This window comes from Frigidibacter sp. MR17.14 (assembly GCF_037095735.1).
In the GTDB taxonomy this organism is placed as follows: domain Bacteria; phylum Pseudomonadota; class Alphaproteobacteria; order Rhodobacterales; family Rhodobacteraceae; genus Frigidibacter.
Genome location: NZ_JBAWKD010000016.1, coordinates 1 through 56737, shown reverse-complemented (window position 1 = coordinate 56737; position 56737 = coordinate 1). Strand labels below are relative to the sequence as shown.

General features: G+C 69.5%; 51 protein-coding genes, 3 pseudogenes and 1 riboswitch (1 of these 55 cut by a window edge). Of the genes and pseudogenes, 41 read left to right on the top strand and 13 right to left on the bottom strand.

What is annotated here, in order from left to right; translation table 11 throughout:
• A protein-coding gene (locus tag V8J36_RS21145; RefSeq protein ID WP_336469305.1) for a transporter substrate-binding domain-containing protein crosses the window boundary here: on the top strand, window positions 1-693 show its 3' portion. The gene continues 39 nt to the left of window position 1, outside the view; the window shows 693 of its 732 coding nt (coding positions 40-732); its start codon lies beyond the left edge, outside the window; its stop codon occupies window positions 691-693.
• Between the two features lie 481 nt (window positions 694-1174).
• Window positions 1175-2290: pseudogene (locus V8J36_RS21140) on the top strand (integrase core domain-containing protein); the annotation flags it as partial.
• 257 nt (window positions 2291-2547) lie between these two features.
• Here the strand turns inward: V8J36_RS21140 and V8J36_RS21135 are convergent.
• The 4 genes from V8J36_RS21135 to V8J36_RS21120 all read right to left on the bottom strand — a co-directional run bounded on the left by V8J36_RS21135 (window position 2548) and on the right by V8J36_RS21120 (window position 7087).
• A complete protein-coding gene (locus tag V8J36_RS21135; RefSeq protein WP_336469304.1) occupies window positions 2548-4140 on the bottom strand; it encodes a glycosyltransferase in 1593 nt (530 codons plus the stop codon).
• Window positions 4137-4856, bottom strand: coding sequence for a class I SAM-dependent methyltransferase (locus V8J36_RS21130; RefSeq protein ID WP_336469303.1), 720 nt, complete (start codon window positions 4854-4856; stop codon window positions 4137-4139). The genes V8J36_RS21135 and V8J36_RS21130 overlap by 4 nt, the downstream gene beginning before the upstream one ends.
• A gap of 2 nt (window positions 4857-4858) precedes the next feature.
• Complete coding sequence (locus V8J36_RS21125; protein WP_336469302.1) at window positions 4859-5842, bottom strand: hypothetical protein; 984 nt, start codon at window positions 5840-5842, stop codon at window positions 4859-4861.
• Between the two features lie 72 nt (window positions 5843-5914).
• Window positions 5915-7087 (bottom strand): DegT/DnrJ/EryC1/StrS family aminotransferase, encoded by a 1173-nt coding sequence (locus V8J36_RS21120; RefSeq protein WP_336469301.1) that lies wholly within the window; start codon window positions 7085-7087, stop codon window positions 5915-5917.
• 454 nt (window positions 7088-7541) lie between these two features.
• Here V8J36_RS21120 and V8J36_RS21115 point away from each other — a divergent pair, with 454 nt between their 5' ends.
• From V8J36_RS21115 to V8J36_RS21105, 3 genes are all read left to right on the top strand, one after another.
• On the top strand, window positions 7542-7856 hold the full coding sequence (locus V8J36_RS21115) for a hypothetical protein (RefSeq protein ID WP_336469300.1): 315 nt from the start codon (window positions 7542-7544) through the stop codon (window positions 7854-7856).
• A 98-nt stretch (window positions 7857-7954) separates the two neighbouring features.
• Complete coding sequence (locus V8J36_RS21110; RefSeq protein ID WP_336469299.1) at window positions 7955-8419, top strand: DoxX family protein; 465 nt, start codon at window positions 7955-7957, stop codon at window positions 8417-8419.
• 61 nt (window positions 8420-8480) lie between these two features.
• On the top strand, window positions 8481-9350 hold the full coding sequence (locus V8J36_RS21105) for a VOC family protein (RefSeq protein WP_336469298.1): 870 nt from the start codon (window positions 8481-8483) through the stop codon (window positions 9348-9350).
• 370 nt (window positions 9351-9720) lie between these two features.
• Here V8J36_RS21105 and V8J36_RS21100 read toward each other — a convergent pair whose 3' ends face one another.
• A complete protein-coding gene (locus V8J36_RS21100) occupies window positions 9721-9906 on the bottom strand; it encodes a hypothetical protein (protein ID WP_336469297.1) in 186 nt (61 codons plus the stop codon).
• Between the two features lie 455 nt (window positions 9907-10361).
• Here V8J36_RS21100 and V8J36_RS21095 point away from each other — a divergent pair, with 455 nt between their 5' ends.
• The 9 genes and pseudogenes from V8J36_RS21095 (at window position 10362) to V8J36_RS21060 (ending at window position 18294) form a co-directional block, all read left to right on the top strand.
• Window positions 10362-11516, top strand: coding sequence for an acyl-CoA dehydrogenase family protein (locus tag V8J36_RS21095; protein ID WP_336469296.1), 1155 nt, complete (start codon window positions 10362-10364; stop codon window positions 11514-11516).
• 34 nt (window positions 11517-11550) lie between these two features.
• Window positions 11551-12699 carry an LLM class flavin-dependent oxidoreductase gene (locus tag V8J36_RS21090; protein ID WP_336469295.1) on the top strand — a complete coding sequence of 383 codons (1149 nt, stop codon included), beginning with the start codon at window positions 11551-11553 and terminating at the stop codon, window positions 12697-12699.
• A gap of 41 nt (window positions 12700-12740) precedes the next feature.
• Complete coding sequence (locus V8J36_RS21085; protein WP_336469294.1) at window positions 12741-13787, top strand: ABC transporter substrate-binding protein; 1047 nt, start codon at window positions 12741-12743, stop codon at window positions 13785-13787.
• Window positions 13788-13797: 10 nt separating this feature from the next.
• Window positions 13798-14808, top strand: coding sequence for an ABC transporter permease (locus V8J36_RS21080; RefSeq protein ID WP_336469293.1), 1011 nt, complete (start codon window positions 13798-13800; stop codon window positions 14806-14808).
• A complete protein-coding gene (locus V8J36_RS21075; RefSeq protein WP_336469292.1) occupies window positions 14802-15602 on the top strand; it encodes an ABC transporter ATP-binding protein in 801 nt (266 codons plus the stop codon). The genes V8J36_RS21080 and V8J36_RS21075 overlap by 7 nt, the downstream gene beginning before the upstream one ends.
• The gene (locus tag V8J36_RS21070) at window positions 15599-16054 is read left to right on the top strand and encodes a YcnI family protein (protein WP_336469291.1); all 456 of its coding nucleotides are present in this window, start codon (window positions 15599-15601) and stop codon (window positions 16052-16054) included. Before V8J36_RS21075 ends, V8J36_RS21070 begins: the two co-directional genes overlap by 4 nt.
• Window positions 16051-16404 (top strand): annotated as a pseudogene (locus V8J36_RS22910) (copper resistance CopC family protein); the annotation flags it as partial. The gene V8J36_RS21070 and the pseudogene V8J36_RS22910, both read left to right, overlap by 4 nt.
• Before the next feature lie 571 nt (window positions 16405-16975).
• On the top strand, window positions 16976-17725 hold the full coding sequence (locus V8J36_RS21065) for a CopD family protein (protein ID WP_336469290.1): 750 nt from the start codon (window positions 16976-16978) through the stop codon (window positions 17723-17725).
• A 32-nt stretch (window positions 17726-17757) separates the two neighbouring features.
• Entirely contained in the window at window positions 17758-18294 is a 537-nt protein-coding gene (locus V8J36_RS21060; protein ID WP_336469289.1) for a cupin domain-containing protein, read from the top strand.
• Window positions 18295-18354: 60 nt separating this feature from the next.
• Here the strand turns inward: V8J36_RS21060 and ald are convergent, their stop codons facing one another.
• Both ald and V8J36_RS21050 read right to left on the bottom strand, forming a co-directional pair.
• The gene (gene ald / locus V8J36_RS21055) at window positions 18355-19473 is read right to left on the bottom strand and encodes an alanine dehydrogenase (protein ID WP_336469288.1); all 1119 of its coding nucleotides are present in this window, start codon (window positions 19471-19473) and stop codon (window positions 18355-18357) included.
• A gap of 746 nt (window positions 19474-20219) precedes the next feature.
• Window positions 20220-21002: a DeoR/GlpR family DNA-binding transcription regulator gene (locus tag V8J36_RS21050; RefSeq protein ID WP_336469287.1), complete on the bottom strand. Its 783-nt coding sequence runs from the start codon at window positions 21000-21002 to the stop codon at window positions 20220-20222.
• A 258-nt stretch (window positions 21003-21260) separates the two neighbouring features.
• Here V8J36_RS21050 and glpD point away from each other — a divergent pair, with 258 nt between their 5' ends.
• The 17 genes from glpD to V8J36_RS20965 all read left to right on the top strand — a co-directional run bounded on the left by glpD (window position 21261) and on the right by V8J36_RS20965 (window position 40302).
• Entirely contained in the window at window positions 21261-22868 is a 1608-nt protein-coding gene (gene glpD / locus V8J36_RS21045) for a glycerol-3-phosphate dehydrogenase (protein ID WP_336469286.1), read from the top strand.
• 9 nt (window positions 22869-22877) lie between these two features.
• Window positions 22878-23966 (top strand): ABC transporter ATP-binding protein, encoded by a 1089-nt coding sequence (locus tag V8J36_RS21040; RefSeq protein WP_336469285.1) that lies wholly within the window; start codon window positions 22878-22880, stop codon window positions 23964-23966.
• A gap of 9 nt (window positions 23967-23975) precedes the next feature.
• Window positions 23976-25067, top strand: a complete 1092-nt coding sequence (locus V8J36_RS21035) for an ABC transporter ATP-binding protein (RefSeq protein ID WP_336469284.1) — start codon at window positions 23976-23978, stop codon at window positions 25065-25067.
• On the top strand, window positions 25067-25939 hold the full coding sequence (locus tag V8J36_RS21030; protein ID WP_336469283.1) for a carbohydrate ABC transporter permease: 873 nt from the start codon (window positions 25067-25069) through the stop codon (window positions 25937-25939). The genes V8J36_RS21035 and V8J36_RS21030 overlap by 1 nt, the downstream gene beginning before the upstream one ends.
• Window positions 25939-26742 (top strand): carbohydrate ABC transporter permease, encoded by an 804-nt coding sequence (locus V8J36_RS21025; protein ID WP_336469282.1) that lies wholly within the window; start codon window positions 25939-25941, stop codon window positions 26740-26742. The genes V8J36_RS21030 and V8J36_RS21025 overlap by 1 nt, the downstream gene beginning before the upstream one ends.
• A gap of 12 nt (window positions 26743-26754) precedes the next feature.
• Window positions 26755-27027 carry a DUF2160 domain-containing protein gene (locus tag V8J36_RS21020; RefSeq protein ID WP_336469281.1) on the top strand — a complete coding sequence of 91 codons (273 nt, stop codon included), beginning with the start codon at window positions 26755-26757 and terminating at the stop codon, window positions 27025-27027.
• 41 nt (window positions 27028-27068) lie between these two features.
• Window positions 27069-28790: an ABC transporter substrate-binding protein gene (locus V8J36_RS21015; RefSeq protein WP_336469280.1), complete on the top strand. Its 1722-nt coding sequence runs from the start codon at window positions 27069-27071 to the stop codon at window positions 28788-28790.
• Window positions 28791-28856: 66 nt separating this feature from the next.
• Complete coding sequence (glpK, locus tag V8J36_RS21010) at window positions 28857-30353, top strand: glycerol kinase GlpK (protein WP_336469279.1); 1497 nt, start codon at window positions 28857-28859, stop codon at window positions 30351-30353.
• Window positions 30350-31495 carry an iron-containing alcohol dehydrogenase gene (locus V8J36_RS21005; RefSeq protein ID WP_336469278.1) on the top strand — a complete coding sequence of 382 codons (1146 nt, stop codon included), beginning with the start codon at window positions 30350-30352 and terminating at the stop codon, window positions 31493-31495. Before glpK ends, V8J36_RS21005 begins: the two co-directional genes overlap by 4 nt.
• Before the next feature lie 369 nt (window positions 31496-31864).
• A complete protein-coding gene (locus V8J36_RS21000; protein WP_336469277.1) occupies window positions 31865-32599 on the top strand; it encodes an IclR family transcriptional regulator in 735 nt (244 codons plus the stop codon).
• A gap of 22 nt (window positions 32600-32621) precedes the next feature.
• The gene (locus V8J36_RS20995) at window positions 32622-33719 is read left to right on the top strand and encodes an ABC transporter substrate-binding protein (protein WP_336469276.1); all 1098 of its coding nucleotides are present in this window, start codon (window positions 32622-32624) and stop codon (window positions 33717-33719) included.
• A 58-nt stretch (window positions 33720-33777) separates the two neighbouring features.
• The gene (locus tag V8J36_RS20990; RefSeq protein ID WP_336469275.1) at window positions 33778-35496 is read left to right on the top strand and encodes an ABC transporter permease; all 1719 of its coding nucleotides are present in this window, start codon (window positions 33778-33780) and stop codon (window positions 35494-35496) included.
• On the top strand, window positions 35489-36559 hold the full coding sequence (locus V8J36_RS20985) for an ABC transporter ATP-binding protein (RefSeq protein WP_336469274.1): 1071 nt from the start codon (window positions 35489-35491) through the stop codon (window positions 36557-36559). Before V8J36_RS20990 ends, V8J36_RS20985 begins: the two co-directional genes overlap by 8 nt.
• 10 nt (window positions 36560-36569) lie before the next feature.
• Complete coding sequence (locus V8J36_RS20980) at window positions 36570-37769, top strand: CaiB/BaiF CoA transferase family protein (protein WP_336469273.1); 1200 nt, start codon at window positions 36570-36572, stop codon at window positions 37767-37769.
• On the top strand, window positions 37766-38602 hold the full coding sequence (locus V8J36_RS20975) for an HpcH/HpaI aldolase/citrate lyase family protein (RefSeq protein WP_336469272.1): 837 nt from the start codon (window positions 37766-37768) through the stop codon (window positions 38600-38602). Before V8J36_RS20980 ends, V8J36_RS20975 begins: the two co-directional genes overlap by 4 nt.
• Before the next feature lie 5 nt (window positions 38603-38607).
• Window positions 38608-39612: a hydroxyacid dehydrogenase gene (locus V8J36_RS20970; protein WP_336469271.1), complete on the top strand. Its 1005-nt coding sequence runs from the start codon at window positions 38608-38610 to the stop codon at window positions 39610-39612.
• Between the two features lie 12 nt (window positions 39613-39624).
• Window positions 39625-40302: an RraA family protein gene (locus V8J36_RS20965; protein WP_336469270.1), complete on the top strand. Its 678-nt coding sequence runs from the start codon at window positions 39625-39627 to the stop codon at window positions 40300-40302.
• Between the two features lie 57 nt (window positions 40303-40359).
• Here the strand turns inward: V8J36_RS20965 and V8J36_RS20960 are convergent, their stop codons facing one another.
• From V8J36_RS20960 to V8J36_RS20945, 4 genes are read right to left on the bottom strand one after another with little or no spacing between them, the layout of a single operon-like run.
• Entirely contained in the window at window positions 40360-41361 is a 1002-nt protein-coding gene (locus V8J36_RS20960) for a TRAP transporter substrate-binding protein (RefSeq protein ID WP_336469269.1), read from the bottom strand.
• A 24-nt stretch (window positions 41362-41385) separates the two neighbouring features.
• A complete protein-coding gene (locus V8J36_RS20955; RefSeq protein WP_336469268.1) occupies window positions 41386-42324 on the bottom strand; it encodes an amidohydrolase family protein in 939 nt (312 codons plus the stop codon).
• Window positions 42325-42337: 13 nt separating this feature from the next.
• On the bottom strand, window positions 42338-43615 hold the full coding sequence (locus V8J36_RS20950; protein WP_336469267.1) for a TRAP transporter large permease subunit: 1278 nt from the start codon (window positions 43613-43615) through the stop codon (window positions 42338-42340).
• Complete coding sequence (locus V8J36_RS20945; RefSeq protein WP_336469266.1) at window positions 43612-44166, bottom strand: TRAP transporter small permease; 555 nt, start codon at window positions 44164-44166, stop codon at window positions 43612-43614. Before V8J36_RS20945 ends, V8J36_RS20950 begins: the two co-directional genes overlap by 4 nt.
• A gap of 89 nt (window positions 44167-44255) precedes the next feature.
• Here V8J36_RS20945 and V8J36_RS20940 point away from each other — a divergent pair, with 89 nt between their 5' ends.
• The 5 genes from V8J36_RS20940 (at window position 44256) to V8J36_RS20920 (ending at window position 49793) form a co-directional block, all read left to right on the top strand.
• Window positions 44256-45197 (top strand): LysR family transcriptional regulator, encoded by a 942-nt coding sequence (locus V8J36_RS20940; RefSeq protein WP_336469265.1) that lies wholly within the window; start codon window positions 44256-44258, stop codon window positions 45195-45197.
• A 98-nt stretch (window positions 45198-45295) separates the two neighbouring features.
• A riboswitch (cobalamin riboswitch) is annotated at window positions 45296-45511 on the top strand.
• Window positions 45512-45678: 167 nt separating this feature from the next.
• Window positions 45679-46692, top strand: coding sequence for an ABC transporter substrate-binding protein (locus V8J36_RS20935; RefSeq protein WP_336469264.1), 1014 nt, complete (start codon window positions 45679-45681; stop codon window positions 46690-46692).
• A complete protein-coding gene (locus V8J36_RS20930; protein ID WP_442902520.1) occupies window positions 46689-47759 on the top strand; it encodes a FecCD family ABC transporter permease in 1071 nt (356 codons plus the stop codon). The genes V8J36_RS20935 and V8J36_RS20930 overlap by 4 nt, the downstream gene beginning before the upstream one ends.
• The gene (locus tag V8J36_RS20925) at window positions 47756-48520 is read left to right on the top strand and encodes an ABC transporter ATP-binding protein (protein WP_336469263.1); all 765 of its coding nucleotides are present in this window, start codon (window positions 47756-47758) and stop codon (window positions 48518-48520) included. The genes V8J36_RS20930 and V8J36_RS20925 overlap by 4 nt, the downstream gene beginning before the upstream one ends.
• A 394-nt stretch (window positions 48521-48914) precedes the next feature.
• Window positions 48915-49793, top strand: a complete 879-nt coding sequence (locus tag V8J36_RS20920) for a helix-turn-helix domain-containing protein (protein WP_336469262.1) — start codon at window positions 48915-48917, stop codon at window positions 49791-49793.
• 3 nt (window positions 49794-49796) lie between these two features.
• On the opposite strand, the gene V8J36_RS20915 is transcribed toward V8J36_RS20920, so the two are convergent.
• Entirely contained in the window at window positions 49797-51923 is a 2127-nt protein-coding gene (locus V8J36_RS20915) for a TonB-dependent siderophore receptor (protein WP_336469261.1), read from the bottom strand.
• 258 nt (window positions 51924-52181) lie between these two features.
• Here V8J36_RS20915 and V8J36_RS20910 point away from each other — a divergent pair, with 258 nt between their 5' ends.
• The 5 genes and pseudogenes from V8J36_RS20910 to V8J36_RS20890 form a co-directional block, all read left to right on the top strand.
• The gene (locus V8J36_RS20910; RefSeq protein ID WP_442902522.1) at window positions 52182-53156 is read left to right on the top strand and encodes an iron-siderophore ABC transporter substrate-binding protein; all 975 of its coding nucleotides are present in this window, start codon (window positions 52182-52184) and stop codon (window positions 53154-53156) included.
• A gap of 50 nt (window positions 53157-53206) precedes the next feature.
• The gene (locus V8J36_RS20905; RefSeq protein ID WP_442902521.1) at window positions 53207-54166 is read left to right on the top strand and encodes a FecCD family ABC transporter permease; all 960 of its coding nucleotides are present in this window, start codon (window positions 53207-53209) and stop codon (window positions 54164-54166) included.
• Window positions 54163-55224 carry a FecCD family ABC transporter permease gene (locus V8J36_RS20900; RefSeq protein ID WP_336469258.1) on the top strand — a complete coding sequence of 354 codons (1062 nt, stop codon included), beginning with the start codon at window positions 54163-54165 and terminating at the stop codon, window positions 55222-55224. The genes V8J36_RS20905 and V8J36_RS20900 overlap by 4 nt, the downstream gene beginning before the upstream one ends.
• Window positions 55221-56042 carry an ABC transporter ATP-binding protein gene (locus V8J36_RS20895; RefSeq protein ID WP_336469257.1) on the top strand — a complete coding sequence of 274 codons (822 nt, stop codon included), beginning with the start codon at window positions 55221-55223 and terminating at the stop codon, window positions 56040-56042. The genes V8J36_RS20900 and V8J36_RS20895 overlap by 4 nt, the downstream gene beginning before the upstream one ends.
• A 49-nt stretch (window positions 56043-56091) precedes the next feature.
• Window positions 56092-56415: pseudogene (locus tag V8J36_RS20890) on the top strand (IS3 family transposase); the annotation flags it as partial.
• A gap of 37 nt (window positions 56416-56452) precedes the next feature.
• On the opposite strand, the gene V8J36_RS20885 reads toward V8J36_RS20890, so the two are convergent.
• Window positions 56453-56737: hypothetical protein (locus V8J36_RS20885; protein ID WP_336469256.1), on the bottom strand; the 285-nt coding region annotated here is incomplete at its 5' end.

Below are 56737 nucleotides of genomic sequence, written 5' to 3'. Positions count from 1 at the left end.
TCTGGGGCACTGCGTGCTGCGCTCAATCACGGAAACCGGGTTCTTGTCGGACGCGACGACGCGGGCACCGCGATCGGCATCAGCGTCGATCTCGCCCGCGCGCTCGCCGCGCATCTCGATCTGCCGCTGGAGCTGGTGGATTACAACCGGGCGGTCGATGTCTCGAACAGCGCCACGTCGGACGCCTGGGATGTCTGCTTTCTGGCCGTCGATCCGGATCGCGCTGCCACGATCGATTTCACCGAGCCATATGTCGCCATCGAAGGTTGCTACCTCGCCAGCGCAGGCTGTTCTGCGACTGACGCCGCCGAGCTGGTGGCCTCCGGGGCACCGGTCGGTACGGTCACAGGATCTGCCTACACGCTTACGCTCGTCCGCCAACCCGGTGCCGAGGCGCTCGTGCACTTCCCCGACATCTTCGCCGCACTCGAGGCGCTCGACACCGGCCGTGTCGCCGCCATCGCCGGGATCGGAACGGTGATGGAGGCGGAAGCGGCCCGCCGCCCTGGCGCCCGCACACTCGCGCCCCCGTTCATGCAAATTCGCCAGGCCATGGCGATCGTGAAGGGCCGCCCCGAGGCCGCGGCCGAACTGCGCCGCTTCATCGCCGAACGCGCCCGGAGTGGCGCCGTCGGCGACATCTTGGAACGTCATGGCGTCAGCCGCGCCTGTGCCGTTCTGCCGGTAGGCTAGGGCCGGAATCTAGGCAAGGGAGATGTTTACTTCGAGTAAGTTTGACCCGCTGCGGATCGAGCGTTGCGATGGGATCTTTTCTCATTCGCGGACTGCTCGGAGCGATGCGGCTTCCTGCATCGGCCCGTCGGGGACATGCTTCGACCTGTGGCCGGCGTGCAGGCGTCAGAGTGACCTCGGTTCGCTGCAGTTCCGGCATGCCCAGCCCGCCGGCATGCTCGAATTCAGTCAGCGCAGTCCCGACCACAGTATTGTCAGGACCAGGTTCACGGAAGCGCTCAACGGCCAGTGGGTCTGACCTGCTCCCCGCGCGGTCCCTGAGTTAACTTAGAATTTGCTTCATCACGCGGGAGCAGACGACATGAGGAAGAGCCGCTTCACCGATGAAGAGGGGACCTTGGCCCCAGTGGAGCCCCGCAAGCCCCGATGAACAGCTCATCGGGATGATCAGGGAGCAGGGTCGACCCATGCGGCCGACGATATGGCGACGGCGGACGTCTCTCAGCGGCACGGTGTCAGCCCGACGACGTTCTGCAAGCTGTAGGTCAACTATGGGGGCATGGAGATGTCCGATGCCCAGAGGCTGAGGGCGCTCTGGGACGAGAACGGCAAGCTGAAGCGCTTACTGACGGATGCCACACTGGATCCAGCCATTGGAACGCCATCGATCCAAGAGACAATGGCGAGGGTCGTGCTCGAGGATCTGTTGCGAAAGCCCTGACGGTGAGCTATGGCGCGCCACCGGTCCGAGCGACCATGGCGAACGAGCGTGCGGTGGGTCGCAGCTCTGAGGGCGATGCGGGATCACGTCATTTCGTACCGCCGGGCACGCAGGCTGGTCGGTGTCGATCCGAAGACGGTGCGTCGCTAGCGGCTGCCGATCGAGGCACCGCGGCGCCATCGGTCCGAGCCCTAGCTGTATCGGCTCTACCGTTACGAAGGGCTGTCGGGCCGGCGCAGGCGCGGTCGCAAACGTGCCCGTGGGACACGCATGCCCATGCCCTTGGGCTTCGTGCGCAACCAGAGCTGGTCGCTGGACTTCGTGGCAGACACCTTCTGGGCATCGCGCAGTCTCCTTACTCTCCCGGTGATCGACGACTGCTGCTGCGAGAAACTGGGCCTGGTTGCCGACACCAGCATCTCGGGTGCGAGGGGGCACGCGAGATGGACACGCTGGTGCGGGTTCATGGCAAGGCCAGCTGCATAGTCGGCGATAAAGGCACCGAGTTTGCCAGCCGCGCCATCCTGCAGTGGGCCGACAGAACGGTGTCGTCTGGCACTATATCAATCCTTGGAAAGCCGCGGCATCGAGCCATGTGTCCGCCACTGGTCCGAGGACCATGGCGAAGGCCTTCATCGCAAGCTTCAACAGCGGCCTCTGCGACGGGCTCCTGAACGAGGAGATCTTCGATCTCGCCGCAAGATCGCCTTCTCGCGCTACGACGGCAACGCCATCAGGCCGCATTCCTCACTTGGCAACCTGACGCCTTTCGAAGCACACCGGACGCTTTTGCCCCCTGACGGCTCCGCGCCCGGCGCGCTTGCAGTGAAACCAACCGCCGACTACCAATCAAAAAGCGGCAGACTTTCCTTATGATCAAGGGATCCAAGGGGGGCAGGTCACAGGGAGCATCGAGCCGGCGCGGGGAGAAGCCCGTGGATCTTTCGCCGCGCCGCTTACGGTGCCCTCGGGCCTGACCGTGTGCGGTTCGCGCTGTTCTCCCTCGTCAGGCAGACATCACCGGCCCTGAACACCCAACGCAAGGCTGATCCATCCCGAACGCTCGTCCCCTGCGCCCTATGGATCGCGCCACTGCCGACCGGCGAAATTCCGCATCTCTTCGCGCGCGCCTGTCAGACCTCCACGCGGTCGCGCTCCCTGCGGCCGATCTTCAGCCGATCCCGCAGCGGCCGCGGGTCGCCTGCCGCGAAGCCGACCACGCCCTCTAGGATCGCGGCGCGGGCCAGCGCGTAATCCATCTTGTGCGCCTCGTCGCGCAGACGCTCCGCGGAAATCACACCCGCCACGGGCTCGAGCGAGACCTCGTTCAGCGATTGACCGCCGAGCGCAAGGGCGATGCGCACGGATGGAAGCGGCGCCAGGACCCGCGGGAAAGGTTGGGCGACGTCGATGTGAAGGATCTCTCCCTGCTGGGTGAGGCCCTGCGCCGTCATCAGGCCAACTGTCCGCACCTCTCCGGCGGACACCGCGCCGATCAGCTCTGCCAAAAGGATCGACCATCCGGCCTTTTCGTACAGCGCCGCACGGCGCTCCGCGGGGGCTTCCGGCAGCCCGCCGGCAAGCGCCGCGCCGCTGCGCCAGGCCGTCCAGCCGCTGTCGTCCGAGGAATAGAGGACCTGCGACATAACCGTTTGGTCGAACAGAAGCAGCAGCGCCTCCCAGCCCATCGACGACCCCGCGAACGCCCGGGCGATGGCGTCCTGCGACAGTCGACCGTTCTCGGGCACAAGGTCCAGCGTGCCCAGCCTGCGATCCCCCAGACGGATGCCGACCCGCACCACCTTGGCGCTGCCGGTCTCGATCGCGGCTGTGCCATCGTCTTGCCGGCCTGCAAGCTCTGAAACGTCCAGCTCGCGCTCGGCCACATCGCCGTCTGCACCGCCGCGGACTTGCGCCCCTGCCGCCGCGGCGCGCTGCTGCGCCTCGATCCCTGCGCAGGTCGCGCGGAACGCCGCGCGCCAGGCCTCGGGCCCCCTCTCGGCGAGCAGCGAATGGAACCGCAGCAACCGCGCGAACTGGTCGTCGCGCGCCTTGCCCGACCAGTATCCGCCCGCATGCACGCGATAGGCGGCCATCGGATCGGGCAGATAGCCAAGATGGCCATGCATCGCGGCGCAGAGATACAGGGCCCAGTCGCCGAACTCGAGCGCGTCGAACCACTCCGGCAGGGCGCGCAGCGCACTGGCGCGGTACATCGGACTAGGCCCCGCGACGAAATTCTCGCGGATCATCTCGCGATGCGAGGCGATCGGCGGCGCGGGATGGGTGGCGCGGAACGACGGCTGGATCACCTGCGCGTCGTGGTCGATCACCACGACATCGTGGTAGCACATCGAGCAGAACGGGTCGTCGCGCAGATAGGCCACCTGCTTCGCCAGCTTGCGCGGGTCGGTCCAGTGGTCGTCGCCGTCGAGATAGGCGATGAAGGTGCCGCGCGCGGCGCGCAGCGCCCGGGTCGTCACCTCTGCGCTGTTCAGATTGGTGTCCGAGCGCAGGGCCCGGATCCTCGGGTCGCCGCGCGACAGGTAGCTTTCGACCACCGCCCAGGTGCCGTCGGTGGAACGGTCCTCGGTCACGATCAGCTCGATGCCGAAGCTGGCCTCCTGCATCAGGACGCTGTCGATCGCCCCGGCAACGTAGGCTTCGTGGTTGTAGGTCTGGAGGACGACCGAGACGAGCGGCTCGCTCTGGGTCTGGCCGGTCACGATGCGGCGCCCCCGGCCATCCCGGCCCGCCCGAGGTAGAGGCCGCGGTCGAACAGGCCCTTGGGGTCGTGCGAACTGCTCAGCCCCGCAGCCTCAAAAGCCGCGCGATACTCACCATCGGTGAAAAGCCCCATCCGGTGCACCTCGCGGAACTGGCGCACGCCCTCGCGCGTCCCGACGGTGTAATGGATGTCCAGCACCGAGACATCGCCCTCGCGCCCGTTCAGGTAGATCCAGCTGATCTTCAGATCGGGGCGGTCCAGGAAATTGCCGGTCAGATGGCCATCCCAGTAGGTCTCGGGCGAGAACCACGGCTCGACAAGCAGGAGGCCGCCGGGGTTCAGGTGCCGGCACATGCAGGCGATGGCGCGGGCCATGCGCTCGGGCGTCTCGACATAGGCGATCGCGCTGAACAGGCAGGTGACCACGTCGAAGCGCCGGTCAAGCGCGAAGTCGGTCATGTCGCCGACATGGAACGGGATGTCCGGGCTTCGGCCACGCGCCTGCGCGATCAGACCCGCGTCGATGTCGAGCCCCTCGACGGCGAAATCGCGGGCGAGGAACTCGGCATGCCGCCCCGTCCCGCAGCCGACGTCCAACAGGGTGCTCGCCTCGGGATTGAGCGCGCGGATGGTGTCGCGCAGCTTGGCCGCGGCGCCTTCATAGTCCTTGAAGCCGTACATGGCATCGTAGACGTCGGCAGTATGAACGAACACCCCTAGGACCTCCGGCGGTGGTAGGATGGAAAGAACGCGTCATCGGCGCGGGTGCCCGCCTGCGCGCAGAGCGCGGCATAGGCCGGCGCGTCGAAGATCGTGCAACGGGTGACGATGGGGATCTCGGCCGGGCCGAAGCGGCGCTTGAATTCCGCGATGGAATCGTCGGGGCGGATCCCGCCGCCAAGGTTCAGCGCGCGGCAGCCGCGGGCCCGAAGCTCGGCGATCCCCGCCCAGATCAGCCGGGCCGAGCAGGGCTGCCCCGCTTCCGTCGAGATGTTGTAGAGGTAATCCGCGACCGCGCCGCTGCCGGCAAAGAGCGAGACCGCCTCGGTCACGCCCCCGCAGGTCGCCTCGATGGCGAAGACGTCGGCGGCCGCGGCCGTGTGCGCCCAGCCCTCGGGCGACAGATAGGCGGTGCGATCGGCCGCGCGGGCATCGAGGAACCCGTCCGCCTCGCGCCGAAGGAACCCGAGCGGCACCCGCGGTGCGCGCGCAAGCTGCCAGCCGTCGCCAAGCGGGCGCCTCAACTGGCGGCGGCGGCTTTGCGACATGCCCGCCAACAGGTCCGGCTCTGGCTGCGCGATGTCGAGGACATAGGCCACCCGCCCCGTCCGCGTCGCCCCGGCCTCGCCGAACGGGCTGGTCAGCAACGGATGTTCCTGAACGTAGGCGCAGACCCAGCCGAAGGCCTGCCCTGCCTGCTGCCACAGTTCCTCGAACGCGGGCAGCGTCCCAAGCGTCGCGAAGCCGGAAAAGCCCGGCATCGTGAACACATCCACGCGCCCGCCGAAGCTGCGTTCGGCCAGGGCGCAGACCGTGCGGAAGCCCGGGGCGCGAAGGACGCACAGAAAGGTGCGGGCACCGGTAGAGGCAGAGAAGGCCCGCGCGGCCTCGATCCCGTGGCCGAAAACCGTCTGCATGCCTTCGAGCGCCAGTCCCCAGCGGCGGTCGTCGTCGTTGGGGACGAGTTCGCATTCGGCCACACCCCAGCGACCCGACAGGGTGACGCCGGAACCGGTCTGATCAGGCGGGCACGCGCCGGTCGACATCCGGTGCTAAACCCCGTTCGCCGACGGCGCGTCGGGTCCGGGTTGCGCGGCGGCGGTGATGATGGCGCAGATGGCCGCGACATCCGGGCGCTCGATGGCAAGGCCGGTCGGCAGGCACAGCAACCGCTGGCACAGGTCTTCCGTCACCGGCAGGCTGACCCCTTCGTAGATCGGCATCGACCGATAGGGTTCGCTGCGATGGCAGCCCGGATGGAAATAGCGCCGCGCCATGACCCGCGCCGCCCGCAGCCGCGCCAGCAAGGCGTCGCGGCTGACCGGAAGGGCGTCGTCGATGCGCAGCACCACGTAATGATGCGCGGCCTCTTCACCCGCGCCGTAGGGCTGCAGCGTCAGCCCGGGAAGGCCCTCCAGAAGCTCTGCATAGATCCCGAAGATGCGGCGGTTGTGCGAGAAGACGGTTTCCAGCCCCTCGAGCGACGACAGGCCCATCGCCGCGCAGACCTCTGGCATCTTGGCGTTGGTGCCCCAGTCGTCGACGCAATCCTCGTCGCTGAAGCCGAAATTGATCAGCAGACGCAGCCGCGCGGCAAGTTCGGCGTCGTTGGTCGTGATCGCACCGCCCTCGAAACTGTTGATGGCTTTCGTCGCGTGGAAGCTGAACACCTCGGCATCCCCGAAGCCGCCAAGCCGCCGGCCCTCGTAGGTCGACCCGAAGGCCTGCGCGGAATCGAACAGAAGCTTCAGGCCGTGCTTCGCGCAGAATGCCTCCAACTCACGGATGCGGCAGGGGTTGCCCCAGAGGTTGACCGCCAACACCGCCGAGGTGTCGGGCGCGAGGCAGGCCTCAAGCCGATCGACATCGATATGGTGGGTGTCCGGATCGACATCCGCGAAGATCACCCGCAAGCCGTTGCCGTGCATCGTGTGGGCCGAAGCGACGAAGGTGAAGGCCGGCACGATGACCGAGCCTGTCAGCCCCATCGCCTGCGCCGCAAGGCTGAGCGCGAGCGTCGCATTCGAGGTGACGACGCAATGCGCCACGCCGAGATGTTCGGCAATGCGTCTTTCAAAGAGGTCCACCAGCGGGCCGCGGTTCGTGAACCTGAGATCGTCGAGGATCTGCCCGACATAGCCCAGAAACCTATCGCGCCCAACCAGGTTCGGGCGACCGACATGCAGCACCCTCGCGGGCAGGATCTCGGCGGGATGATCGTTCATCGCACCCGCAGAGCCACCAGTGACAACGTTCAAAATCCAGAACCCCGTGCACAATGTTTTCGACTGAATGTCTTGCGCCACTCGGGCGCGATCGTCGCTGGGTAATCAAGGTGAAAGCCTAGGGCGTTGCAAGGCGCCGGCAAGTCGCAGCCGTGCTGCCGGAAGAGAGACAAACCTTTCGGTGCGGCGAAATCATGCATGCTTGATGTCTTTTAGGTGGGAAAGCGCCGAGGCGAACCATCTTTCCGGACAGGATTTGGCCACAGACGATCTTGCGCCTCTTCAGCCTGACCGCGCGCCGGCGGGCTTGAGGGACAGAAAACTGCGGACCTCTTCCCCCGTGTGCCTCACGTTCAGCCGGACGCGATGTCGCGAAGAAGGCGCCCCGGTCACGTCTTCGCGAGCGATCCGACGCCGCTTGTCCGACCTGCCGACCCATGACAGATCTCTCGCCATGCGCCTGCTGCTGCATCTTGCCCTGATCCTGCTGTTGCTCGCCGGGACCGTCCCGACGGGACGCTCGGCGCTGGCAGAGACACGCAGCTGCAGCGGCGCGATCACCGCCGCGGACGTCTGCGTCGCCCCCGGACTTGCCCGGGCCTCGGACCCGCGCGCGCCGGCCAAGTCCTGCGTCTGCGATCTGACGTTGGCCGATGCGGGGGCGCAGCCCCTGCCTCTGCGCCTCTCGGACAGCGACCTGAGCGCGCGCGTGCCGAGACTGCAGGAAAGATCGCGCCCTTCCGTTCCGCTGAGACCCCCGCGCGCCTGACCCCCACCGCTCGCGGCTGCGGGGAACTACGACCATGTGCCCCGCGCCATCCCGTCTCACGCGGCAGGCCTTGCGCCTGCGCGACAGGAAGTCTGCACATGTCCCATATCGATACCGCCGCCACCGCGGCCCCGTCCCCGCGCGCCCTCTTTCCGGCGCTGACACCGCTTTACCAGCGGCTCCAACCCCTGGCCGAGACCTGGCTGCGCGTCATCGCCGGCGCGGCCCTTGCCACCCACGGCTGGCCCAAGATCCAGGACCCGATGCGCGCGATCGGCATGGTGGAAAGCATCGGCTTCCATCCCGGCTGGCTGTGGTCGCCGGCCCTTGCGGCAGGCGAGTTCTTCGGCGGACTGGCGCTGATGCTGGGCCTTTTGACCCGCTTCGCGGCCGCCGCGACCACCGTGATCCTGCTGGTCACGGTCTATTTCCACTGGATCCTGAAGGGCGAAGGCTTCGCGGGCGCGGAGCTGTCGCTGATCTGGTCGGCGGTCACCCTGCATTTCGTGGCGCGGGGCGGCGGGCGACTGTCGCTCGACCGCCTGCTCGGCCGCGAACTCTGACCGGCTTCGGCGCGGGGCGGCACCGTCGCCGCCCCCGTCCTCAAGGACTTCAGGATATATCATGAAACGACGCAACCTTCTGGCTGCCGGCGCGGCGCTGGCGTTCACCCCGCGCGAACTGCTGTCCGCCCCCCTGCGCACGGGCCTGCCCCTGTCGGCCCCGATCCATGTCGCCAGCGTCGGGCTGCGCGCCCGCGCGGCCGATCCGCTGGCGGCGTGGTACCGCCGGATCCTCGGGCTGCGCGAGACCGGCCGCGACGGGCAGACGATCCATCTTGGCACGGCAACGCGCCGCTTGCTGAGCATCCGCGAGGACACGCGCCTCGCCCTTGCGCCACCCGGCGAGGCCGGGCTTTACCACACCGCCTTCCTGATGCCCGCGCGGGCGGACCTTGCCCGCTGGGTCCGCCGGGCGGCGGCCGAGCGCTTCGAGGTCGACGGGGCGGCCGACCACCTTGTGAGCGAGGCGATCTACCTGACCGATCCCGAGGGCAACGGGGTCGAGATCTATGCCGATCGCCCCGCGGCAAGCTGGGACTGGAGCGGCGGTCAGGTCCAGAAGGGAACCGAACAGCTGGATTTCGGGGGGCTTCTTGCCAGCGCGCCCGATGACGGCGCCTATGCCCGGGCGCCCGAGGGGCTCGCCATCGGCCATGTGCACATGAAGGTCGGCGACGCCACCCGTGCCGCGCGGTGGTGGCAGGATGTGGTCGGGCTCGACAGCGTGCGGGCGCGTCCCGGGGCCGTCTTCCTGTCCAGCGCCGGATACCATCACCACATCGCGGTCAACGAATGGCAGACGCGCGGGGCCGCGCGGCGGTCGCCGCAGCTGACGGGACTGGATTTCGTGACGCTCTCCGCGGCGGCGGGCTTCGCCCCGAAGGTGCTGGTCGACGACTGGGGCAGCGAGATCCGCCTCGGCGTCGCGTGAGGGCCGTGCCCAAGCGCAAGGTGGCGTTGCTTTCCGGTGACGGGGCCAGACCGCGCCCAGGAGGTAGCTCGCCGATGTCGCTGTGTCGAGGAAGAGCGGTTCAGCTCCATGACCTGCGTGTACATCTGAAGTCAGTCGTCGATCTTGTCCTTCCGCGCAAAGACCGGTCGGTTGTGCGGGCACGCGAGATGGACAGGTGGTCACACCAGCCCAAGTGGTGCAGGCAGAGCGACGTGTAACGGTTGCGGCATGGGTCGCCGCGCTGGGAATGCCTGTCGATCACGATCCTGAGCACCGACAGCAGCCAAGCGCGCCTCCTTCCTGCTCTGCCGGTGGGGGTCGAGGCCATGCTCGGCGCCCATCGGGCGCTTCAGCTTGCGCACCTCTCCATGCCCTTCGGCTCAAGCAGGGTGGTGAGCAGCGTCCTCCGGCCCTCCGTCATCCGGCTGCAGCCGACGCCGCGGCCGGTCGCGGTTTCCAGCGTCGCCTGGCCCTCTGTCACGCCGTCGGCATGGCCGAACTCCTCGGCGGGGTCGGGCGCGAAGGCCCTCGGCACGATCTCTTGCCGAAGCCCGCCGCGCCGCCCGCGGCCGCGGGGCCGAGCGCCTGCGCTGGCTGCCCGCTACGCCCCGCATGAATGTCTCTGCCGTGGCACGGGCGCTCGGGGTCGTTCGCTCTGCCGTACATCGTCAGACCCGTCGCCACCGGCTGGCCCGCACCTGAGGCCCGCAGGGCGATCCCTGCGGATGCCCCTGCCCGTGTCCAAGGGGCCGCGCCTCGGTGCCGCCTTCACCCCGACCCGCGACTGGCAGCCCTGATCGCCCCGAACGGCTCAGGGGAAAACGATTCCGCAGCAAAGACCTGCTCGCCTTGCCTGACCATGTGGAACCATCTCGCCATCGGCAGGCGATCTTTGGAACCCGCCCCCTGCGCCCGTCGGAAATAATACGACTCGTCCAGTAGAGATTTCGCGCCCCCCGGCCCGAGCCTCGGATCAGGAGACGAGAGACGATGCTCCATGCCCAGCCCTTCCCCGCCCCGCAGGCCCGGGCCCTGCCCGAGGCCTTCGCCGACGCCTGGCGTGCCAGCGCCGAGCAGGCCGACCGCGACGGGCGCTTCCCGCGCGCGCATCTGGCCGACCTGCAAGCGGCAGGACTGCTGGGGCTGACGGCGCCCCTCGCCCATGGCGGCGCCGGCGCGGGCCTTGGGCAGGCGGCCGAGACGCTGCGCCACCTCGGCCGGGGCTGCCCCTCGACGGCGCTGGTCGTGGCGATGCATTACGTCAACCTCGCGCAGCTGCCGAAGGGCCGCTGGCCGAAGGCGCTGCTCGACCGCGTGCTGGGCGCCGGCGCGCGCCGGGGCGAGCTGATCAATGCGCTGCGGGTCGAGCGCGACCTTGGCACTCCGCTGCGCGGCGGCCTGCCCGCAACCACCGCACGCCGCACCGCGACCGGGTGGAGCCTGTCGGGGCGCAAGATCTATTCGACCGGCAGCGAGGTTCTGGGCTGGGCGATCGTCTGGGCCCGCACCGACGAGGCCGCGCCCCGCGTCGGCCAGTTCGTGGTTCCGATGACCGCGCCCGGCATCCGGATCGAGCCCAGCTGGGACACGCTGGGCCTGCGCGGCTCGTCCAGCCATGACGTCATCTTCGAGGCGGTCCCCCTGCCCTTCGACCATGCCGCCGACCTTCGCCCCCCGGCCGACTGGGCCGGGGCCGCCGACGCAACCGCGGGCTGGGGCAACCTGCTGATCGCCGCGCTCTACACCGGCGTCGCCGAGGCCGCGCGCGACTGGATCGCCGGGTTCCTGAAGGACCGGGTGCCCGCGAACCTCGGCCACTCGCTGGCCGAACTGCCCCGCGCGCAAGAGGCGCTCGGCGCGATCGAGGCGCTGCTGCACACCAACCTGCGCCTGATCCGGTCCGCCGCGGCCGAGATCGACGCCGGCACCGGCCCCTCGGGCGTCGAGACCGGCCTTCTGAAGCTTACCGCGACCGAGAACGCGATCGCCGCCGTCGAACGCGCGGTCCGGCTGGCCGGCAACCACGCCATCGCCCGTCACAACCCGCTCGAGCGTCACCTGCGCGACGTGCTCTGCGGGCGCATCCACTCGCCGCAGGAAGACACCGCCCTGATCGCCGCCGGCCGCCGTGCCCTCGGCCTCTGACAGCCCCCCGGCCTCTGACAGCAAGGACCAGACCATGACCGACCACTACCGCCACGACAGCACCGGCCGCCATCTCGAAGTCATCGGCATGATCGGCAACCACAACGCCTCCGAGACGATCCCGCGTCAGGGCCCCATCATCGACCGCGAATACATCCGCGCGCTCGCCACCGCGCATGAGCATGGCGGCTTCGACCGGGTGCTGCTGGCCTTCCATTCCGTCTCGCCTGACAGCCTGTTCGTTGGCCAATACGTGGCCAGCGTCACCCGGCGGCTGAAGCTGATGCTCGCCCACCGCCCGGGTTTCACCGCCCCCACCATCGCCGCCCGCCAGCTCGCCACGCTCGACCACCTGACCGACGGGCGCACCTCGGTGCACATCATCACCGGCGGCAACGACCGCGAGCTGGCGCAGGACGGCGACTTCCTGACCAAGGACGAGCGTTACGCCCGCACCAGCGAATATCTTGACATCCTGCGCGCCGAATGGTCCGCGACCGAGCCCTTCGACTATCAAGGCGACTACTACCGGGTGAAGGGCGCCTTCGCCGACGTGAAGCCCGAGGGGCCCGAGCGGATCCCGGTGTTCTTCGGCGGCTCATCCCCCGCCGCGATCGCGGTGGCGGGCAAGCATGCCGACACCTACGCGCTCTGGGGCGAGACCTATGCCCAGGTCGCCGAAACCATCGCCGCCGTCCGCGCCGCCGCCGCCCGCCACGGCCGCGATCCGCGCTTCTCGCTGTCGCTGCGCCCGATCCTCGGGCGGACCGAGGACGAGGCCTGGGCCAAGGCCGACCGCATCCTTGCGCGCGCGACCGAACTGAAGGGCCGCGGCACCACCGGCATCCCGCGCAGCTACACCGACCGCGACGCCCCGGCCAACGAAGGCTCGCGCCGGCTGCTGGCGGCGGCGGCGCAGGGCGAGCGGCTCGACAAGCGGCTGTGGACCGGGATCGCCAAGCTTACGGGCGCGGCGGGCAATTCGACCGCGCTGGTCGGCACGCCGGATCAGGTGGTCGATGCGCTGCTCGATTACTGGCGGCTCGGCGTCTCGACCTTCCTGATCCGCGGCTTCGATCCGCTGCCCGACGCGATCGACTACGGGCGCGAGTTGATCCCGCGCCTGCGGGCGGCGGTCGCGGCCGAAGAGGGCCGCCTCCCCGCGACCCATGCCGCCGAATGACCCCGGCTTCCTGACCCCGTCCCCTCTGTAACAGGTTCATCATGACCCAGTCTCCCACCCGCCCCGGCGGATCGTCCCGTCGCGGCTTCCTCGCCACCGCCGCCGGCCTCGGCCTTGCCGCGCCATTCCTTGGCGTCGCGGTCGGCACCGTCGCCCGCGCGCAATCCGCAACCCCGGCCGAGCTGCGCAAGATCCGCTTCGCCTCGAACGCCTCGTCGATCTGCCTTGCGCCCTCGTTCCTTGCCGTCGAGCAGGGGATCTTCGCCAGGCACGGGCTCGACGTCGAGATCGTGAACTTCGGCGGCTCGACCGAGGCGCTGCTGGAAGCGATCGCCACCGGCAAGGCCGATGGCGGCGTCGGCATGGCACTGCGCTGGCTGAAGGCGCTGGAACAGGGCTTCGACGTGAAGATCACTGCCGGCACCCATGGTGGCTGCTCGCGGCTGGTCACGCTGAACAGCACCGGCATCACCGATCTGGCGGCACTGAAGGGCAAGGCCATTGGCGTCACGGACCTTGCGGCGCCGGGCAAGAACTTCTTCTCGATCCTTCTGCACAAGGCCGGCATCAACCCGGAAACCGACGTCACCTGGAAGGCCTATTCCACCGACGTTCTGGAAATCGCGCTGGAACGGGGCGAGATCGCGGCCATCGCCGACGGCGACCCGCGCGCCTTCTTCTGGCTGAACGACACGCCCGGCAAATACGTCCAGATCGCCTCGAACCTCGACCACGGGTTCGAGAACCGCGTCTGCTGCATCGTCGGCCTGTCGGGCGCGCTGGTGCGGGACGAACCCGAAACCGCCCGCGCCCTGACCCGCGCCCTGCTCGAGGCGCAGGACTGGGCCGTCGCCCGGCCGGAAGATGCCGCGAAGGCCTTCCTGCCGAACGCGCCGCGCAACCGCTCGATCGAGGATCTGGTGGCGGTGCTGGCCGACCAGACCCATGATCACACGCCCACTGGCGCCGACCTCAAGACCGAGATCGCGCTCTATGCGCAGGAACTGCGCGACATCAACGTCTTCCGCCGCTCGACCGACCCGGCCGCCTATGCTGAACGGGTCTATGCCGACGTGCTGACCGCGTGAGGAACCCGCGATGACCTCGATCGACACGCTTTCGACCGGGCGGACCGGCGCACGGGACCGCGACCCTGCGCGCCGCCTCTCGCTGCAGCCGGTCACGCTGGCGGCAGCCCTCGCCTGGGCGGGCGCCGCGGCGCTGCTGCGCTTCGTCCCGGACCTGACCTTCCAGCCGCTGGTGACTGAAACCGCGAGCCTCTGGCTTGCCGTCGCGGCCGTCTTCGCGGTGCTGGGCCTTGGCGGCGCGCGGCTCGGCCGCGCCGGTCGCTGGACCGCAGAGCGCGGCCCCTGGGTGCTGGTGCTTGGCCTTCTGGCCGGGCTCTGGGCCTGGATCACCGCCAAGACCGGCATCCTGCCGCAACCCTTCTTCCCCACTCCGCAGGCGATGACCGAAGTCTTCCTGTATGACTGGGTCAAGATCCTCGACAGCGCCGGGCATTCGGTCTGGCTCCTGTCCAAGGGGTTCTTCTTCGGCGCGATCGCGGGCTTCGTCATCGGGATCGCGATGGGCTGGTCGAAGACCGTCAGCTACTGGGGCCTGCCGCTCCTGCGCTACATCGGGCCCTTGCCTGCGACCGCCTGGCTGCCGCTCGCCTTCTTCATCTTCCCGACCTCGGGCTCGGCCAGCGTGTTCCTCATCGCCTTTTCGACCGCCTTCCCGGTCGCGGTGCTGACCTGGTCGGGCGTTGCCGCCGTGAACCGTGATTACTACGAGATCGCCCGCACCCTCGGCGCTTCGCCCTGGTTCCTCGTGACCCGCGTGGCGATCCCGGCCGCCCTGCCGCATGTGTTCGTGGGCCTGTTCATGGGCCTGTCGACCTCGTTCGCGGTGCTCGTCGTGGCCGAGATGCTGGGGGTCGAGGCGGGCCTTGGCTGGTATCTGCAATGGGCGCAGGGCTGGGCCGCCTATGCCAACATGTATGCAGCCCTTCTGGTCATGGCCGCCATCTGCTCGGGCCTGATCACCCTGACCTTCCGCATCCGCGACCGGGTCCTTGTCTGGCAGAAAGGTGTCGTGAGATGGTAACCGCCCTGTCCCGCATCCCCGCCCCGCCGCCTGCCCCCGCGGGCAAGAGCATCGAGATCGCGGCGGTGTCGCACCGCTTCGACCTCGAAGGAAAACCGCTGCCGGTGCTGGACAACGTGTCCTTCTCGGTCGCGCCGGGGTCCTTCACGGCGCTTCTCGGCCCCTCGGGCTGCGGCAAGTCCACCCTTCTGCGCCTGATCGCCGGGCTCGACCATCCGGCCGGCGGCGCGATCCGCGTCGGCGGGCAGGAGGTGGGCGACCCCGATCCCTCGCGCATCCTCGTGTTCCAGGATCCCACGCTGTTTCCCTGGCGCACGGTGCGCGCCAACGTGGCGCTGGGGCTCGAGGCGCAGGGCACCCTGCGCAGCGAGGGGCACCGCGTCGATGCCGCCATCGCGCAGGTCGGTCTGTCGGGCTTCGACAAGGCCTATCCGCACCAGCTGTCGGGCGGCATGGCGCAGCGGGTGGCCCTTGCGCGGGCGCTGGTGAACCGGCCGAACCTGCTCTTGCTGGACGAGCCGCTGGGCAAGCTCGACTCGCTCACCCGACTAGCGATGCAGGCCGAACTGGTGCGGCTCTGGCAGGACACCGGCCTGACCGCGGTCCTGGTGACGCATGACGTCGAAGAGGCGCTGTTCCTGGCCGAGCGGGTGCTGGTCTTCGGCCCGCGCCCGGCGCGGATCGTGGCCGACCTCGAGGTCGGGCTGCCCTATCCGCGCCACCGCGGCGACCCGCGGCTGGCCGTGCTGCGGCGCGAGGCACTGGGACATTTGGGGCTTGAGGCAAGCTGGTGAAGCAGAACATGAAGATCGCGACGAAACTCCCCGTCCTGGCACTGCTTTCCTCGGCACCCCTGCCCGCCATGGCCCATGTCCACGCCCAGACCAGCGGCGCCACGCCCGGCGCGACGATCGAGATCGCGCTCGAGGTCGGCCATGGCTGCGCCGGTGCCGCGACGACCGGGCTGCGCGTCGCGCTGCCCGAGGGCATCGCCGAGGCCCGGGCGCTGCCGATCGCGGGCTGGCAGGCGACAGCAGGCCCGCGCGAGGTGGGCTGGACCGGCGGGCCATTGCCCGACGGCACCCGGCAGCGCTTCGTGCTGTCGGCGACGCTGAGCACCAGCGCCGCCGGCACGCTCACCCTGCCGGTGGTGCAGGACTGCGGCCAAACGAGCCTGAGGTGGATCGACGCCGACCCAGCCGCCGAGACCCCGGCGCCGACCATTTCGGTGCTGCCCGCGAAATGACAGCCTTCGCAACGGGTTGGCCGGGCTGGATCGGCGCCCGGCTGCTGCCGCTTCTGCTACTGCTGATTCCGGCCCAGGCGCTGGCCCATGCCGCGCTGATCGAAAGCCGCCCGGCCGAGGGGCAGGTGCTGGACACCGGCCCCGCGACGCTGGACCTGCGCTTCGCCGAGCCGGTGCGCCCACTCGTCGCGCGGCTGACCGGACCCGACGGGCGCACCCGCCTGCTGCCCGAGCCGCAATCGACGGAGATGACCGTCAGCTATCCGCTGCCGCCGCTGAGCGCGCAGGGCAGCTACCTGCTGTCCTGGCGCGTGACCTCGGCCGACGGGCATCCGCTGGCCGGCGCCTCGGTCTTCTCCATCGGCGCGCCCAGCACCCTGAACGCCGCCGGCCCCGAGGCACCGCGCGTCACCCGCATCGCGGTCTGGGGCGCTCGGGCCGTGCTGCTGGCGGGCCTCATCTTCGCGGTCGGCGCGCGCGGCGCGGCACTGGTCTTCGGCACGCCGCCGCTGCCCGCCGCCGCCCGGCGGCTGGGCTATGCCGGGCTGGTCGCGCTGCCGGTGGCGGCGCTGGCGCAGGGGCTGGAGCTGCTGGGCGAGGGCCCCGCCGCGCTGGCCAGCGCGGCACCCTGGCGCGAGGCGCTGTCGGGCGCGCCTGCCCTTGCGCTGGCCTTCGCGGGTCTCGCCCTGCTGAGCGCGCTGGCCCTGCGCGCGCGGGCGGGGGGCGTGCTGGCCGTTGCCGCACTGGCCCTGTCAGCGGGCGCGGCCGGGCATGCCGCGACCGCGCCGCCGCAGGCGCTGATGCGGCCCATGGTGGCGGCGCATGTGCTGGCCGGCGCGCTCTGGCTCGGCGCGCTGCTCCCGCTTCTGCGCGGCGGGCCCAGCGCACTCGCGCGNCCCCCCCCCGCCGCCGCAGGCGCTGATGCGGCCCATGGTGGCGGCGCATGTGCTGGCCGGCGCGCTCTGGCTCGGCGCGCTGCTCCCGCTTCTGCGCGGCGGGCCCAGCGCACTCGCGCGGTTTTCGGCGCGGATCCCGCTTGTGCTGGCGCTGCTGATCGCGAGCGGCATCGCGCTGATCGTCGTGCAACTCGCCGGGCCGCGCCCGGCCTTGACCACGGCCTATGGACAGGTGCTGATGGCCAAGCTCGGGCTGGTGGCGGGGCTGCTGCTGCTGGCCCTTTACAACCGGCTGCGGCTGGCGCCCCGGGCCGAGGCGGGCGATGCCGCGCCGCTGGCCCGCGCAATCAGGGCCGAGATCGTGCTGGGGCTGATGATCGTCGGGACCCTGTCGCTCTGGCGGTTCACGCCGCCGCCGCGCAGCCTGCCGCCCCCGCCGACCGAGGTTTCCGTGCCCTTCGCCGCCGGTCCGCTGTCGCTGACCGTGACGCTGGGCGCCGATCGCCCCGGGCCGGTGCCCCTGCGGCTGAGCGACCTGCGCCTTGACGGCCGACCCTTCACCCCGCGCGAGATCGAGGTGGCGCTGTCGAAGCCCGCCTACGGGCTGGGCCCCTTCCGCCGCAGCCTGCATCCGACCGGCCCGCAGGCGGATGCCGGCACGTTTCTGCTGCCGATCGACGGCGTCTGGTTGCTCGAGCTGCAGGTTCTGGTGAATGATTTCCGCCGCGAGCGGGTGCTCGATCTGGTGACAATCGACCCTGCCGCCGCGCCCTGACGCAGACGAAGACCCAACCGAAGGAGGGCGCGATGCCCCATGACCATTCCCACGACCATTCCCACGGGCACGACCACACGCACTCCCACGACCACGATCCCGCCGATGCGCCGCGCTGGAAGCATGACGGCGTGCGGGTGATCCCGGGCAACCAGCTTGACAGCAACACCGCCCAGACGCCGGGCATGTTCCGGCAGGCGGCGATCAACCACGCCCGCGTCGGCGCGCAGAAGATCTGGGCCGGGACCGTGGCGATCGCGCCCGATGCGAAGACCGGCGTGCATCACCACGGCGCGCTGGAAAGCGTGATCTACGTGGTCAGCGGGCGTGCCCGGCTGCGCTGGGGCGAGCGGCTGGAATTCGTGGCTGAGGCCGGGCCCGGCGATTTCATCTATGTACCGCCCTACGTCCCGCATCAGGAGATCAACGCCGATCCCGAGCAGGTGCTGCAATGCGTGCTTGTGCGGTCGGACAACGAGGCGGTGGTGGTCAACATCACCGATGTCGATCCCATCGAACCGCCCGAGACGGTGCACTGGATCGACCCGATCCACGCGGCCCCGTCCTGAGGCGCCGCCCGCCTTTCGGGCAAATCGCGCACGCCCCCCGCGGGCGGCGTGCGCAGATCCTCAGGCCGCCAGCACCGTGTCCGCGCTGACGCAGGGCAGGTCCAGCGCCCGGGCGACCGCGGCATAGGTCAGCTGCCCGTCATGCACGTTCAGCCCGGCCCTGAGATGCGGATCCTCGGCACAGGCGCGCCGCCAGCCCTTGTCCGCGAGCGACAGCAGGAACGGCAGGGTCGCGTTGCCCAGCCCCTGCGTCGAGGTCCGGGCGACGGCACCAGGCATGTTCGCCACGCAATAGTGCAGGATCCCGTCGACCTCGTAGATCGGGTCCTGATGGGTGGTGGCCCGGCTGGTCTCGAAGCAGCCGCCCTGGTCGATCGCGACATCCACGAGCACCGACCCCGGCTGCATCGTCGCCAGCTGCGCGCGCGAGATCAGCCGCGGCGCCGCCGCCCCGGGCACCAGCACCGCCCCGATCACCAGATCGGCCGAGGGGAGCCGCTCTGCCACCGCCGCCGCGCTCGCGTATTGCGTTGTCAGCCGCCCGAGGAACACGTCGTCGAGATAGGACAGCCGCGGCACCGAACGGTCGAGCACGGTGACGCTCGCCCCCATCCCGACCGCGACCCGCGCCGCGGCGGTTCCGACGACGCCGCCGCCGATGATCACCACATTCGCCGGCCGCACCCCGGGAATGCCGCCGAGCAGCATCCCCCGCCCGCCGTTCGCCTTCTGCAGCGCCCATGCCCCGACCTGCGGCGCCAGCCGGCCGGCGACCTCGGACATCGGCGCCAGCAGCGGCAAGCCGCCGCGGGCATCCGTCACCGTCTCATAGGCGATCGCGGTGACGCCGCTGGCGAGCAGGTCGCGCGTCTGCGCCGGGTCGGGGGCCAGATGCAGGTAGGTGAACAGCACCTGCCCCCGGCGCAGGCGCGCCCGCTCGGCCGCCTGCGGCTCCTTGACCTTGACGATCATCTCGGCCGTCTCGAAGACCGCCTCTGCGGTCGCGAGGATGCTGGCGCCCGCCGCGACATAGTCCGCATCCGCGAAGCCGGAGCCGAGGCCGGCGCCGGTCTCGACGACCACCTCGTGGCCATGCGAGACCGCCTCGCGCGCGGCGTCCGGCGTCATGCCGACCCGGAATTCCTGTGGCTTGATCTCTCTTGGACAGCCGATCTTCATGTCGTTCCTCCCGTACGGACCTCCCCGTCCGTGCAGGGCAAGTCTCGCGCCGTTTGCGCGGAATGTGCTTGAATTCGGTGCGCGGAATCACGGGTGCGCAGCGGTTTCCGCCGCGGATCGCGGTCGCTGTCGAAGATCCTGCCGATAGCGGGACCGGAGAGGCTGCGCCGAAGTGCCCGGGCGGCGCAGGTCGCAGGTGCGGCCGGATCGTCCGGGCAGGCTGCCGCTGCGCCTGGGGCCGGGGGATCTCTCGGCGGTCCCGCCTGACCTCGCGCCTAGCGCGTGCAGGGTATTCGAGGGGTCTTGCGTTTCCGTGGCGACCCGAAGGCGGGATCGCGCGAGGCGAGGGTCTTCTTCGGCTGCGCTTCGCCGGGACGCTGAAGGGGCAGGACGGCAGCTGGACCAGCATGAAGATCACGCTGGCGCTACTTGAGCGGCATCCCGATCTGGTCGGCCTCTATGACGTCGGCGACGCGTCCGATGGGATCGGCATGGCGCTGCGCCGCACCGGCCCTTGAACCCGACACGCGACGGAGGCTGGAGGACGGCGTGATGATGGCAGTGCTGACCCGGCGCAACCGGACCTTGCTCGAGGTGCTGATCGACCAACGGCACGCTTCGGCGTCCCCCGCGCCGATGCCGATGCAGATCATCTTCCCGACAAACCTGCCGAGGGAGCGCCCTGTGACGCGGCCGGAAGCGCGGGCCGCGTCGCCATTGGGTCGCCATCACCCGCAGCGGCCGGGTCACCTCTGCGGGATCGGTCCGCCGCCCGCGACATGGACAACCGTGCCCCAGTCGTCGCAGAGCTTGCCCAGCGGATCGGGCAGCGCGCGGTCGATGAAGACCGCGTCGATCTCTGACAGCGAACACAACCGCACCGGCGCCGAGCGTTCCAGCTTCGAGATGTCGGTCACGAGGAAGCTCGTCCGCGCCTGCCGGATGATCGTGCGCGAGACGCGGACCTCGGGCAGGTCGAAGTCCAGAAGATCGCCGTCATGGTCCAGCGCCGAGGCGCCGATCACCGCGTAATCGACTTTGAACTGGCGGATGAAGTCGGCCGTCAGCTCGCCCACCAAGCCGCCGTCCGACCGCCGCAGCCCGCCGCCCGCCACCATGATGTCGCAGCTGTCGTTGGCCATCAGGATGTTCGCCACGTTGATGTTGTTGGTCACCACCGTGATGTTGCGATGGTTCAGAAGCTCGCGCGCGACGGCCTCGGTCGTGGTGCCGAGGTTCAGGATCATCGACGAGTTGTCCGGGATCGCCTGCGCGCAGAGCCGGCCGATCGCGGTCTTGGCCTGCTCGTTCATCCGGCGCCGCTCGTCATAGCCAAAGTTCGACACGCCGCTGCGCACCACCGCGCCGCCATGCACCCGGTCGAGCAGCCCCGCATCGGCAAGATCGGTCAGGTCGCGCCGGATCGTCTGCAGGGTGACGCCGAAACGCTCGGCCAGTGCCTCGACCGCGACGCGGCCCTCGCTGCGCGCGATGTCGAGGATCTCGGTCTGCCGAAAGCTGAGTGCCACCCGTCGTCTCCCTTGGGTCAATGCGAAAAGAATCGAACATCACCGCGTCGTTACCGCACCCGCAGCCCTGCGTCACGAAATCGCGCCGCACTGCGGAAAAGCCCCGGTTCTGACGCTGCGGCACCGGTCCCTGCGGCAAGACTTACCTCAGGGAATGTTCGCTTTAAACACAAAACGCGCAAAACCGAAAACAAATCCTTTGACAATCGCGTGGGCCGCGCGTCTATCTGAGGGCGGTTCGGCGGAAGGGAGGCCATCGTGACCAGCGCACAGACCGGCGGCTCGCCGGTCGATCTCTTCATCATCGGCGGCGGGATCAACGGCTGCGGCATCGCCCGCGACGCCGCCGGCCGGGGCCTGAGCGTGACGCTGGCCGAGATGGGCGACCTGGCGCAGGCGACCTCGTCGGCCTCGACCAAGCTTTTCCACGGCGGGCTGCGCTATCTCGAGTATTTCGAGTTCCGCTTGGTGCGCGAGGCGCTGCACGAGCGCGAGACGCTGCTGCGCGCCATGCCGCACATCAGCTGGCCGCTGCGCTTCGTGGTGCCCTATCACCGCGACATGCGGTTCGAGGGCGAGACGCCGACCTCGCGGCTGCTGTCGCTGGTGATGCCCTGGATGCGCGGGCGCAGGCCCGGCTGGCTGATCCGCACGGGACTGTTCCTCTATGACTCGCTCGGCGGGCGGAAGATCCTGCCGGGGGCCCGGACGCTGGATTTCGACCATGACCCGGCCCGGCTGCCGCTGCAGGCGCGCTTCAAGACCGCCTATGAATATTCCGACTGCTGGGTCGACGACGCGCGGCTGGTGGTGCTGAACGCCCGCGATGCCGCGGCGCGCGGCGCGCGGATCCTGACCCGCACCCGCGTCGTCCGGGCCGAGCGCGCGGGCGATATGTGGCGGATCGAGACTGAAGCCGACGGGCAGCGCCAGACGCACGAGGCGCGGGCGCTGGTCAATGCCGGCGGGCCATGGGTCGGGCAGGTGATCGCAGACATCCTGCACATCCGCTCGCGCGAGGGCGTGCGGCTGGTGCGCGGCAGCCATATCGTCACCCGCCGGCTTTACCCGCATGACCGCTGCTACTTCTTCCAAGGCGAGGACGGGCGGATCATCTTCGCGATCCCCTACGAGCAGGACTTCACCCTGATCGGCACCACCGACCGCGACCATGTGGGCGACCCGTCCGAGGCACGCTGCACCGAGGCCGAACAGGACTATCTCTGCCGCTTCGCCTCGCAGTATTTCGAACGGCCGGTGACGCGCGGGGACATCGTCTGGACCTATTCCGGGGTCCGCCCGCTCTACAATGACGGGGCGAAGTCGGCGACGGCGGCGACGCGCGACTATGTGCTTTCGCTCGATACCGCGGGGCCGGCGCTGCTCAATGTCTTCGGCGGCAAGATCACCACCTACCGGCGGCTGGCCGAGGCGGCGCTGGAAAAGCTCGCCCCCGTCCTGCCGGCGGCGCGCGGGGCCTGGACGGCGGGCGTGGCGCTGCCGGGCGGCGATTTCCCGGTGAACGGGGTCGCGGACCAGATCCGCTGGCTGATGCGCGACTACCCGTTCCTGACGGAAACCTGGGCCGCGCGCCTCGTGCGCGCCTATGGCACCGAGGCGCGCGAGGTTCTGGGCCCGGCCATGACAGAGGCCGATCTGGGCCGCAGCTTCGGCGCGACCCTGACCGAGGCCGAGTTGCGCTGGCTGGTCACCCGCGAATGGGCGCTGAGCGCCGAGGACGTGGTCTGGCGCCGCTCGAAACTGGGGCTGCGCCTGAGCGCCGACGAGATCGCGGCGATCGGCGACTGGATGGCCGCGCAGGGCATGCCGCCCGCGGCGGCCGCGCCCGCCGCCGCGGCGCAGTGAGGAGGACGGATGGCACTTGAACTGAACGCTGTGTCGCGACAGGCCGGGGGGCGGATGCTGATCCACCCGACGGACCTGAGGCTCGAGAAGGGCACGATGAACGTGCTTCTTGGCCCGACGCTGGCGGGGAAGACCTCGCTGATGCGGCTGATGGCGGGGCTCGACCTGCCCAGCAGCGGGCGCATCCTGTGGGACGGGCAGGACGTCACCGGCATGCGGGTGCAGGACCGGCGCGTGGCAATGGTCTATCAGCAGTTCATCAACTACCCGGCGATGTCAGTCTACGACAACATCGCCTCGCCGCTGCGGCTGATGGGCCGCTCGAAGGCCGAGATCGACCGCGCGGTGCGCGAGACGGCCGAGATGCTGAAGCTGACGCCGATGCTGACGCGCAAGCCGCTGGAGCTGTCGGGGGGGCAGCAGCAGCGCTGCGCACTGGCGCGGGCGCTGGTGAAGGGCGCGGGTCTGGTGCTGCTGGACGAGCCTCTGGCGAACCTCGACTACAAGCTGCGCGAAGAACTGCGCGCCGAGATCCCGCGGATCTTCGAGGCCGCCGGCGCGATCTTCGTCTATGCCACGACCGAGCCGGAAGAGGCGCTGCTGCTGGGCGGCAATACCGCGACGCTCTGGGAAGGCCGGGTGACGCAGTTCGGCCCGACGCCCGAGGTCTATCGCCGCCCCGCCGACGCGGTGACGGCACGGGTCTTCTCGGACCCACCGATGAACTTCATCGACGTGACCAAGGCAGGCGGAACGCTCGATTTCGGGGGACGCGCGCAGGCCGCGGCCGCGGGCGCGCTGTCCGGCCTGCCAGACGGGCGCTACCGCGCGGGGTTCCGCGCCAACCACCTGGCGCTGGCGCCGCAGGGGCCGGGGGCGCTGCCGCTCGACTGCCGGCTGGCGGTGACCGAGGTGACGGGGTCGGAGACCTTCCTGCATCTTGACCACGGCGCCGAGCGCTGGGTGGGCCTCGTGCACGGGGTGCAGGCGCTTGCGCCGGGATCGGCGGTGACGGTCTGGCTTCAGCCCGCGCATGTCTACCTGTTCGACGCCTCGGGTGCGCTGGCCGCTCCCGCGGCCTATGCCGCCGCGGCCTGAGGGGGAACCATGGCCAGGATCACGCTTTCGAACCTCGCGCACAGCTACCTGCCGAACCCGCAGGGACCGGGGGATTTCGCGCTGAAGGAGATGGACCATGTCTGGCAGGACGGCGGCGCCTATGCGCTGCTGGGCTCGTCGGGCTGCGGCAAGACCACGCTTCTCAACATCATCTCGGGGCTTCTGCGGCCCAGTCAGGGCCGGGTGCTGTTCGGCGAGACCGACGTGACAGATGCGCCGACCGCGGCGCGCAACATCGCGCAGGTGTTCCAGTTTCCGGTCGTCTACGACACGATGACGGTGCGCGAGAACCTCGCCTTCCCGCTGAAGAACCGCGGCATGGACGCGGGCTATATCCGCGATCGGGTGGCGCAGATCGCGCAGATGATCGGGATGGAGTCCGAGCTTGGCCGCAAGGCGCGCGGGCTCAACGCCGATGCCAAGCAGAAGATCAGCCTTGGCCGCGGCATGGTGCGCGAGGACGTCAACGCGATCCTCTTCGACGAGCCGCTGACCGTCATCGACCCGCATATGAAATGGGAGCTGCGCACCCAGCTGAAGCAGCTGCACCGCCAGTTCGGCCACACGATGATCTACGTCACCCATGACCAGACCGAGGCGCTGACCTTCGCCGACAAGGTGGTGGTGATGTATGACGGCCGCGTCGTGCAGATGGGCACCCCGCAGGAACTGTTCGACACGCCCGCCCATACCTTCGTGGGCTATTTCATCGGCTCGCCGGGGATGAACCTGTTCGACGCAGAGGTCGCGGGCCATGCCGCGCGGGTCGGCGGGGCCGAGGTGCCGCTGGGCGCCGCCTATCCCACCGTTGCGGGCCGTGCGCAGATCGGCATCCGGCCCGAGTTCTGCCGCCCCGGCCGCGAGGGGCCGCTGCCCTTCGCGATCCGTCGGGTCGAGGACGTGGGCCGCCACCGCATCGTGCGGGGCGAGGTGATGGGCCGGCCCGTCAACGCGATCCTGCCCGAGGGCCAGCCGATCGATGCCGGCGCCGACCGGCTGGCGCTGCGCCCCGACCGGATCAATGTCTATGCCGACGACTGGCGCGTGTCGCCGCTCGCGGCCGCGGGGGAGGCGGCCTGATGGAAAAGACCCAGAACAACCGCGCCTGGTTCCTGGTGCTGCCGGTGCTGGCGCTGGTCGCCTTCTCGGCCGTCATCCCGCTGATGACAGTTGTCAACTATTCGGTCCAGGACACCTTCGGGAACAACAAGTTCTTCTGGGCCGGGCTCGAGTGGTTCGAAGAGATGGTCGGGTCGGAACGGCTGCATGCCGCGCTGGGCCGGCAGGTGCTGTTTTCCGCGATCATCCTGGCGATCGAGGTGCCGCTGGGCATCTACATCGCCCTGAACATGCCGAAGCGGGGCTTCTGGGCCTCGGTCTGTCTGGTGCTGATGGCGCTGCCGCTGCTGATCCCGTTCAACGTGGTGGGCACGATCTGGCAGATCTTCGGCCGGGTCGACATCGGTCTGCTGGGCCACACGCTGGCGGCGCTGGGGGTGGATTACAACTACACCAACGACGCGCTCGACGCCTGGGTGACGGTGATCGTGATGGATGTCTGGCACTGGACCTCGCTGGTGGCGCTGCTGTGCTACGCGGGCCTGCAGTCGATTCCCGACGCCTATTACCAGGCTGCGCGCATCGACCAGGCCAGCCGCTGGAAGATCTTCCGCTTCATCGAGCTGCCGAAGATGCAGGGCGTGCTTCTGATCGCGGTGCTGCTGCGCTTCATGGACAGCTTCATGATCTATACCGAGCCTTTCGTCGTCACCGGCGGCGGTCCGGGCAATGCCACCACCTTCCTGTCGATCGACCTGGTGAAGATGGCGGTGGGGCAGTTCGACCTCGGGCCCGCGGCGGCCTTCTCGATCATGTATTTCCTCGTGATCCTGCTGATCAGCTGGGTCTTCTACACGGTGATGACCAATCTCGACAAACGGGAGGGCCTGTGATGCCGATCCGGGGCGCCGCCGTCGCGATGACGGTCTACCTGATCTTCCTGATGCTGCCGATCTACTGGCTGGTGAACATGAGCCTGAAGACGAATTCCGAGATCCTCGGCGTCTTCTCGCTCTGGCCGCGGGACCTGACCTTCGCCAACTACCACACGATCCTGACCGACCCGAGCTGGTACATGGGTTACGTCAACTCGATGATCTACGTGGTGATGAACACGGTGATCTCGATCACGGTGGCGCTGCCGGCGGCCTATGCCTTCTCGCGCTACAGCTTCATGGGCGACAAGCACCTGTTCTTCTGGCTGCTGACGAACCGCATGGCCCCGCCCGCGGTTTTCGCCCTGCCCTTCTTCCAGCTCTATTCCTCGGTCGGGCTTTTCGACACCCATATCGCGGTCGCGCTGGCGCATTGCCTGTTCAATGTGCCGCTCGCGGTCTGGATCCTGGAAGGCTTCATGCGCGGCGTGCCGAAAGAGATCGACGAGACCGCCTATATCGACGGCTATTCCTTCGGGCGCTTCTTCCTGCGGATCTTCATGCCGCTGATCGCCAGCGGCATCGGCGTCACCGCCTTCTTCTGCTTCATGTTCTCCTGGGTCGAGCTGCTGCTGAGCCGCACGCTGACTTCGGTCAACGCCAAGCCCATCGCCGCCACCATGACCCGCACCGTCTCGGCCTCGGGTCTCGATTGGGGGGTGCTGGCCGCGGCGGGGGTACTGACCATCATCCCCGGCGCGCTCGTGATCTACTTCGTCCGCAACTACATCGCCAAGGGCTTCGCCCTCGGCCGGGTCTGAGGAGGCACCGACATGGCCTGGATGGCTTGGACCCTGCCGACGGCACTGTTTTTCGCGACGATCGCCGCGCTTCTGGTGATCTTCACCGTGCTCGCGATCCGCTGGCCCGAGACGCCGCGCCGCGGCGTGCTGCGCATCGAGACCACGCGCGGCGACCGCCTGTTCATCTCACTGCTGGGCTCTGCCTTCCTGTGCATCGGATGGCTTGCCCTTGCCGGCCCGCCCCTTTGGGGCGCGCTGGTGCTCTGCCTGGTCTATGTCGCGGCGGTGTTCCGCTGGGTGTGACCGGGATTTTCGCGCTGTAACAGTTCTCAGGGAGGAGACATATGAGACAGCATCGCACCGCAACCGCCATGGCGCTCGCGCTGATGGTGACGGGCCTGCCGGCCTGGGCGGACATGGAGGCGGCGAAAAGCTTCCTCGATACCGAGATCGGAGACCTGTCGACGCTGAGCCGCGCCGACCAGGAAGCCGAGATGCAGTGGTTCATCGACGCCGCCAAGCCCTTCGCCGGGATGGACATCAAGGTGGTGTCCGAGACGATCACCACCCACGAATACGAATCCAAGGTGCTGGCCAAGGCCTTCAGCGACATCACCGGGATCAAGCTGACCCACGACCTGATCGGCGAGGGCGACGTCGTCGAGAAGCTGCAGACCCAGATGCAGTCGGGCGAGAACATCTATGACGCCTATATCAACGACAGCGACCTGATCGGCACCCACTGGCGCTACCAGCAGGCGCGCAGCCTGACGGACTGGATGGCCAACACCGGCAAGGACGTCACCAACCCCAACCTCGACATCGACGACTTCATCGGCAAGTCCTTCACCACCGCGCCGGACGGCAACCTCTACCAGCTGCCCGACCAGCAGTTCGCGAACCTCTACTGGTTCCGCTACGACTGGTTCACCGATCCCAAGATCATGGCCGATTTCAAGGCCAAGTACGGCTACGATCTGGGCGTGCCGGTCAACTGGTCGGCCTACGAGGACATCGCTGAGTTCTTCACCGGCCGCGAGATCGACGGCAAGAAGGTCTATGGCCATATGGACTATGGCAAGAAGGACCCCTCGCTTGGCTGGCGGTTCACCGATGCCTGGCTGTCGATGGCCGGGAACGGCGACAAGGGCATCCCGAACGGGATCCCGGTCGACGAATGGGGGATCCGCGTCGACGAGAATTCGCGCCCGGTCGGCTCCTGCGTGGCGCGCGGCGGCGACACCAACGGGCCGGCGGCGGTCTATTCGATCCAGAAGTACCTCGACTGGATGTCGAAATACGCGCCCCCTGCAGCGCAGGGCATGACCTTCGGCGAGTCCGGGCCCGTTCCGGCGCAGGGCGAGATCGCCCAGCAGATCTTCTGGTACACCGCCTTCACCGCCGACATGGTGAAGCCCGGTCTGCCGGTGGTGAATGCCGACAACACGCCGAAATGGCGCATGGCCCCCAGCCCGCATGGCGTCTACTGGAAGGACGGCATGAAGCTGGGCTACCAGGACGCAGGGTCCTGGACGCTGATGAAGTCCACCCCCGACGACCGCGCCAAGGCCGCCTGGCTTTACGCGCAGTTCGTCACCTCGAAGACCGTCGACGTGAAGAAAAGCCACGTCGGCCTGACCTTCATCCGCGAGTCCACCCTGCAGCACGACAGCTTCACCAAGCGCGCGCCGGAGCTGGGCGGGCTGATCGAGTTCTACCGCTCGCCCGCCCGCGTGCAGTGGACGCCGACCGGCACCAACGTGCCGGACTATCCGAAGCTCGCGCAGCTGTGGTGGCAGGCGATCGGCGACGCGGCCTCGGGCGCGAAGACCGCGCAGGGGGCGATGGACAGCCTGTGCGCCGAGCAGGAGAAGGTGCTGGAACGGCTCGAACGCGCCGGCATCCAGGGCGACATCGGTCCGAAGATGGCCGAGGAGCACGATCTGGAATGGTGGAACAAGTATTCCGCCGAGCATGGCAGCCTCGCCCCGCAGCTGAAGGTCGCGGACGAGAAGGAAAAGCCGCAGACCGTCAGCTATGACGAGCTGATCGCCTCGTGGAAGTGACCCTTCGCTGAAGACTTCCGGGGGCGGTGTGACAGCCGCCCCCGGACCGCCCTTTCGGACAGATCCATGCGCCACATCCTTGCCATCGACCAGGGAACGACCTCGACCCGCGCGATCCTCTTCGACGAGACGATGAGGGTCGTGGCGCAGGCGCAGGAGGAGTTTCCCCAGCACTATCCGGCCTCGGGCTGGGTCGAGCATGACCCCGACGACCTCTGGGCCACCACCGCGGCCACGACCCGCGCCGCGATCGAGAAGGCCGGCTGCGCGCCCGCCGACATCGCCGGGATCGGCATCACCAACCAGCGCGAGACGGTCGTGGTCTGGGACCGCGAGACCGGCCGCCCGATCCACAACGCCATCGTCTGGCAGGACCGCCGCACCGCCGCCACCTGCGCCGCACTGCGCGCCGATGGCCACGAGCCGATGGTGACCGAGCGCACGGGCCTGCTGCTCGACCCCTATTTCTCGGCCACGAAGGTCAAATGGATCCTCGACAGCGTCGAAGGCGCACGGGCGCGGGCCGAGGCCGGCAAGCTGGCCCTCGGCACCGTCGACAGCTACCTGATCTGGCGGCTGACCGACGGCCGCGCGCATGTGACCGACGCGACCAATGCCGCGCGCACCATGCTCTACAACATCCGCGAGGGGCGTTGGGACGCCGAGATCTGCGCGCTGATGGGCGTGCCGATGGCGATGCTGCCCGAAGTGCGCGACTGCGCCGACCTTTTCGGCCTGACCCGCCCCGACCTTTTCGGCCGCCCGATCCCGATCCTCGGCGTCGCGGGCGACCAGCAGGCGGCGACGCTGGGGCAGGCCTGCTTCCGGCCCGGCATGGTCAAGTCGACCTATGGCACCGGCTGCTTTGCGCTGTTGAACACCGGCCATCAGCTTGTCACCAGCCGCAACCGGCTGCTGGGCACCATCGCCTACCGGCTCGACGGGAAGGTGACCTATGCGCTGGAAGGCTCGATCTTCATCGCGGGCGCGGTGGTGCAATGGCTGCGCGACGGGCTGAAGGTGATCCGCGCCGCGCCCGAGACGCAGCGGCTGGCCGAGGCCGCGGACCCTGCGCAGAACGTGGTGCTGGTGCCCGCGTTTACCGGGCTTGGCGCGCCCTACTGGAACCCGGACTGCCGCGGCGCGGTCTACGGGCTGGCGCGCAACTCGGGCCCGGCGGAATTCGCGCGCGCGGCGCTGGAAAGCGTCGGCTACCAGACGCGCGACCTGTTGCAGGCGATGCAGGCCGACTGGGCCGCCGTCGCGGGCAGCGCCGAGGCGGCGGTGCTGCGGGTGGATGGCGGGATGAGCGTCTCGGACTGGACGATGCAGTTCCTGTCGGACATCATCGGCGCCCCGGTCGACCGCCCGCGCGTGTCCGAGACGACGGCGCTCGGCGCGGCATGGCTTGCCGGGATGAAGGCCGGGCTCTACCCGGGCCCCGAGGGCTTCGCCGCCGGATGGGCACTCGACCGGCGGTTCGAGCCGGCGATGCCCGAGGCGGAGCGGGCCGAGAAATACGCGCGCTGGCAACGCGCTGTGCAGGCGACCCTGTCGGTATGACTCCCTTCGGCCTCTCCCTGCCGCCGCGGATCCTCTTCGGGCGCGGCGAGGCGGCGAAGGCCGCGGGGCTTGCCGCGGGCTTCGGGCCGCGCGGCCTTGTCGTGCATGGTGCCGATCCGGCGCGGGCCGGTTGGCTTCTGGCCGATCTGCGCGGGGCGGGTTGCACGGTGCTGGCGCTTCCGGCCGCGGGCGAGCCCGACCTCGCGATGCTCGAGGCCGCCGTGACCACCGCTCGCGACTTCGCCCCCGACTGGGTGCTGGCGATCGGCGGCGGCGCGGCGCTCGACCTTGGCAAGGCGGTGGCGGCGCTGGTGCCGGCGCCGGGGGGCGCGATGGACCATCTCGAGGTCGTCGGCCGCGGCCTGCCCTTGGCGGCGGCTCCCCTGCCCTTCCTCGCGCTGCCGACGACAGCCGGCACCGGGGCCGAGGCCACGAAGAACGCGGTGATCGGCCTGCCCGCGCATGGGCGCAAGGTCAGCCTGCGGGACGACCGGATGCTGGCGCGGGTGGCGATCGTCGATCCGGGCCTGACCGACGGCTGCCCGCGCGGGGTGACGCTGGCCTCGGGCCTCGACGCGCTGGCACAGGTGATCGAGCCCTATGTCTCGTCCCGCGCGACGCCCTTTACCGATGCGCTGACCCTGCCCGCGATCGCGCAGGGGCTGGCGGCACTGACCCGGCTGATGCAGGGCGAGGACCCGGCGGCGCGCGATGCGATGGCCTGGGTCAGCCTTTCGGGCGGGATCGCGCTGGCCAATGCCGGGCTTGGCGCGGTGCACGGTCTGGCCGGCCCGATCGGCGGCGTGACCGGCGCCGCGCATGGCGCGATCTGCGGCGTGCTGCTGGGCCCGGTTCTGTCTGCAAACCGCGCGTCGGCGCCGCGGGGATCGCAGGCGGCAAATCGGCTGGACAAGGTCTGCGAGATCATCGGCGCGGGTCTTGGGTGCGACCCCGAAACCGCCCCCGGGGCCCTCGCCGACTGGGCTGCGAAGGCCGGGCTGCCCCGGCTGACCGCCCTTGGCCTTGACCCGGACCGCAGGCCCGAGATCGCGGCCTCCGCGCTCGGGTCCTCGTCGATGCGGGGAAACCCCGTTCCGATGGGCGTGCCTGACCTTGTCGCGGTGATGGCCGCCGCCGGGTAGGGTTCAGCGCGCAGCCTGCCATCCTTTAGCGGCACCGACAGTCACTGGAGCGTCATCGTCCAGCCACCGGTCGTGGCAAACGCGGAATCGACGCGCCCAGCAGCGGTGCGTCGATCGGCCCGGACTGACGGGACTGCGTTCGAAAGCGGCTGTGCCCCCGACTATTCTTCGCGTTGAGCCGCCGTCATGGGGACGGTGTCGCCGCATGTCTGCCTTCAGGGACAAGGCAACTGGCGCGGGCTTCGGTCTTGAATCGCGACGGACCAGCGGCGCCCACGCCCGCAACGGCAGGCTTCGCCCGCCGGGTTGACGCCGCTCGATTCGTTCAGTATCTTATATGCATTCACTATAGTGAACGTCAAGGACATCATGAGCGGGCGCGGCGTAGAAAGAGTTCTGGACCTCATCGAGTGGTTCGCGACCGTTCCCGGGACCGCGACGCTTGCGCAGGTTGCCACGGCCCTCGACATGCCGAAGTCGAGCGCGCTGCAGATGCTGCGGTCGCTGACCGAACGCGGCTACCTGTCGCGGCTCGAGTCCGGGGCCTATGCGCTGGTGCGTTTGCCGGGCGACCTGAACGGGCGCGGCGACAATCACGGGGCGCTTCTGGCTCTGGCCGGCCCGCATCTGACGCGCGGCGTCGAGGAAAGCCAGGAAAGCGGCTTCGTCGCGGTGATGGACGGGATCGAGGTGCGATACCTGAACAAGGTCCTGCCGCAGCGCGAGATCCGCTATGACCGCGACATGACCAAGACCCGTGCCGCCCACAAGGTGGCCTCGGGCGTGGTGATCCTCGCCCATCGCCCGGCGAGCGAGATCGCGGCCTATGTCGCGGCGGCGGGCCTGGACGCGGCGGGGGCCCAACAGCTGGACGCCATGATCGCAAAGGCCCGCGCCGACGGGTTCTACCTCAATCTCAACGGCGTGGTGGAGGGTGCCTCGGGCGCCGCCGCGCCGATCATCGGCCCGAAAGGCCTGCCGCTGGGCGCGATCAACATCGCCGGGCCGCAGGAACGGATGGCCACCCATTCGGCCCATGTCTGCGACGTGGTGCTGAGAACCGCGCGCGCCGTGACGGAGGAGATCGCCCGGCGCGCCGTCTGACGACACCAGGGAGGAAACGGAAATGAAACTGACACTGATGTCCGTGGCGCTGGCCGCGGGCCTGCCCGCGCTTGCCTTCGCGCAGGACGTGACCGTGCCGGACTATTACCCGGCCGACTATTCCAAGATCATCGAGGCCTCGCACAACGAGGGCGGGCTGATGATCTATTCGAACATGGCCGACAACAACTGGGCGCCGCTGCTCGAAGGGTTCAAGGCCAAGTATCCCTGGATCTCGGTCGAGACGATCGACCTTGGCTCGGGCACCGTGCATTCGCGCTGGGAAGCCGAAAAGGGCTCGTCGACGCGCACCGCCGACATCCTCGTGTCGGGCGCGAACGACCGCTGGGCGAGCTACGGCAAGGACGGGCTGATGGAGCCCTACGAAAGCCCCGAATACGCCAAGCTGCCCGATTTCGCCAAACCCTACCCGGGCGTTTCGGTGATGTCCTCGGACCCGCTGGTGATCAGCTACAACGCGGCGCTGCTGTCGGACGACCAGCGCCCGACGGGCCTTGCCTCGCTGGCCGAGGCTGCCGCGGCCGACAAGGGCACCTTCGACGGGCGCATCACCACCTATGACGCGGCGCGCAACTCGTTCGGCCTGGCCGCCTGGTGGAACTACATGGACAAGAAGGGCGAGGCCGGCTGGGACGAACTGCGCAAGATCGGCCCGATGATCCGTGGCGAGACCTCGGGCGGCCCGATGAACGAGAAGATCGCCACCGGCGAATATGTCATGGGCATCGCGGTGTCCGGCATCACCATCTTCCCGCGGCTCGAACAGCCGGGCGGCGAGATCCTGGGCGTGGCCTTCCCCGATGACGGCACGATCATGATGCTGCGCGGCATGGGCATCCCGAAGGGCGCCGCGAACATGAACTCGGCCAAGCTCTTCGTCGACTACGCGCTGAGCCATGACGGCCAGACGCTGGTCGGCAAGGGCGGGCTCGTCCCCTACCGCGACGACGTGGCCGAGGGCGACGTGCGCTACACCTACCAGAAGATCGCCGAGCAGATCGGCGAGGACAACATGATCGTCGCCGGTTTCGACGAGCGCCTGATCACCGAGGCCGCGCCCTTCGTCGAGAAGTGGAACGCCGCGCTCGCCGGCAAGTGACGCCAATCCCGGGGGCGGGCTTGTGCGCCCTCCCCCGGCCCCTCACATGGACAATCCGATGACGGACATCAGCGATACCGGCGGGCTCCGCCGGCCGATCGACCGCTCGCGCCTGATCTACTGGGGTGTCGCGGCCCTGACCACGGTGCTCGTCGCCGGACCGATCGTGCCGATCATTCTGCAGGCCTTTCTCGACAAGCCGCTGTACGACGACAGCGCGGCCCCGACGCTGGGCAACTTCGCGCGGCTCTTCAGCGAGCCGGGCATGGCCCGCGTCTTCTTCAACACGCTGTATTTCGGTGGCCTGACGATGGTCATCGCGCAGGTCTTCGGCGCGGTCATGGCCGTGCTCGTCGGCCGCACCAACCTGCCCGGCCGCAAGTGGATGGGCGAGATCTTCATCTGGCCGCTCTTCGTGTCGAACCTGGTGATGGCCTTCGGCTGGTTCACCATGTACGGCCCCTCGGGCTTCATGACGCTGGCGGCGAAGACCTATCTGGGGGCCGCGCCCTGGAACCTCTATTCGGTGACCGGCATGGGCGTGGTCGCGGGACTGAGCCAGGCGCCGCTGACCTACCTGATGTGCCTCGCGGCCGTGACCAAGGCCGACCCGCAGCTGGAAGACGCCGCGCGATCCGCCGGCGCGGGCCCGTTCCGCGCGCTCTGGTCCGTCACCATCCCGATGATCCGCCCGGCGGTGATCTATTCGGCGGTGCTGAACTTCGTCGTCGGCATCGAGATGCTGGCGATCCCGCTGCTGTTCGGCGGCCCCTCGGGCATCCAGACGGTCACCACCTTCCTCTATGACAAGGGCATCAACGCCGCCGTGCGGCCCGAATACGGCATCGTCGGCGCCGCGGCGATCATCCTGCTGGTGATCGTGGCCTTCCTCGTCTGGCTGCAGGGCTACCTGATGCAGGGCGCCGGCCGGTTCGTGACAGTGCGCGGCAAGGCCTCGCGGCCCTCGACGCTGGACCTCGGTGCCTGGCGCTGGGTCGCCTTCGCTGGCGTCTTCGCCTTCATCGCGCTGACCATCATCGCGGTCTTCGGCGGGATCTTCATCCGCTCGGCCGTGACCTTCCTCACGCCGCTGATCCCGTTCTGGAAAGTGCTCACCCCGGGCAATTTCGAACTGATCTTCGGCTCGTCGACCTATGTCCGCTCGATCGTGAACTCTGTCGTGGTCTCGGGCGTGGGCGCGGCGCTGGGAACCTTCTTCATCGCGGTGATCGCGCTGATCGCGCGGCGGTCCGACTTCCGCTATCGGCGGCCGCTGGAATACGTGGCGCTGTTCCCGCGGTCGCTGCCGGGGATCATCGCGGGCCTCGGCTTCTTCTACGCGGTGATCACCCTGCCCGGGGCCGAGCTGATCCGCGGCACGATCGCGGTGCTGATCCTTGCCTTCATGGTCCGCTACATCCCCGTCGGTTTCGGCGCCATCGCCCCGGCGCTCGCGCAGATCGGCGAGGAACTGGACCGCGGCGCGCGCATCTCGGGCGCCGACTGGTGGACGACCGTGACCCGGATCATCCTGCCGATCCTGAAGCCCGCGCTGTTCAGCTGCTATGCGCTGCTCTTCATCCACTTCTTCAAGGAATACGTCACCGCGGCGTTCCTCTACCAGCCGGGGTCCGAGATCATCGGCACCACCATGCTGCAGCTCGTGGCGCAGGGCGACAACGGCCCGGTCTCGGCGCTGGCCACCATCCAAGTCCTCATCACCGCCGCCTTCGTCCTGCTGGCGCGCCGCCTTCTGGGAGCCAAGATCTATGGCTGACCTCGTCCTCGAGAACCTGACCATCAAGTACGGCGGCGTCACGGCCGTCGAGAACCTGAACATCCACGTCGCCTCGGGCGAGTTCCTGACGCTGCTCGGCCCCTCGGGCTGCGGCAAGTCGACCTCGCTCTTCGCGGTGGCGGGGCTGAACCACGCGACCTCGGGCATCATTCGGGTCGGCGACAAGGTGCTGTTCGACGGCAACGCCCGCAACACCGTGCCGCCCGAGCGGCGCAACATCGGTCTGGTCTTCCAATCCTACGCGCTCTGGCCGCACAAGACCGTGGCCGAGAACCTCGCCTTCCCGCTGCACCTGCGCAAGATCGGCCGTGCCGAGCGGGACGAGCGGATCAAGGAGGCGCTGGGGTTGGTCGAGATGCTGCCCTATGCCGACCGCTATCCGTTCGAGCTGTCGGGCGGCCAGCAGCAGCGCGTGGCGCTGGCCCGCGCGCTGGTCTATCGCCCGCCGCTTCTGCTGCTCGACGAGCCTCTGTCGAACCTTGACGCCAAGCTGCGCGAACGCGCCCGCGTCTGGCTGCGCGAACTGCAGGAACGGCTGAAGGTGACCACGATCTACGTCACCCACGACCAGGCCGAGGCGCTGGCCGTTTCGGACCGGATCGCGGTGATGAGCATGGGCCGCATGCGCCAGCTGGGCAGCCCGCGCGACATCTACGAACGCCCCGCCGACAGCTTCGTCGCCGACTTCATCGGCTCGTCGAACTTCTTGCCCGGCCGGATGATCGAGAACGGCACCGACCATGCCACAGTCGAGCTGATCGACGGCACCCGCCTGCAGACCGCCCCCGGCCGCGCGGCGACGGACGGCACGCTGACGGTGGCGGTCCGACCGGAACGGATCGAGGTCGTGACCGCGGAAGGCCCGAACACGCTGGCGGTGGATGTGCAGCAGAAGGTCTATCTGGGCTCGGTCTGGCAATATGTCGTGACCGCCGGCGCAATGGAATTCCGCATCCAGACGACCTTCGAGATCGACGCCCCGCGCATCCTCGTCCGCATCCCGCCCGAGCATTGCGCCGTCTTCGCCGAGAAACCGAACTGAGGAGGACCCGATGGGAGAGGTGAGAACCTTCGACCCCGGCCAGAGGGGTCCGCTGCACGGCATCCGCGTCATCGACCTGTCGCGGGTCGTCGCCGGCAACATGCTGTCGCTGCAGCTTGGTGACTTCGGCGCAGACGTGATCAAGGTCGAGCCGCCGCAGGGCGACGCGCTGCGCGACTGGCGTGACGAGGGCCAGTCGCTGCACTGGAAGACCTACGGGCGCAACAAGCGTTCCATCGCGCTGAACCTGCGCGAGGCCCCGGCGATGGAGGCGCTGAAACGGCTTCTGGCCGGCGCCGACGTCTTCATCGAGAATTTCCGCCCCGGCACGCTGGAAGAGATGGGCCTTGGCCCGGACGTGCTGGCGGAGCTGAACCCGCGGCTGATCACGATCCGGATCTCCGGCTTCGGGCAGACCGGCCCCTATGCGAAACTGCCGGGCTTCGGCACGCTGGTCGAGGCGATGTCGGGCTTCGCCGCCCGCACCGGTTTCCCCGACCGCGAGCCGGTCCTGCCGCCGCTGGCGCTGGCGGACATGATCGCCGGCCTCACCGGCGCGAACGCCGTGATGATGGCGCTCTACGCCCGCGAGCGCGGCGCGGCGCAGGGTCAGGTCATCGACCTGTCGCTGCTGGAGCCGATCTTCGCCTCGCTCGGCCCCGAAGCCTCGATCTACCGGGTGACCGGCAAGGTCAAGGAACGCTCGGGCTCGGCCTCGAACACCGTTTCGCCGCGCAATGTCTACCGCTGTGCGGACGGGAAGTACGCGGCGCTTTCGGGCTCGACGCAGGTGGTGGCGCTGCGGATCTTCGAGGTGATCGGCAAGCCAGAGATGGGCAGCGATCCGCGCTTCAACTCGAACGCCGCACGTCTGAAACACCGCGACCTCGTCGATGCGGCGCTTGGGGAATGGTTCGCGGGCCGCTCGCGCGCCGAGGCGCTGGCGGGCATGCGCGCTGCGGGTGCGACGGTCGGGCCGGTCTACGACATCGCCGACATCGCCGAAGACCCGCATTTCGCCCAGCGCGAGATCCTGGTCGAGGTCGAGGATGCGCAGAACGGCACCCTGCCCCAGCACAACGTCTTTCCGCGGCTGTCCGCGACCCCAGGCGGCTTCCGTCACCCCGCGCCCGAGGTCGGTCAGCAGACCGACGAGATCCTGGCAGAGATCGGCATGACGCCCGCGCAGCTGAAAGGCGAGAACGCATGATCCGCTCGCTTCTCTACGTCCCCGGAAACACGCCGAAATTCCTGGAAAAGGCCGCAGCCCGCGGGGCCGATGCGATCATCATCGACCTCGAGGACGCAGTGCCCGAGGCCGGCAAGACCGCCGCGCGCGAGGCGCTGGCAACCTGGGTTCCGCGCTGCGCGGAAGGCGGCGCGCAGGTCTTCGTGCGTGTGAACATGGGCGAGCGGCTGGTCGAGGACGCGCTGGCCGCGACCCGCGCCGGGGCCGATGCGCTCTACCTGCCGAAGGTCTCGTCGGCCGGGCTGCTCGAAGACCTTGACCGCCGCCTGGCAGTCATCGAGACCGACCGCGACCCCATCGGGTTCGTGCCGCTGATCGAGGATCCCGAGGGCCTGTTCGAGGCCCGCGCCATCGCGCGCGGCCCGCGGGTCATCGCGCTGTCGGCGGGGGGCGAGGATCTGGCCACCGCGATGGGCGCGAAGCCCACGCCCGAAGTGCTGCGGATGCCGAAGCTGATGATCCACTACGCGGCGAAAGCGGCGGGGGTGATGTCCTTCGGGCTCTTCCGCTCGACCGCCGACTTTTCGGACACCGCCGCGATCCGCGCCGCGGCGCTCGAGGCGCGCGACTTCGGCTTCGACGGCGCAAGCTGCATCCATCCCGCGGTCGTGCCGGTCCTGAACGAGGCCTTCGCCCCGACCGAGGCCGAGATCGACTGGGCCCGCCGCGTCGTCGCCGCCAATGCGGCCGAGGCCGCCGCTGGCCGCGGGGCCTTCACGCTCGACGGCCGCTTCATCGACGCCCCCATCGTCACCCGCGCCGAGCGCTTGCTCGCACGCTGCCCACAGGACTGATCCCGATGGCATCCTCCCTTCCCCCGGGCGGCCGCGCCCGCCGCATCCTCGTCACACATACCACGATCGCCGAAAGCGCCGTCCGGCTGCTGAACGCGCATGACATCGACGTGCATTTCTCGCCGCCCTACGATCCCTCCGAGGTCGTCGCCGCCCGCGCGGCCGAGCTTCAGGTCGATGCGATCATGGTCCGGCAGGGCCGGATCGACGACCGCGTCATCGGCGCCTCGTCGCGGCTGAAGGTGATCGTCAAGCACGGCGTCGGCGTCGACAACATCGACATCGCCGCCGCGACCGCCCGCGGCATCCCGGTGCTGCGCTCGATGGGATCGAACGCCCGCGCGGTGGCCGAACACGCGATCGCGCTGATGCTGGCGCAGATCAAGGAGATCCAGCCGCTGACCGCCGCGGTCAAGGGCGGCGCCTGGCCGAAGCCGACCTTCATGGGCCGCGACTTCCAGGGCGCGGTGCTGGGCCTTGTCGGCTATGGCGCGATCGGACGCGAGACCGCGCGGATGGCCGCCGCCCTCGGGCTCGAGGTCACGGTCTTCGACCCGCATGCCCCCGGCACGCCCGAGGCCGACGGCTTCCCCTCTGCCCCCGATCTCGAGGCGATGCTGCCCGCACTCGACGTGCTCAGCCTGCATTGCCCGCTGACCGCCGCCACCCGCAACCTGCTCGACGCGCGCCGGATCGCGCTGATGAAGCCCGGCGCGGTGATCGTGAACACCGCCCGCGGCGGCCTGATCGACGAGGCGGCGCTGGCCACCGCGCTGGCTTCGGGCCATCTCGCCGGGGCGGCGCTCGACAGTTTCGCCACCGAGCCGCCGCCGGCCGACAGCCCGCTGTGGCCGCTGCCGACGCTGACCGCGACGCCGCATATCGGCGGCGTCACCCGCGGCTCGTCCCGCGCGATGGCCGAAATCGCCGCCCGCCACATCATCAGCGTGCTCGACGGCGCGCCGCCCGACGAGCGTTCGCTCGCCCGCGTGTCCGAACTTTCCGCCTGAAAGGACCCTCCCATGACCCACGGCTTCCGCATCAAGCAGAGCTGGACCCGCGTTTCCCCCGACCTCGTCGCGGCCTTCCGCGCGCTTCCGGTCGCGAATGTCTCGGACTCGATGTCGCGCATGACGGCCTTCGGCCCGACGATCCGGCCGATGCATAGTTCGGGCGTGCTGGCCGGCCCGGCCCTGACCGTGCGCGCCCGCCCCGGCGACAACCTGATGCTGCACAAGGCCATCGACATGACGCAGCCCGGCGACGTCATCGTCATGGATGCGGGAGGCGATCTGACCAACTCGCTGATGGGCGAGCTGATGCTGGCCCATGCGATCAAGCGCGGGGTCGCGGGCTTCGTGCTGAACGGGGCCATCCGCGATGCCGACGCGATCCGCCAGACCCACCTGCCGCTTTTCGCCGCGGGCATCAGCCATCGCGGCCCCTACAAGAACGGCCCCGGCGAGATCGGCTTCGCGATCGCGATCGGCGGGGCGACCGTGCAGCCGGGCGACCTCGTGCTGGGCGATGGCGACGGCGTCGTCGTGGTCCCGCGCGAAGAGGCCGATGCGATCCTGGCCGCCACCCGCAAGAAGCAGGCGGCAGAACAGAAGCAGATGGACGAAACCCTCGCCGGCACGCTCGACCGGTCCTGGGTGGACCGCGCGCTGCGCGATGCCGGCTGCGTCTTCATCGACTGAGCGCAAGGCCCGCAGATCCGCGCCCCCCGATCCGCTGCGGCAGGGGGGCGCGGGTGTTCAGCGCAGCTTGGCCAGCGCGTCCGAGAAGCTGGTCATCCAGTCGACGCCGATCGCGTCGGTGTTCTTCGCGACCACGGGTTCAAGCCGCTCGGCAAGGCGCTGACGCTCTTCGGGGGTGACCTCGTTGATCTCCATCCCGTCGTCGGCCAGCTTGGCCAGCAGAGTCTCGTTCTGCTCGCGGGTGATCGTGCGCTCGTAGTCGCGCGCGCCCTTGGCGGCCTCGGTCAGCACGGCGCGCTCATCGTCGTTGAGCTTGTCCCAGCTCGGCTTGCCCGCCATCAGCACCAGCGCGTTGTAGCTGTGCCCGGTGAGGCTCAGGTATTTCTGCACCTCCTGGAACTTGTTCGCGTCGATCGCGGTCAGGCTGTTCTCGTGCCCGTCGATGGCATGGGTCTCCATCGCGGTGTAGACCTCGTTGATCGTCATCGGCACCGCGTTGGCACCCAGACCATTGAACATGTCGATGTAGAGGGCCGAGGGTTGGACGCGGATCTTCAGCCCCGCGAAATCCTCCCACTTGGTGATCGGATGCTTGCTGTTCGTCGTGTGGCGGAAGCCCTGCTCCATGTAGGACAGGCCGATCAGGCCTTTGTCCGCCAGCTTGTCGAACAGCGCCTGGCCGATCTCGCCGTCAAGGATCGCGTCGGCCTCGGCCGTGGTGCGGAACTGGTAGGGCATGTCGATGGCCGAGAATTCGGGCACCATGCCGGCCAGCGTCGTCGTGGTGCCGATGGTCAGGTCCTGCGTGCCGCCCTGCAGCGCCGACTGCATCTGCAGCTCGTTGCCAAGCGTCGCGCCGGGGAACACCTTCACCTCGATCTTGCCGCCCGAGGCCTCTTCGACCAGCTCGGCGAACTTGCGGGCGGCCTTGGCCACGGGATGCGCCTCGGGCAGGGTCACGCCAAGACGCAGCGTGGTGTCGCGGATCTCGGCCATCGCGGGGGCGGCCAGCAGCGCGACCGAGGCGACAAGCGCCCCGATCCGGGTCAGTTTCGTCATGTCCTTCTCCTCCCAATTCGGCCGTCAGGCCGTCGTTTTGGCGCCGACCGGGGCCGTGGTGCGGTAAATCCGGGCGGCAGTGTCGTGGAACAGGGCGCGGCGGACGACCTCCGGGTATCCCTCGCTCGCCGCGTAGAAGCCGTCGAAGATCGTGGCGAAGCTGCCCACGAGGCTGTCGACGGGGAAGTTGCTGGCGAACATGCAGCGCTGCCAGCCGAAAAGGGTGATCGCTTCGCGGATCACCGGGCCGTTCTCGGCCAGCGTCCAGGGCCGGCCCGGCAGGCCGATCCCGGAAATCTTCAGCGCGACATTCGGCCGCTCGGCCAGCCGCGCCATCGCCCGCCGCCAGCCCGCCAGCCCTTCGGCGCTGCGGTCCGAGGGCAGGCCGGCGTGGTTGAGCACGATGGTCGTGTCCGGGAAGTCGGCGGCAAGGTCCGCCGCGGCCTCAAGCTCCCACCAAGGGCATTGCAGGTCGAACATCAGGCCGTGCCGGTCCAGTTCCGCGAAACCCGCACGCCAGCGCGGGTCGTCCATGCCGCCGGGGCGCCCCCGCACGACCGCATCCGGCGTGGCGGCGGCGGCGGGCTTGTGGCGGACGCTGCGCACCAGCGGAAACGCGGCCTGTCCGGCCAGCACCTCGGCCGCGTCGGGCCGGTCGAGCCAGGCCTGCGCCACCACCGCGTTCGGATAGCCGTAACGCTCGGCGACCTCGTGGATATAGCGGGTTTCGCCCAGCGGATCGGACGGGTTCCATTCCGTCTCGACATAGACCGTGGCCACGACACGGACCGGTGCGGCCGCGGCAAGGTAGTCGGGCGGCAGGAAGCGCCGCCGGATCGCGCTGTAGTCACCATAACGGAACGGGATCATCGGCTCGTCGCAGAGCCAGGGGTGGTGGTTCACGCCCGGGTCCCAGAAGTGCTGATGCGCGTCGAGGACCGGGAAGTCGGGGGGCAGATGCATGGGAACGGGCACCTCACATGAACCAGTGCATCGGCACGATGACCAGCGACGGGAAAACCGTGAACAGCGCCAGCAGGGCCAGATAGGCCAGCAGGAACGGCCAGCTGCCGCGCACCGCGTCGTCCATCGTGATCCGGCTGACGCCGCAGATGACGTTCAGCACCGTGCCGACCGGCGGGGTGATCAGCCCGATCGCGCAGTTCATGATGAACATCACGCCGAAGTAGGTGGGGTCGATGCCCGCCTGCTTGACCAGCGGCATCAGCACGGGCGCGAGAATCAGGATCGTCGGCACCAGGTCCATCGCCATGCCGACGAGCACGATCACCACCATGATCACCGCCATCAGCAGGATCGGGCGGTCGATCAGCGGCTCGAGCAGGTCGATGACCATCATCGGCAGCTCGGCGATCGTCACCATCCAGGCCGCCACCGTCGCCGCGGCGACGAGGAACATCACCACCGCCGTGGTCTTGCCCGCGTTCAACATCAGCCCGAAGAGATCGGCGGGCTTCAGTTCGCGGTAGACGAACATCCCGACCACAAGCGCATAGACCGCGGCGACGACGCCGGCCTCGGTCGGCGTGAAGATCCCCTGCTTGATGCCCACGACGATCAGAAGCGGGATCGCCAGCGCCCAGAGACTGTCGCGGAACCGCCGCCAGACCTCGGCCGCCGGGACCTTGGGGGTCACCAGCGTCTCGTCCCGGCGCGAGAGCCACCACCAGGTCGCGACCAGCGCCGCCGCCATCGCCAGTCCCGGCACGATCCCGGCCAAGAACAGCTTCTTGACCGAAACGCCGGCGGTGACGCCGAAGATGATGAACGGGATCGAGGGCGGCAGGATCGGCGCGATGATGCCCCCCGCCGCGATCAGCCCCGAGGACTGGTTCACCCGGTATCCGGCCTGCCGCATGATCGGGATCAGCATCGCGCCGATGGCCGCGGTGTCGGCCACGGCCGAGCCCGACATCGAGGCCATGATCACCGCGGCCAGGATCGCGACATAGCCGAGGCCGCCGCGGAAGTGGCCGACAAGGCCCACGGCCAGATCGACGATCCGCCGCGACAGCCCGCCCGCGTTCATGAACTCGCCCGCCGCCAGGAAGAACGGCACCGCCAGCAGCTGGAAACTGTCGGCGCCCCCGACGAGGTTCTGCGACACGATCTGCGCGTCGAACATGCCCTGCTGCAGCATCAGCACGACGCCGCACAGGATCAGCGCGAAGGCGACCGGCACGCCGATGGCCATCGACCCGAGGATGGATCCGATGAAGAGCGCGGCGGTCATGGCTTGCCCCCCGCCGCGGCGGCAGACCCGGGCACCGGGTGCGGCAGGTCCTCGCTCTCGGCGACCTGCACGAGGTCTTCGGCGGTCGCGCGGCCCGACAGAAGCCGGAAGAGATGGCTGGCGATCACCACGATCAGCCCGAGGCTGCCGGTCAGCGACGCCAGGTGGAACAGGCCGATCGGCAGACCGGTCACCGGTGCGAGGTTGCCCCAGTTGATGCCCGTCTGGCGCCAGCTTCCCACCAGCAGAAGCCCGCAGCAGAACAGCATCAGCGCGTCGCAGATCACCGCGCAGACCAGTTGCCCGCCCCGCGGCATCCGGCGCAGCAGGCTGTCTACGCCGATGTGGCTGTGGTCGTACATCGCCACCACCGCGCCCGTGAAGATCAGCCAGACGAAGAGCATCCGCGACAGCTCTTCGGACACGCTGACGCCCGAGTTGAAGCCGTAGCGCAGCACGACGTTCAGGAACACGAGCCCGATCATCACGGCCAGCGCCGCGACGATGAACAGCCGCAGCCCGCCAAGCGCGAGCCTTCCCAGAGCCTCCATCCCATCCTCCTCCGATGATTGAGCGGAGAAGGCCGCGATTTGGTATATCCGTCAATTGTAATGTGGCTATGTTGTGATAACCTGTGGTTATGTCAGTCACTCTGCCCTCGACCGCCCAACTGCTGGGCCGCCTGCGCTTGCGGCAGCTGTCGCTGGCCGTCGCGCTTCAGGATCTGGGAAGCCTGCGCAAGGCGGCTGAGAGGCTCGGCGTCAGTCAGCCCGCGGCGACGAAGATGCTGACCGAAATGGAACAGTCGCTGGGTCTGCCGCTGTTCGAGCGCAACCGCCGCGGCCTGACGCCGACGATCTATGGCGAGGTGCTGATCCGGCAGGCGCATCTGCTGCTGTCGGGGTTCGGCGACCTGCGCGAGGCGCTGGCCGCGCTGGCCTCGGGCGCCGAGGGGCGCCTTGCCATCGGCTCGATCACCGCGGCCGCCGCGGGCCCACTCGCGCTGGCGGTCGCCCGGATGAAAGAGGCCCACCCCCGGGCCGAGATCAGCATCACCATCGACACCTCCGACATGCTGATGCCCCAGCTTGAACAGGGGCGGCTCGACGTCGTCATCGGCCGGCGGGTGGGGGCGCGCCTTGCTCGGCTGACCGATTTTGCGGAACTCAGCCCCGAGGGCCTGTCGATCGTCGCCGGCGCGCACAACCCGGTCGCCGCCGAAGGCCGCCTGACGCTGCGCGATCTGGCCCGTCGCGCCTGGATCATGCAGCCGATGTCGAGCCCGCTGCGGCAGGTGGTCGAGGCGACGTTCCGTGCCGAACGCATCCCCGCACCCGAGTCGATCGTCGAAACCGGCTCGATGCTGATGGCGACGACGCTGCTGCAGAACAGCCAGATGCTGGCGGTGATGCCGCATATGGTGGCGGCGCATTACGTCGCGAGCGGCATCCTTCAGATCCTGCCCGTGGAGCTTGCGGGCGGGCTCGAACCCTATGGGCTGGTCACCCTGCGCGGTCGCGCGGCATCGCCCCTGCTGAACGAGCTCAGATCACTGCTGTTCGCGCATGCCGGCACCGGTTGATCGTCCCCGGTCCGCGGCCGGGACGGGACGGCTGCCCTGGCTTTGCGATCGAGTTTCGGCGCGGCGACATCACCGCGCTTGACGTGGCCGGGCGTGTCGGGCATCCCGGTGGCGATGGTTTCCGGGCCGGCCCAGCCTGCCCGGATGAAAAGGGAACGCGGTGAGGTGTAGCCATCAGGCGCCGAACCCGCGACTGCCCCCGCAACTGTGAGCGGCGAGCGACCCCCGATGCCACTGCAGCCCCCAGGGCTGCGGGAAGGCGGGGCAAGCCACGACCCGCGAGTCAGGAGACCTGCCATCGCAACCTCAGCAACCCGGGCGGGGTGTCCCGGAAGGAGCAGCGATGCGCGCCGATGATGCGCGGTGGTCCCGGGATCCCGCGAGCCCTCTCCGTCTCGATCCGGGCCCCGGCCCGGCCGCGCGCGCGCGGTTCTGCCCCCCTTCCCGGCGGTCCCGGACCCTGATCACAGGACAGATCCAGATGCAGTTTCCGTCGCTTCGCGCCGGCCTCGCCGGCCTTGCGCTGCTGGCCGCCACCCCGGCACCCGCCCAGCAGACCGTCTATCCGCTGACCCTCGACAACTGCGGTCACAAGATCACCTTCCCCGCCCGGCCCGACAATGTCGTCACCGTGGGCCAGGCCGCCACCGAGGTGCTTTACGCGCTGGGGGTCGAGGACCGGATGGCCGGCACCTCGCTGTGGTTCAACAGCGTGATGCCCGCCTTTGCCGAGGCGGATGCGAAGGTGGAACGCATCGCCGACAACACCCCAAGCTTCGAATCCGTGGTCGGCAAGCGGCCCGGCTTCGTGCCGACGATGTACGAATGGATGATCGGTCCGCAGGGTGCGGTCGGCACCCGCGAGCAGTTCGCGGACCTCGGGATCCCCGCCTATGTCATGCCGCCCGACTGCATCGGCAAGGACAACCTCTCGGGCGGGGACGGCACCCGCACCGCCGATTTCGACATCGCCACGCTCTACCAGTCGATCGCGGAAATGGCCGCGATCATGGACCGTCAGGACCAGGGAGCAGAGGTGATCGCGGCGCTGAAGGCGCGCGAGGCGAAGGCGGTCGAAACCGCGAAGGCGCTGTCGCTGCCGGATGCCTCTGCCGTGGTCTGGTTCTCGAGCGCGGACATGGATCTGGATCCCTATGTCGCGGGACAGCGCGGCATCCCGGCCTGGATGATGCGCCAGCTTGGCCTGCGCAACGTCGTGCAATCCGACGAGGAATGGCCGACCGTGGGCTGGGAGGCGATCGCCAAGGCCGATCCTTCGGTCGTGGTCATCGCCAAGATGGACCGTCGCCGCTTCCCGGCCGACGATTACGAAAAGAAGCTCGCCTTCCTGAAGTCCGACCCTGTCACCAGCCAGATGACGGCGGTGCGCAACGGCCGCATCCTGATCATCGACGCCGAGGCGATGCATCCCGCCCTGCAGATCGTCGACGGGCTCGAGGCGCTGACCGATGGCATGAAGGCACTGTCGCAATGAGCCTTGCCGCCGACACCTCGCCGATGCGCGGCCTCGGGCGGATCGGCTGCCTCGGCTGGCGCCTCGCGGGCGCCGCGCTGATCCTTGGTGCGGCGGTGCTCGGCGGCATCTGCATCGGCGAGACCCGGATCCCGCCCGGCACCGTGTTGGCGGTGCTCGCCAACCGGCTGTTCGACGCGGGCTTTCCCGTCGCGCCGATCGATGACGGGATCGTCTGGGCCTATCGCCTGACCCGGGCGCTGGTCGCCGCGGGCTGCGGCGCGGGGCTCGCGGTCTGCGGGGTGATCCTGCAGGCGCTGCTCAGGAACCCGCTGGCCGACCCCTACCTGCTGGGGATCTCTGCCGGGGCCTCGACCGGCGCGGTGCTGGTCGCGGTGGCCGGGATCGGCGCCGGGGCGGTGTCGATGTCGCTTGGCGCCTTCGCGGGCGCGGTCGCCGCCTTCGCCATCGTCGCCGCCCTCGCGCGTGCGGCGGGGGGCGGCGTGGGGACGCGGGGCGCGGGGCTGATCATCCTGTCCGGCATCGCCGGCTCGCAGCTCTTCAATGCGCTGACGTCTTTCCTGATCGCACGGTCCGCCAATGCCGAGCAGGCCCGCGGGATCCTCTTCTGGCTGATGGGCAACCTGTCGGGGGTGCGCTGGCCCGATGTCGCATTGGCGCTGCCGGCAGCCGTGCTGATCGTGGTGGTCGCGCTCTGGCATACCCGCGCGCTCGACGCCTTCACCTTCGGCGCCGACAGCGCCGCCGCGCTTGGCGTGCCGGTGCGGCGCGTGCAGGCGCTGCTGATCCTTGCCACGGCGCTTGCGACCGCGGCGCTGGTGTCGATCACCGGGTCGATCGGCTTCGTGGGCCTCGTCGTGCCGCATGCCGCGCGGCTGCTCGCCGGCCCGCGCCATGGCACGATGATGCCACTGGCCGCGCTGATCGGCGCGGTGTTCCTGATCGCGGCCGACGTGCTGTCGCGGATCGTCGTACCGGGCCAGGTGCTTCCGATCGGCGTCGTGACCGCCCTTGTCGGCGCGCCGGCCTTCGCGCTGATCCTCGTCCGCGGCAGGGCCGCCGGATGAGGCTTTGCGGCGAAGGGCTTGGCTGGCGCAGCGGCAGCCACTGGATCGTGCAGGACGTCACGCTGGAGATCGCGCCCGGCGAAGTCTTCGGGCTGATCGGGCCCAACGGGTCCGGCAAGTCCACGCTGCTGCGCCTGCTGGCGGGCCTGTCGCGACCGACGCGGGGCGAGGCGCTGCTTGACGGCACGCCGCTGGGCCGGCTAGGCGCGCGCGAGGTGGCGCGGCGGCTGGCCTTCGTGCAGCAGCAGGCCGAAACCGCCGACCGCATCACCGTCAGGGACGCGGTGGAACTGGGCCGCACGCCGTGGCTCTCGGCCCTGCAGCCCTGGTCGGCAGAGGATGACCGGCATGTCGCCCGCGCCATCGCCGCGACGGACATGCAGCGGTTCGAGGCGCGCGACTGGGCCACCCTGTCGGGCGGCGAGCGGCAGCGGGTCCACATCGCGCGGGCCCTCGCGCAGCAACCCCGGGTGCTGCTTCTTGACGAGCCCACGAACCATCTGGACATCCGGCACCAGCTTTCGATCCTGCAGCTGGTGGCGGGGCTGGGACTGACGACGGTCATCGCGCTGCACGACCTGAACCAGGCGATGGGCTGCGACAGGCTGGGGGTGATGCAGGGCGGGCGTCTCGTGGCGGTCGGAGCACCTGCCGAGATTCTGACGCCCCCACTTCTCGAACGGGTGTTCGGCGTGCGCGCCCGCGCGCTGGTCGATCCCGATGACGGCACGCGCCACCTGCGGTTCGATCCGATCGCGTGACCGCAGCGCCTCGCGTGCGCAGCGACGCGACTGAACCGGCGGGCCGGTCGGCCCTTCTCTCGCCGAGGATGGCGAAAGGCCTCAGGTCGGGCGCCGCCAAGTGCCGGGTGGAAGCCACCTGAGGCACAAGCCCGGCCCCGACGATGCAATGCCGCCGGCCACTGCGCGTCGTGACCGGGCCATGCCCCCGCTGGGTGGCTTCTGCCGCGCTGCAAGCGCTCGGCCCCCGCAGTCCGAAAATCGCGCGCAGGGGCCCGCGCAGGCCCTTGCATGGCTCTGGCTGCTGGCGTAGCGCTGACCGGGCAGCCATCCCAGACCAAGCGCCGCTCGCCCAAGCAGCGGTCGCGCCAGGCAGGCGTCCTCCTTCCCAGTGACAGTTGCCGCGCGGTCCCCCATGGCCTTCCTGCATTCGATGACCTGCCGCACCGATGGCATCCGCCGCACCGCACCCGTGCGCTGGCGATCCTATGACGGCATGTGCGCCGTCTACTGGGAGGCCTGCGGCGAGCAGGGGGCGACCGGCTACTACCTGTCGCCCGATCCGCGGGTGATGCTGTTCTTCGAAGACGTCTCTGCCCAGATCTCGGTCTCGGCGGGGGCCGACGAGGGACCGCGGCCGCTTCTGCGCGCACTTTACGTCCCGGCGGGACTGCCGCTCTGGACCCGCTTCGGGGCCGAGCACCGGTTCTCTCATCTCGACCTGCACCTGCGGCGCGACTGGCTGGAGGCCTGCCTGTCGCCGCTGACCGGATCCGAGATCGGGCCTGCCCTGTCGCGCCCGGTGGCGGTGCAGGATCTGGGCAGCCTCGCAGCGGTCGCGGCCACGCTGCGGGACGAGGTCTGCGCGCCATCCCGCCCCGATGCCTTCGCAGAGGCGCTGGGGCTCGCGCTGGTCGCCGGTCTGCTTGACCGGGACCGGGCGCCCGTACCGGTCGCCGGCGGCCTGACACCCCTGCAGATGCGGCGGCTGGCAACGCTGCTGCGCGACGATCCGGCCCGCGCGCTGAGCAACGCGCGGATGGCCGAGGCGGTCGGCCTGTCGCCCAGCTGGTTCGCGAAAAGCTTCAAGAAGACCACCGGCCAGACCCCGCTGCACTGGCAGCAGCAGCGCAGGCTCGAGATGGTCAAGACCCGGCTGCTGGCCGGTGGGGCGGTGCTGGCGGACGTGGCGATGCAGTTCGGCTTCGCGGACCAGGCGCATCTGACGCGTGTCTTCCGCCGCCACGAGGGCACCACGCCCGCAGCCTGGCTGCGGGCGCGGCGGCTTGGCTGAGCGCTACCAGCTCTTGCGCAAGGTCAGACTCAGCGCCCGGCCGGGATTGTAATAGTCCGCGGTTCCCGAGCCCACGACGTGCTGCTCGTCGAACAGGTTCGACACGTTCAGCGCAACTTCGGTCCCCTTCGCGAAGGCATAGCTGTACGAGGCATCGACCAGCGTCGCAGTCGAGGATTTCGCCGTGTTCGCCGCGTCGAAATAATAGGATCCGACGTGGCGCAGCCCCAGCCCGAAGGTCATGTCGCCCCGAGTCCCGGCGCCGGGCAGCGTGTAGGTGCCCCAGAGCGAGGCTACCTGTTCCGGTGCGGTCGCGAAGGCATTGCCCTTGATCGAGGTGCCGCTGCGCAGCGTGCCCTCGACCACCTCGCTGTCCATGCGGGAATAGGCCGCGATCAGTGTGAAGCGGTCCGTCAGATCGGCCTTGGCCTCGAGATCGAGCCCGCGCACCCGGCTTTCGCCCAGCGTCTCGCGCTCGATGGTGCCGTTGTCCTGCACGACCGCGATCGTCACATCCTTCTTCGTCAGGTCGTAGAGCGACGCCGAGAAGATCGCGTTCAGCCCGGACGGCGCGTATTTCACGCCAACCTCGTATTGCTGGCCACGCTCCGGCGCGACGCCGATCGTCGGCGGGGCGACCGACTCGACATAGGACAGGTAGCTCGAGACCTCGGGTGTGACCTTCCAGGTGAGCGCGCCGCGCATCGTGGTTTCCGAGAAGTCGTCGCTGTCGTCGAAGGCCACGCCGTAGGTCTGCCCCGCGCTCGACAGGTCCATCCAGTCGTGGCGCAGCCCGAAGGTCGCGATGAAGCGGTCGTCGAACGAGATGTTCTGCTGCAGGAAGGCAGAGCGGGTCCGATAGTCGCTGTCGGTGGTGCCGTAGACATAGGGATCGGCCGGTCCGCCGCTGTAGACCGGGTTCGACAAGTCGATCGAAGCCGCGCTGCCGTAGATCGACGCGCTTCCGGTCGAGGCCTCGCGGAACTCGAGGCCCGCGACCGTGCTGGTGTCGACCGTGCCGAACTGGCCGTCGTATTGCAGCAGGACGTTGCCGATCACCTCTTCGGCGCGGCTGTCGGTGCCGAAGTAATAGCGCTGCAGGCTGTCGCCGGTCCTGCCGGCATAGTCGTACAGGTAGACATAGCCGAAGTCGTCGGTCAGCCGGCTGTAGCGCAGGTTGCCCTTCAGGCTGAGACCGCCGCCGAAGCGATGCTCGGCCATCGCGGTGACGCTGCGCCGCTCGACGTCATGATAGTTGAAATCCGGCTCGCCGAAGAAGTCGCCACGGTCGTAGTCGCGGTCCAGCGGATAGCCGCCGCTGTTCGGCGTGCCGTCGCGCTTGAGATAGTCGAAGACCAGATCGAACGAGGTGTCGGCCGTCGGCTCCCAGCTGAGCCCGCCCATCAGGAAGGTCTCGTCATCCCTGGAGTGGTCGTATTCCAGCCCTCCGTCCTGGACCTTCGCCGTGAAGCGCCAGGCCAGCGTGCGCCCGGCATCGAGCACGTCGCCCATATCGAGCGTGGCCGCGCCGCGATCGAACGAGCCATAGGTCAGCGCCGTTTCGGCGAAGCGCTCGAAACGCGGGGTCTTCGTGACGAAGTTGACCGAGCCGCCGGGATCGGCCGCCCCGAACAGCGTCGAGTTCGCGCCGCGCAGCACCTCGACGCGGTCGTAGGCCAGGGGTTCCTCACGCACGCCCCGCATCGAGCCCAGTGTCAGCCCGTCGCGGTAGGTCGTCGCCTGGAAGCCGCGGATCAGGAAGTAGTCGTTGCGGTCGTCGGTGCCGTAGTAGTCGGTCAGGATGCCGGGCGAATACTGCAGCACCTCTTCGGTGGTGACGGCGGCGCGGGCCTCGATCTCCTTGCGGGTGATGACCGAGACCGAGGCGGGCGTGTCCAGCACGCTGGTCGCGACCTTGCCGCCCACCCAAAGCTCCTGCGCGACGACGCTGGCCGCGTCGTCATCCGCCGCCCCCCGTGCGTCGACGATGATCGGGGACAGGCGGTAGGGCGCCGCGTCGTCTTCCTGCGCCCGCAGCGGCGCGGCTGCCGACAGGGCAAGGACAGCGCAACCGGCGCGCAGAAGGGCGATGCGCCTGTGGCGCGGCGGAAGGGAAAGACAGGCGGTCAACGCGGAACACTCCTTGCGATGTCGGGAATGGCTGTCCGGTGACATCGGGGGTCTTCCGGCTGGCTGGCTGCGGGACCGGCGTCCCGTCACAGCGGCGTGATATAGGCACAGCGCGCGACCGCGTCTTGAACAAGACGACTGTTTTTGTCGGATTCCATCCAGAACCGCGGCGCGGGCCGCGTCGCGGGGTTGACCCGGTCGCCCCGGAACCGGAAAGGAGAGTAAAACTGTCAACTAAAGGAGTGGCCGATGCACCCCATTCGTCTTCTTCGGCTTGCGTCCCTCGTCCTCGCCGTGCTCGCGGCCCCACAGGCCCGCGCGGACGACTATCCGATCACGATCCACCACGCCTTCGGAACGACGGTGATCGACAGCAAGCCGCAGCGCATCGCCACGGTGAACTGGGCCAACCACGAGGTGCCGCTCGCCCTTGGCGTCGTGCCCGTCGGCTTCGCCCGCGCGAACTTCGGCGATGACGACGGCGACGGGCTGCTGCCCTGGGTGACCGAGGCGCTGCGGGCCCTGGGCGCGCCGCCCCCGCCGCTGTTCGATGAGGGCGATGGCATCGACTTCGAGGCGGTCGCGGCCGCCCGCCCGGATGTGATCCTGGCGGCTTACTCGGGGCTCAGCGAAAACGACTACCGGATCCTGAGCCGCATCGCCCCGGTCGTCGCCTCGCCGGGCGCGCCGTGGTCCACCGGCTGGCGGCAGATGATCGAGATGAACAGCGAAGGCATGGGCATGGCCGCCGAGGGGCGCGCCCTTGTCGCCCGGCTCGAGGCGCGCATCGCCGACACCCGCGCCGCCCATCCCGAGTTCGAGGGCCGCAGGGCGCTGTTCGTCACCCATCTGGCGGCGAACGATCTCAGCCGGATCTCGTTCTATACCGACAACGATGCGCGGGTGCGGTTCTTCCATGACCTCGGGCTCGGCTCGCCGCAGATGGTGCACGACGCCTCGGCCTCGGGGGCCTTCTCGGCCCAGGTCAGCGCCGAGACCATCGATGCGCTGGCCGATGTCGACGTGATGGTCAGCTACGGCGGCCCCGCGCTGCGCGAGGGATTGAAGGCGAACCGCCTGACCGCGCATCTGCCCGCGGTCGAGCGTGACGCACTGGTGCTGCTTGGCAACGACCCCACCGGCACCGCCGCCAATCCCACGCCGCTGTCGCTGCCCTGGGTGCTTGACGCCTATGCCGACATGCTTTCGTCAGCCCTGCGGGGGGCGCCGTGACCACCGTGGCCCTCACCGGCCCCGGCCCGTCTCGCCTTGCCCGGCTTGGCATGCTGGGCGCGCTGCTGGTGGCGGCGGCCCTGCTGTCCGTCACCTTCGGCGCCCGCGCTGTGGGGTGGGGCGACATCCTGGGCGCACTTGGCGGACACGAGGACACGATCGCCGAAGCCGCGGTCACAAGCCGGCTGCCACGAACCTTGCTGGCCTGCCTTGCCGGGGCGGCGCTGGCCCTGGCGGGCACGGCGATGCAGGGCGTGACCCGCAACCCGCTGGCCGATCCGGGCCTGCTCGGCGTCAACGCCGGGGCGGCGCTGGCGGTGGTTCTCGGGCTCGCCTTTGCCGGGATCGCGACACCGGGCGCCTATATCGCCTGTGCCGTCGCCGGGGCCGCGATCGCCACCGTCGCGACCTGCGCGATCGCGGGGATCCGCGGACGCGCGACGCCGCTGCGGCTGGCACTGGCGGGCACGGCGGTGACGGCCGCGCTGTCCTCGCTGACCACCGCGGTGATCCTGCCCCGCGGCGACATCGGCGGGCTGGTGCAGTCCTGGATGATCGGCGGCGTCGGCGGTGCGACGCTTCCGCAGATCCTGCCGGTGCTGCCGGCGCTGGGACTGGGCGCGCTGCTGGTCGCCGCGACGACGCCGCAGCTGAACCTGCTCGCGCTGGGCGAGGACGCCGCGGCGGCGCTTGGCAGCCGGGTCGCCCTGGCACGGGCAACGGCGATGGGCGGCGCGGTGCTGCTGTGCGGGGCGACGACCGCCGCCTGCGGACCGATCGGCTTCGTCGGGCTCGTGGTGCCGCATGCCTGCCGGAAGATCTTCGGACCCGACCACCGCTGGCTGGTGCCGGCGACCGCGCTGTGCGGGGCCGCGCTGCTGACGCTGGCCGACACGGCGGGTCGGCTGGCCGCACGCCCCGGTGAACTCGACGTCGGGATCCTCACCGCATTTCTCGGCGCACCAGTCTTCCTGTGGCTGGTGCGCCGGGGAAAGGCCGGCACCGCATGATCCGGGCAAGCCTGACACCTGCCGGCGCCGACCCGGAGCTGCGCCGGCTCCGCCGGGCCGGCCGGCGTCGGCACAGCCTGCGCAACGGCGCGTTGCTGCTGGCGCTGCTCGGCGCGATCGGGTTCGGGCTCTGCTGGGGCCAGACGGTCTACCCGCCGGCGACCGTGCTGCGGGTGCTGGCAGGATCGGACGACCCCGGGCTTGGCGCCGCGGCCTTCACCCTGCTGGACCTGCGCCTGCCGCGTCTTCTGCTCGGGGCGCTGGCCGGGGCAGCCTTCGGCCTTGGCGGAACGACCTTCCAGCTTCTGCTGCGCAACCCGCTCGCCAGCCCCGACATCATCGGGATCAGTGCCGGCGCCGGTGCTGCGGCGGTGGTCGCCATAGTCGGCTTCCAGCTGCGCGGACCCGAGGTCTCGATCATCGCCGTGCTTGCCGGCCTGGCAACGGCTGCCCTGATCTACGCACTCAGCTGGCGCGGCGGGGTCGCCGGGGCGCGGCTGATCCTCGTGGGCATCGGCCTGTCGTCGATGGCCCAGAGCGTGACCGCCTACACCCTGTCGCGCGCGCCCGCCTGGTCGCTGCAAGAGGCGATGCGCTGGATGGCCGGCAGCCTCAATGGTGCCGGGATCGAGCAGGCACTGCCGCTGCTTGCCGCGCTTCTGGCCTGCGGCGGGCTGCTGGCGGCCCGGGCGCGCGATCTCGGGACACTGCGCATGGGCGACGACATGGCCGCGGCGCTTGGCATCCGGGTCGGCCGCGCCCGGGCGCTGACCATCCTGGCCGCGGTCGGCCTTGTCGCCACCGCGACCGCCGCGACCGGACCGATCGCCTTCGTGGCCTTCCTTGCCGGCCCGATCGCCGCGCGGCTGGTCGGGCGAGACGGGCCGCTGCTGCTGCCTGCGGCGCTGACCGGGGCGTTGCTGGTGCTGCTGGCCGACATCGCCGGCCAGTCGCTCCTGCCGGGTAGGCTGCCGGTCGGCATCGTGACCGGGGTGCTCGGCGCGCCCTGGCTCATCGCGCAGCTCCTGCGCCGTTCCGCATCCGGAGAAACCCTGTGACCGCCAGCGCCCTTCGCACCCGCAACCTCGCCGCCGGATATGCCGGGACCGGCGTCCTCGACGGCATCGACCTCGATTTCGCCGCGCGCCGGATCACCGCGATCGTCGGCGCGAATGCCTGCGGCAAGTCCACGCTTCTTCGCGCGCTGGCGCGCCTGCTGGTGCCCAGCCGCGGGCAGGTGCTGCTCGACGGCCGGTCGATCCGCGACATCGCCCCGAAGGCCCTTGCCCGCCAGCTTGGACTGCTGCCGCAAAGCCCGATCGCCCCCGAGGGGATCAGCGTGCTCGACCTCGTGGGGCACGGCCGCCATCCGCACCAGCGCCTGTTCGGAGGCTTCACCGCCGCCGACGAGGCCGCGGTGGCCGAGGCGCTGGACGCCACCGGCACCCGGTCGCTGGCCCAGCGCGACGTCACCGACCTGTCGGGCGGGCAGCGGCAACGGGTCTGGATCGCGCTGGCTTTGGCACAGCAGACCGGAGTGCTGCTGCTGGACGAGCCGACGACCTTCCTCGACATCAATCACCAGATCGAGGTTCTGGACCTGCTCGCTGCGCTGAACCGGGACCGCGGCACCACCATCGTCATGGTGTTGCACGACCTGAACCTTGCGGCGCGCTATGCCGACCGGCTGGTCGCGCTGCGGGCCGGGTGCGTGCATTCCGCCGGCCCGCCGTCCGAGGTGCTGACCGAGGCGATGGTTCGCGAGGTCTTCGGGCTCGAGGCGCTGGTGATGCCGGACCCGCTGACCGGCCGGCCGATGATCATCCCCTGCAGCCGCAGCCCCACCGGGCGCCGTGCGTCCGACCGCACGCCGTGATCAGCCGATCGGCTTGGGTCATGGGCCGGGCAGGATCTAGACACCGCTGAACCTCGCGCTCATGAAGCTGATCGATGCGCCATTCATGGAGGCGCCGTTCTACGGCAGATGCCAGATGGCGCGGCATCTGCGCAGTCCGGAGGGACCGTGGCCTTTGTGGGGCCGCGTAAGCCCGAAGGACGGCTACTGCGTCGGGTGCAAGCGCGTCCGGCGCCTGATGGCGAGAATGGGCCTGCGCGCTGTCTATCAGCGCCCGCGCACGACGGTGCCCCATCCGGAGCACCGCAAGTATCCCTATCTGCTCAGGGACTTGGTGATCGAGCGCCCGAACCAGGTCTGGTGCGCGGACATCACCTACAGTCCCATGCGGCGCATTCGCATCTAGCTCGGACCGATGGCGCCTCGATGGCTCATTCCTTTACCTCGTCGCGATCATGGAACGCGTCGTTGTCCGCCATCGGTCCGAGGACCATGGCGCGTGCGACGCGCCGGGTGCTGTCTTGGCGGCTATCGAACATCGAGCCATGGTCCGCCACCGGTCGGAGGACCATGGCGAGGGAGACACAGAGTTCTGCATGGAGGTGCTGGAGGGCATTGATGATGTAACCGCCCCCCGACGGCATCGACGTGCCAAGGTGGGATCGCAACAATCCATTTGGGGAGGCGGTCATGTCGGAGATTACCACTGTGGGGCT

Excerpts from the sequence above, each read along its gene's own strand:
- V8J36_RS21120 (WP_336469301.1), bottom strand. The coding sequence starts at position 7,087 with ATGAACGATCATCCCGCCGAGATCCTGCCCGCGAGGGTGCTGCATGTC.
- V8J36_RS21115 (WP_336469300.1), top strand. The coding sequence starts at position 7,542 with ATGCGCCTGCTGCTGCATCTTGCCCTGATCCTGCTGTTGCTCGCCGGG.
- V8J36_RS21110 (WP_336469299.1), top strand. The coding sequence starts at position 7,955 with ATGTCCCATATCGATACCGCCGCCACCGCGGCCCCGTCCCCGCGCGCC.
- V8J36_RS21105 (WP_336469298.1), top strand. The coding sequence starts at position 8,481 with ATGAAACGACGCAACCTTCTGGCTGCCGGCGCGGCGCTGGCGTTCACC.
- V8J36_RS21095 (WP_336469296.1), top strand. The coding sequence starts at position 10,362 with ATGCTCCATGCCCAGCCCTTCCCCGCCCCGCAGGCCCGGGCCCTGCCC.
- V8J36_RS21090 (WP_336469295.1), top strand. The coding sequence starts at position 11,551 with ATGACCGACCACTACCGCCACGACAGCACCGGCCGCCATCTCGAAGTC.
- V8J36_RS21085 (WP_336469294.1), top strand. The coding sequence starts at position 12,741 with ATGACCCAGTCTCCCACCCGCCCCGGCGGATCGTCCCGTCGCGGCTTC.
- V8J36_RS21080 (WP_336469293.1), top strand. The coding sequence starts at position 13,798 with ATGACCTCGATCGACACGCTTTCGACCGGGCGGACCGGCGCACGGGAC.
- V8J36_RS21075 (WP_336469292.1), top strand. The coding sequence starts at position 14,802 with ATGGTAACCGCCCTGTCCCGCATCCCCGCCCCGCCGCCTGCCCCCGCG.
- V8J36_RS21065 (WP_336469290.1), top strand. The coding sequence starts at position 16,976 with ATGCGGCCCATGGTGGCGGCGCATGTGCTGGCCGGCGCGCTCTGGCTC.
- V8J36_RS21060 (WP_336469289.1), top strand. The coding sequence starts at position 17,758 with ATGCCCCATGACCATTCCCACGACCATTCCCACGGGCACGACCACACG.
- ald (WP_336469288.1), bottom strand. The coding sequence starts at position 19,473 with ATGAAGATCGGCTGTCCAAGAGAGATCAAGCCACAGGAATTCCGGGTC.
- V8J36_RS21040 (WP_336469285.1), top strand. The coding sequence starts at position 22,878 with ATGGCACTTGAACTGAACGCTGTGTCGCGACAGGCCGGGGGGCGGATG.
- V8J36_RS21035 (WP_336469284.1), top strand. The coding sequence starts at position 23,976 with ATGGCCAGGATCACGCTTTCGAACCTCGCGCACAGCTACCTGCCGAAC.
- V8J36_RS21030 (WP_336469283.1), top strand. The coding sequence starts at position 25,067 with ATGGAAAAGACCCAGAACAACCGCGCCTGGTTCCTGGTGCTGCCGGTG.
- V8J36_RS21025 (WP_336469282.1), top strand. The coding sequence starts at position 25,939 with ATGCCGATCCGGGGCGCCGCCGTCGCGATGACGGTCTACCTGATCTTC.
- V8J36_RS21020 (WP_336469281.1), top strand. The coding sequence starts at position 26,755 with ATGGCCTGGATGGCTTGGACCCTGCCGACGGCACTGTTTTTCGCGACG.
- V8J36_RS21015 (WP_336469280.1), top strand. The coding sequence starts at position 27,069 with ATGAGACAGCATCGCACCGCAACCGCCATGGCGCTCGCGCTGATGGTG.
- glpK (WP_336469279.1), top strand. The coding sequence starts at position 28,857 with ATGCGCCACATCCTTGCCATCGACCAGGGAACGACCTCGACCCGCGCG.
- V8J36_RS21005 (WP_336469278.1), top strand. The coding sequence starts at position 30,350 with ATGACTCCCTTCGGCCTCTCCCTGCCGCCGCGGATCCTCTTCGGGCGC.
- V8J36_RS21000 (WP_336469277.1), top strand. The coding sequence starts at position 31,865 with ATGAGCGGGCGCGGCGTAGAAAGAGTTCTGGACCTCATCGAGTGGTTC.
- V8J36_RS20995 (WP_336469276.1), top strand. The coding sequence starts at position 32,622 with ATGAAACTGACACTGATGTCCGTGGCGCTGGCCGCGGGCCTGCCCGCG.
- V8J36_RS20990 (WP_336469275.1), top strand. The coding sequence starts at position 33,778 with ATGACGGACATCAGCGATACCGGCGGGCTCCGCCGGCCGATCGACCGC.
- V8J36_RS20985 (WP_336469274.1), top strand. The coding sequence starts at position 35,489 with ATGGCTGACCTCGTCCTCGAGAACCTGACCATCAAGTACGGCGGCGTC.
- V8J36_RS20980 (WP_336469273.1), top strand. The coding sequence starts at position 36,570 with ATGGGAGAGGTGAGAACCTTCGACCCCGGCCAGAGGGGTCCGCTGCAC.
- V8J36_RS20975 (WP_336469272.1), top strand. The coding sequence starts at position 37,766 with ATGATCCGCTCGCTTCTCTACGTCCCCGGAAACACGCCGAAATTCCTG.
- V8J36_RS20970 (WP_336469271.1), top strand. The coding sequence starts at position 38,608 with ATGGCATCCTCCCTTCCCCCGGGCGGCCGCGCCCGCCGCATCCTCGTC.
- V8J36_RS20965 (WP_336469270.1), top strand. The coding sequence starts at position 39,625 with ATGACCCACGGCTTCCGCATCAAGCAGAGCTGGACCCGCGTTTCCCCC.
- V8J36_RS20960 (WP_336469269.1), bottom strand. The coding sequence starts at position 41,361 with ATGACGAAACTGACCCGGATCGGGGCGCTTGTCGCCTCGGTCGCGCTG.
- V8J36_RS20955 (WP_336469268.1), bottom strand. The coding sequence starts at position 42,324 with ATGCATCTGCCCCCCGACTTCCCGGTCCTCGACGCGCATCAGCACTTC.
- V8J36_RS20950 (WP_336469267.1), bottom strand. The coding sequence starts at position 43,615 with ATGACCGCCGCGCTCTTCATCGGATCCATCCTCGGGTCGATGGCCATC.
- V8J36_RS20945 (WP_336469266.1), bottom strand. The coding sequence starts at position 44,166 with ATGGAGGCTCTGGGAAGGCTCGCGCTTGGCGGGCTGCGGCTGTTCATC.
- V8J36_RS20940 (WP_336469265.1), top strand. The coding sequence starts at position 44,256 with ATGTCAGTCACTCTGCCCTCGACCGCCCAACTGCTGGGCCGCCTGCGC.
- V8J36_RS20935 (WP_336469264.1), top strand. The coding sequence starts at position 45,679 with ATGCAGTTTCCGTCGCTTCGCGCCGGCCTCGCCGGCCTTGCGCTGCTG.
- V8J36_RS20930 (WP_442902520.1), top strand. The coding sequence starts at position 46,689 with ATGAGCCTTGCCGCCGACACCTCGCCGATGCGCGGCCTCGGGCGGATC.
- V8J36_RS20925 (WP_336469263.1), top strand. The coding sequence starts at position 47,756 with ATGAGGCTTTGCGGCGAAGGGCTTGGCTGGCGCAGCGGCAGCCACTGG.
- V8J36_RS20920 (WP_336469262.1), top strand. The coding sequence starts at position 48,915 with ATGGCCTTCCTGCATTCGATGACCTGCCGCACCGATGGCATCCGCCGC.
- V8J36_RS20905 (WP_442902521.1), top strand. The coding sequence starts at position 53,207 with ATGCTGGGCGCGCTGCTGGTGGCGGCGGCCCTGCTGTCCGTCACCTTC.
- V8J36_RS20900 (WP_336469258.1), top strand. The coding sequence starts at position 54,163 with ATGATCCGGGCAAGCCTGACACCTGCCGGCGCCGACCCGGAGCTGCGC.